Source organism: Paenibacillus sp. P5_B5, assembly GCF_056400365.1.
On sequence record NZ_JBFULK010000013.1, the window covers coordinates 57,672 to 115,342 of the forward strand.

58 protein-coding genes and 1 tRNA gene (2 of these 59 cut by a window edge) are annotated in these 57,671 nt (G+C 40.2%); 16 read left to right on the forward strand and 43 right to left on the reverse strand.

What is annotated here, in order from left to right:
• A protein-coding gene (locus tag AC1DOK_RS17035) for a M20 metallopeptidase family protein (protein ID WP_477555500.1) crosses the window boundary here: on the reverse strand, positions 1-462 show its 5' end (the start). It extends 720 nt beyond the left edge of the window; only the first 462 of its 1,182 coding nucleotides appear in the window; it begins with the start codon at positions 460-462; its stop codon lies beyond the left edge, outside the window.
• Positions 463-658: 196 nt separating this feature from the next.
• On the opposite strand from AC1DOK_RS17035, the gene AC1DOK_RS17040 reads away from it, so the two are divergent.
• Together AC1DOK_RS17040 and ftsW are read left to right on the forward strand one after the other, a co-directional pair.
• Positions 659-1,006, forward strand: coding sequence for a YugN family protein (locus tag AC1DOK_RS17040; protein WP_477555501.1), 348 nt, complete (start codon positions 659-661; stop codon positions 1,004-1,006).
• Positions 1,007-1,010: 4 nt separating this feature from the next.
• The gene (gene ftsW / locus AC1DOK_RS17045) at positions 1,011-2,162 is read left to right on the forward strand and encodes a putative lipid II flippase FtsW (protein WP_477555502.1); all 1,152 of its coding nucleotides are present in this window, start codon (positions 1,011-1,013) and stop codon (positions 2,160-2,162) included.
• A 59-nt stretch (positions 2,163-2,221) separates the two neighbouring features.
• Here ftsW and AC1DOK_RS17050 read toward each other — a convergent pair whose 3' ends face one another.
• The 5 genes from AC1DOK_RS17050 to AC1DOK_RS17070 form a co-directional block, all read right to left on the reverse strand.
• Positions 2,222-2,602 (reverse strand): Asp23/Gls24 family envelope stress response protein, encoded by a 381-nt coding sequence (locus AC1DOK_RS17050; RefSeq protein WP_477555503.1) that lies wholly within the window; start codon positions 2,600-2,602, stop codon positions 2,222-2,224.
• Between the two features lie 180 nt (positions 2,603-2,782).
• Positions 2,783-3,067 (reverse strand): Fpa/YlaN family protein, encoded by a 285-nt coding sequence (locus AC1DOK_RS17055; RefSeq protein ID WP_477555504.1) that lies wholly within the window; start codon positions 3,065-3,067, stop codon positions 2,783-2,785.
• 300 nt (positions 3,068-3,367) lie between these two features.
• Positions 3,368-3,616, reverse strand: a complete 249-nt coding sequence (locus AC1DOK_RS17060; RefSeq protein ID WP_477555505.1) for an HPr family phosphocarrier protein — start codon at positions 3,614-3,616, stop codon at positions 3,368-3,370.
• Between the two features lie 150 nt (positions 3,617-3,766).
• Positions 3,767-4,432 carry a TVP38/TMEM64 family protein gene (locus AC1DOK_RS17065; RefSeq protein WP_477555506.1) on the reverse strand — a complete coding sequence of 222 codons (666 nt, stop codon included), beginning with the start codon at positions 4,430-4,432 and terminating at the stop codon, positions 3,767-3,769.
• A gap of 48 nt (positions 4,433-4,480) precedes the next feature.
• On the reverse strand, positions 4,481-6,463 hold the full coding sequence (locus AC1DOK_RS17070) for a sensor domain-containing diguanylate cyclase (protein ID WP_477555507.1): 1,983 nt from the start codon (positions 6,461-6,463) through the stop codon (positions 4,481-4,483).
• 383 nt (positions 6,464-6,846) lie between these two features.
• Here AC1DOK_RS17070 and rpsD point away from each other — a divergent pair, with 383 nt between their 5' ends.
• Positions 6,847-7,446, forward strand: a complete 600-nt coding sequence (gene rpsD, locus AC1DOK_RS17075; protein WP_477555508.1) for a 30S ribosomal protein S4 — start codon at positions 6,847-6,849, stop codon at positions 7,444-7,446.
• Between the two features lie 189 nt (positions 7,447-7,635).
• Here the strand turns inward: rpsD and helD are convergent, their stop codons facing one another.
• Positions 7,636-10,011: an RNA polymerase recycling motor HelD gene (helD, locus tag AC1DOK_RS17080; RefSeq protein WP_477555509.1), complete on the reverse strand. Its 2,376-nt coding sequence runs from the start codon at positions 10,009-10,011 to the stop codon at positions 7,636-7,638.
• A 397-nt stretch (positions 10,012-10,408) separates the two neighbouring features.
• On the opposite strand from helD, the gene AC1DOK_RS17085 reads away from it, so the two are divergent.
• Entirely contained in the window at positions 10,409-13,531 is a 3,123-nt protein-coding gene (locus AC1DOK_RS17085; protein WP_477555510.1) for a transglycosylase domain-containing protein, read from the forward strand.
• A gap of 78 nt (positions 13,532-13,609) precedes the next feature.
• On the opposite strand, the gene acsA is transcribed toward AC1DOK_RS17085, so the two are convergent.
• On the reverse strand, positions 13,610-15,334 hold the full coding sequence (gene acsA, locus AC1DOK_RS17090) for an acetate--CoA ligase (protein WP_477555511.1): 1,725 nt from the start codon (positions 15,332-15,334) through the stop codon (positions 13,610-13,612).
• Between the two features lie 242 nt (positions 15,335-15,576).
• Here acsA and AC1DOK_RS17095 point away from each other — a divergent pair, with 242 nt between their 5' ends.
• A complete protein-coding gene (locus AC1DOK_RS17095) occupies positions 15,577-16,215 on the forward strand; it encodes a GNAT family N-acetyltransferase (protein ID WP_477555512.1) in 639 nt (212 codons plus the stop codon).
• A 19-nt stretch (positions 16,216-16,234) separates the two neighbouring features.
• On the forward strand, positions 16,235-17,422 hold the full coding sequence (locus AC1DOK_RS17100) for an acetoin utilization protein AcuC (RefSeq protein ID WP_477555513.1): 1,188 nt from the start codon (positions 16,235-16,237) through the stop codon (positions 17,420-17,422).
• Between the two features lie 96 nt (positions 17,423-17,518).
• On the opposite strand, the gene AC1DOK_RS17105 is transcribed toward AC1DOK_RS17100, so the two are convergent.
• The 22 genes from AC1DOK_RS17105 to AC1DOK_RS17210 all read right to left on the reverse strand — a co-directional run bounded on the left by AC1DOK_RS17105 (position 17,519) and on the right by AC1DOK_RS17210 (position 37,947).
• On the reverse strand, positions 17,519-17,809 hold the full coding sequence (locus AC1DOK_RS17105; RefSeq protein WP_477555514.1) for a hypothetical protein: 291 nt from the start codon (positions 17,807-17,809) through the stop codon (positions 17,519-17,521).
• Entirely contained in the window at positions 17,778-19,310 is a 1,533-nt protein-coding gene (locus tag AC1DOK_RS17110) for an ABC transporter transmembrane domain-containing protein (RefSeq protein WP_477555515.1), read from the reverse strand. Before AC1DOK_RS17110 ends, AC1DOK_RS17105 begins: the two co-directional genes overlap by 32 nt.
• Positions 19,307-21,070, reverse strand: coding sequence for an ABC transporter ATP-binding protein (locus tag AC1DOK_RS17115; RefSeq protein WP_477555516.1), 1,764 nt, complete (start codon positions 21,068-21,070; stop codon positions 19,307-19,309). The genes AC1DOK_RS17110 and AC1DOK_RS17115 overlap by 4 nt, the downstream gene beginning before the upstream one ends.
• An 80-nt stretch (positions 21,071-21,150) precedes the next feature.
• A complete protein-coding gene (locus AC1DOK_RS17120; protein ID WP_477555517.1) occupies positions 21,151-21,855 on the reverse strand; it encodes a 5'-methylthioadenosine/adenosylhomocysteine nucleosidase in 705 nt (234 codons plus the stop codon).
• Positions 21,856-21,917: 62 nt separating this feature from the next.
• A complete protein-coding gene (ccpA, locus tag AC1DOK_RS17125; protein WP_477555518.1) occupies positions 21,918-22,922 on the reverse strand; it encodes a catabolite control protein A in 1,005 nt (334 codons plus the stop codon).
• Between the two features lie 94 nt (positions 22,923-23,016).
• Positions 23,017-23,439: a hypothetical protein gene (locus tag AC1DOK_RS17130; RefSeq protein ID WP_477555519.1), complete on the reverse strand. Its 423-nt coding sequence runs from the start codon at positions 23,437-23,439 to the stop codon at positions 23,017-23,019.
• A 137-nt stretch (positions 23,440-23,576) separates the two neighbouring features.
• Entirely contained in the window at positions 23,577-25,307 is a 1,731-nt protein-coding gene (gene ptsP / locus AC1DOK_RS17135; protein WP_477555520.1) for a phosphoenolpyruvate--protein phosphotransferase, read from the reverse strand.
• The gene (locus AC1DOK_RS17140; RefSeq protein ID WP_477555521.1) at positions 25,307-27,193 is read right to left on the reverse strand and encodes a glucose PTS transporter subunit IIA; all 1,887 of its coding nucleotides are present in this window, start codon (positions 27,191-27,193) and stop codon (positions 25,307-25,309) included. The genes ptsP and AC1DOK_RS17140 overlap by 1 nt, the downstream gene beginning before the upstream one ends.
• A gap of 148 nt (positions 27,194-27,341) precedes the next feature.
• The gene (locus AC1DOK_RS17145; RefSeq protein WP_477555522.1) at positions 27,342-27,665 is read right to left on the reverse strand and encodes a spore coat protein; all 324 of its coding nucleotides are present in this window, start codon (positions 27,663-27,665) and stop codon (positions 27,342-27,344) included.
• A 22-nt stretch (positions 27,666-27,687) separates the two neighbouring features.
• Entirely contained in the window at positions 27,688-27,912 is a 225-nt protein-coding gene (locus AC1DOK_RS17150; RefSeq protein ID WP_477555523.1) for a hypothetical protein, read from the reverse strand.
• A 34-nt stretch (positions 27,913-27,946) separates the two neighbouring features.
• A complete protein-coding gene (locus AC1DOK_RS17155; protein WP_477555524.1) occupies positions 27,947-28,144 on the reverse strand; it encodes a hypothetical protein in 198 nt (65 codons plus the stop codon).
• A gap of 203 nt (positions 28,145-28,347) precedes the next feature.
• Complete coding sequence (locus AC1DOK_RS17160) at positions 28,348-28,773, reverse strand: CoA-binding protein (RefSeq protein ID WP_477555525.1); 426 nt, start codon at positions 28,771-28,773, stop codon at positions 28,348-28,350.
• 3 nt (positions 28,774-28,776) lie between these two features.
• Positions 28,777-29,601 carry a C39 family peptidase gene (locus tag AC1DOK_RS17165; RefSeq protein ID WP_477555526.1) on the reverse strand — a complete coding sequence of 275 codons (825 nt, stop codon included), beginning with the start codon at positions 29,599-29,601 and terminating at the stop codon, positions 28,777-28,779.
• Entirely contained in the window at positions 29,598-30,893 is a 1,296-nt protein-coding gene (aroA, locus tag AC1DOK_RS17170) for a 3-phosphoshikimate 1-carboxyvinyltransferase (protein WP_477555527.1), read from the reverse strand. Before aroA ends, AC1DOK_RS17165 begins: the two co-directional genes overlap by 4 nt.
• A 25-nt stretch (positions 30,894-30,918) precedes the next feature.
• The gene (gene crcB / locus AC1DOK_RS17175) at positions 30,919-31,284 is read right to left on the reverse strand and encodes a fluoride efflux transporter CrcB (RefSeq protein WP_477555528.1); all 366 of its coding nucleotides are present in this window, start codon (positions 31,282-31,284) and stop codon (positions 30,919-30,921) included.
• A complete protein-coding gene (gene crcB, locus AC1DOK_RS17180) occupies positions 31,277-31,669 on the reverse strand; it encodes a fluoride efflux transporter CrcB (protein ID WP_477555529.1) in 393 nt (130 codons plus the stop codon). The genes crcB (AC1DOK_RS17175) and crcB (AC1DOK_RS17180) overlap by 8 nt, the downstream gene beginning before the upstream one ends.
• 12 nt (positions 31,670-31,681) lie before the next feature.
• Positions 31,682-32,197, reverse strand: a complete 516-nt coding sequence (locus AC1DOK_RS17185; protein WP_477555530.1) for a shikimate kinase — start codon at positions 32,195-32,197, stop codon at positions 31,682-31,684.
• Between the two features lie 160 nt (positions 32,198-32,357).
• Positions 32,358-33,770, reverse strand: coding sequence for an NADP-dependent phosphogluconate dehydrogenase (gndA, locus tag AC1DOK_RS17190; RefSeq protein ID WP_477555531.1), 1,413 nt, complete (start codon positions 33,768-33,770; stop codon positions 32,358-32,360).
• Between the two features lie 103 nt (positions 33,771-33,873).
• The gene (locus AC1DOK_RS17195; protein WP_477555532.1) at positions 33,874-34,470 is read right to left on the reverse strand and encodes a hypothetical protein; all 597 of its coding nucleotides are present in this window, start codon (positions 34,468-34,470) and stop codon (positions 33,874-33,876) included.
• A 212-nt stretch (positions 34,471-34,682) separates the two neighbouring features.
• On the reverse strand, positions 34,683-35,825 hold the full coding sequence (locus AC1DOK_RS17200) for an ABC transporter permease (protein WP_477555533.1): 1,143 nt from the start codon (positions 35,823-35,825) through the stop codon (positions 34,683-34,685).
• Complete coding sequence (locus AC1DOK_RS17205) at positions 35,825-37,000, reverse strand: ABC transporter permease (RefSeq protein WP_477555534.1); 1,176 nt, start codon at positions 36,998-37,000, stop codon at positions 35,825-35,827. The genes AC1DOK_RS17200 and AC1DOK_RS17205 overlap by 1 nt, the downstream gene beginning before the upstream one ends.
• 11 nt (positions 37,001-37,011) lie before the next feature.
• Entirely contained in the window at positions 37,012-37,947 is a 936-nt protein-coding gene (locus tag AC1DOK_RS17210) for an ABC transporter ATP-binding protein (protein ID WP_477555535.1), read from the reverse strand.
• Positions 37,948-38,263: 316 nt separating this feature from the next.
• Here AC1DOK_RS17210 and AC1DOK_RS17215 point away from each other — a divergent pair, with 316 nt between their 5' ends.
• The 4 genes from AC1DOK_RS17215 to AC1DOK_RS17230 all read left to right on the forward strand — a co-directional run bounded on the left by AC1DOK_RS17215 (position 38,264) and on the right by AC1DOK_RS17230 (position 41,523).
• Positions 38,264-39,286, forward strand: a complete 1,023-nt coding sequence (locus AC1DOK_RS17215) for a sensor histidine kinase (RefSeq protein ID WP_477555536.1) — start codon at positions 38,264-38,266, stop codon at positions 39,284-39,286.
• A 3-nt stretch (positions 39,287-39,289) separates the two neighbouring features.
• Entirely contained in the window at positions 39,290-39,940 is a 651-nt protein-coding gene (locus AC1DOK_RS17220) for a response regulator transcription factor (protein ID WP_477555537.1), read from the forward strand.
• 30 nt (positions 39,941-39,970) lie between these two features.
• Positions 39,971-40,597, forward strand: a complete 627-nt coding sequence (locus AC1DOK_RS17225; RefSeq protein ID WP_477555538.1) for a YktB family protein — start codon at positions 39,971-39,973, stop codon at positions 40,595-40,597.
• 272 nt (positions 40,598-40,869) lie between these two features.
• Entirely contained in the window at positions 40,870-41,523 is a 654-nt protein-coding gene (locus AC1DOK_RS17230; RefSeq protein ID WP_477555539.1) for a hypothetical protein, read from the forward strand.
• 93 nt (positions 41,524-41,616) lie between these two features.
• On the opposite strand, the gene AC1DOK_RS17235 is transcribed toward AC1DOK_RS17230, so the two are convergent.
• Complete coding sequence (locus AC1DOK_RS17235) at positions 41,617-41,871, reverse strand: hypothetical protein (protein ID WP_477555540.1); 255 nt, start codon at positions 41,869-41,871, stop codon at positions 41,617-41,619.
• A gap of 236 nt (positions 41,872-42,107) precedes the next feature.
• Here AC1DOK_RS17235 and AC1DOK_RS17240 point away from each other — a divergent pair, with 236 nt between their 5' ends.
• From AC1DOK_RS17240 to AC1DOK_RS17250, 3 genes are all read left to right on the forward strand, one after another.
• Positions 42,108-42,836 carry an ABC transporter ATP-binding protein gene (locus AC1DOK_RS17240; protein WP_477555541.1) on the forward strand — a complete coding sequence of 243 codons (729 nt, stop codon included), beginning with the start codon at positions 42,108-42,110 and terminating at the stop codon, positions 42,834-42,836.
• A complete protein-coding gene (locus AC1DOK_RS17245) occupies positions 42,833-43,861 on the forward strand; it encodes an ABC transporter permease (protein WP_477555542.1) in 1,029 nt (342 codons plus the stop codon). Before AC1DOK_RS17240 ends, AC1DOK_RS17245 begins: the two co-directional genes overlap by 4 nt.
• A 73-nt stretch (positions 43,862-43,934) precedes the next feature.
• Positions 43,935-44,582, forward strand: coding sequence for a TetR/AcrR family transcriptional regulator (locus AC1DOK_RS17250; RefSeq protein WP_477555613.1), 648 nt, complete (start codon positions 43,935-43,937; stop codon positions 44,580-44,582).
• 71 nt (positions 44,583-44,653) lie between these two features.
• On the opposite strand, the gene AC1DOK_RS17255 is transcribed toward AC1DOK_RS17250, so the two are convergent.
• Positions 44,654-45,847 carry an MFS transporter gene (locus AC1DOK_RS17255; RefSeq protein ID WP_477555543.1) on the reverse strand — a complete coding sequence of 398 codons (1,194 nt, stop codon included), beginning with the start codon at positions 45,845-45,847 and terminating at the stop codon, positions 44,654-44,656.
• Between the two features lie 237 nt (positions 45,848-46,084).
• On the opposite strand from AC1DOK_RS17255, the gene AC1DOK_RS17260 reads away from it, so the two are divergent.
• A complete protein-coding gene (locus AC1DOK_RS17260; RefSeq protein ID WP_477555544.1) occupies positions 46,085-47,554 on the forward strand; it encodes an aminotransferase class I/II-fold pyridoxal phosphate-dependent enzyme in 1,470 nt (489 codons plus the stop codon).
• Positions 47,555-47,652: 98 nt separating this feature from the next.
• Positions 47,653-48,072, forward strand: coding sequence for a DUF1885 family protein (locus AC1DOK_RS17265; RefSeq protein ID WP_477555545.1), 420 nt, complete (start codon positions 47,653-47,655; stop codon positions 48,070-48,072).
• A gap of 63 nt (positions 48,073-48,135) precedes the next feature.
• On the opposite strand, the gene AC1DOK_RS17270 is transcribed toward AC1DOK_RS17265, so the two are convergent.
• The 4 genes from AC1DOK_RS17270 to AC1DOK_RS17285 form a co-directional block, all read right to left on the reverse strand.
• On the reverse strand, positions 48,136-48,447 hold the full coding sequence (locus AC1DOK_RS17270; protein ID WP_477555546.1) for a DUF1292 domain-containing protein: 312 nt from the start codon (positions 48,445-48,447) through the stop codon (positions 48,136-48,138).
• Between the two features lie 105 nt (positions 48,448-48,552).
• Entirely contained in the window at positions 48,553-49,194 is a 642-nt protein-coding gene (locus AC1DOK_RS17275; RefSeq protein WP_477555547.1) for a stalk domain-containing protein, read from the reverse strand.
• 110 nt (positions 49,195-49,304) lie between these two features.
• Positions 49,305-49,748, reverse strand: coding sequence for a GNAT family N-acetyltransferase (locus tag AC1DOK_RS17280; protein ID WP_477555548.1), 444 nt, complete (start codon positions 49,746-49,748; stop codon positions 49,305-49,307).
• Positions 49,749-49,920: 172 nt separating this feature from the next.
• Entirely contained in the window at positions 49,921-50,481 is a 561-nt protein-coding gene (locus AC1DOK_RS17285) for a superoxide dismutase family protein (RefSeq protein WP_477555549.1), read from the reverse strand.
• Positions 50,482-50,671: 190 nt separating this feature from the next.
• On the opposite strand from AC1DOK_RS17285, the gene AC1DOK_RS17290 reads away from it, so the two are divergent.
• Positions 50,672-50,743 (forward strand) — tRNA-Val (locus tag AC1DOK_RS17290).
• A gap of 209 nt (positions 50,744-50,952) precedes the next feature.
• Here AC1DOK_RS17290 and AC1DOK_RS17295 read toward each other — a convergent pair.
• From AC1DOK_RS17295 to AC1DOK_RS17325, 7 genes are all read right to left on the reverse strand, one after another.
• Complete coding sequence (locus tag AC1DOK_RS17295; protein ID WP_477555550.1) at positions 50,953-52,005, reverse strand: sugar ABC transporter substrate-binding protein; 1,053 nt, start codon at positions 52,003-52,005, stop codon at positions 50,953-50,955.
• A gap of 112 nt (positions 52,006-52,117) precedes the next feature.
• Positions 52,118-53,626, reverse strand: coding sequence for a sugar ABC transporter ATP-binding protein (locus AC1DOK_RS17300; RefSeq protein ID WP_477555551.1), 1,509 nt, complete (start codon positions 53,624-53,626; stop codon positions 52,118-52,120).
• An 11-nt stretch (positions 53,627-53,637) separates the two neighbouring features.
• Positions 53,638-54,648 carry an ABC transporter permease gene (locus AC1DOK_RS17305; protein WP_477555552.1) on the reverse strand — a complete coding sequence of 337 codons (1,011 nt, stop codon included), beginning with the start codon at positions 54,646-54,648 and terminating at the stop codon, positions 53,638-53,640.
• A 46-nt stretch (positions 54,649-54,694) separates the two neighbouring features.
• Positions 54,695-55,792, reverse strand: coding sequence for a mandelate racemase/muconate lactonizing enzyme family protein (locus AC1DOK_RS17310; protein ID WP_477555553.1), 1,098 nt, complete (start codon positions 55,790-55,792; stop codon positions 54,695-54,697).
• A gap of 29 nt (positions 55,793-55,821) precedes the next feature.
• The gene (locus tag AC1DOK_RS17315) at positions 55,822-56,583 is read right to left on the reverse strand and encodes an SDR family NAD(P)-dependent oxidoreductase (protein WP_477555554.1); all 762 of its coding nucleotides are present in this window, start codon (positions 56,581-56,583) and stop codon (positions 55,822-55,824) included.
• A gap of 147 nt (positions 56,584-56,730) precedes the next feature.
• Positions 56,731-57,432 (reverse strand): GntR family transcriptional regulator, encoded by a 702-nt coding sequence (locus AC1DOK_RS17320; RefSeq protein ID WP_477555555.1) that lies wholly within the window; start codon positions 57,430-57,432, stop codon positions 56,731-56,733.
• A 185-nt stretch (positions 57,433-57,617) separates the two neighbouring features.
• On the reverse strand, positions 57,618-57,671 hold the end of the coding sequence (locus tag AC1DOK_RS17325) for a hypothetical protein (RefSeq protein WP_477555556.1). 135 nt of this gene lie beyond the right edge of the window; 54 of the gene's 189 nt are visible here — the last part of the coding sequence; its start codon lies off the right edge, out of view; it ends in the stop codon at positions 57,618-57,620.

Sequence of the window (57,671 nt, forward strand, 5' to 3'; positions counted from 1 at the left end):
CCCGTCCGCGATCATGGATGCAGCTCCACCCGGGGATATCTCCTCCGCATGCTGGAATAACAGGACGAAGTCACCAGGTAATTGTTCCTTCTCATCAGCTAGCACTTTAGCAACTGCCAATAAAGTGGATGTATGTCCATCATGACCACATGCGTGCATCACACCTGGAACTTGGGATGCATAGTCGCAATCCTTCTGATCTTGAATTTCCAAAGCATCCATATCAGCTCTTAACGCTACAGTTACCCCCGTGCTTCTCCCACCATTTATCTTAGCAACAATCCCGCCACCTCCGACGTTTTCGCGCACTTCAAAACCCCATTCACGCAGTTTATTCGCAACGAACAAAGCCGTATTCTTCTCATGATACGATAACTCCGGATTCTGATGGAGATACCTGCGCCAGTCCACCATTTTCTCATACATATGATCCAAATCAGCATGCAGTGTATTTAATAACATATCGTTATTTCCCCCAATTACATCCATTTGTAAAAAAATTCTAAACACTTTTCCAATTCATTTTAACAAACAGCCTCAAATTTTCACTTAAAATACATCAAATGGACCAAATATTCATACCCATTTCACTTGCAGAACCTACAGAAACATACTATCATGATAGAATAATTCGAAAAATTAATGGAGGGGTACACAAGTGATAATCGAAGCGACAAGCCTTAAAGGGCTCAAAAGCGAGCTTGCCAACCTAGACGAAATCACGTCTGAGCTTGGATTCGTTCGTTGGCAATGGGAATACTACCGTGCAACATATGATCTAAAAATTGAGGATAAATCAACCAACTCTGAGTACTTTCTAAGAGTTAATACTCGTGTGGAATCTGGTAAACTAGAATCCCCTTACGCGGTCCTATACATAGAAGACACTTACATAGGCAAGGCATCGTTCCCGCATGGATTAGATTATAGCACACCAATTCCTGCCAATGTAATGAACATTGCAGATCAGAAGCTAGCTCAACTACAACAGATGTTATCCCAGTAAGCGGATGAGTTCCTCGAATTCCACGCGCAAAGGAACGCCAGATTTTTTGCTTCTATTTCTGACGTTTCTACTGGTTTGTTTTGGGCTTGTTATGATCTTCAGTGCCAGCTCCATGACAACTACATATACACAAGGGGACCCTTGGTACTTTACTCAAAAACAGATGGTCAGTGTCATTATTGGAATCGTTGGCATGATCATTTGCATGAATATCCCGCTTAACAAATTAAAATTAATCGTTCCACCCGTATTTGTGATCATTATCTTCATGCTCATTGCGGTACTATTGTTCGCAGAATCTGCTAACGGTGCTAGAAGCTGGTTTTACATTGGCAAATTTGGTATTCAACCAACCGAATTCGCAAAGGTAGGCATTATCCTATACCTGGCTTTACTAATTACGAATAAAGACGAGAAGTTTCGTACTTTTTCAAGAGGGCTAGCGCCTGCACTTGTTATTGTAGGGTTCGTAACGGGTCTTATCTATTTACAGAATGATCTAGGATCAGCTTTAATTCTACTCTTTTGTGCAGGTACTGTTATCTTCGCAGGCGGAGCCAAATTAAAACATCTGATCAGTGTAGTAGCAATACTCAGCTTTTTTGCTTTCTTGTTCATCACCTTTACCGTTGTAACGAATTCAGGACTTGAAGCTAATGAACGGGATCACAGAGCAAGTCGTATCATGGCCTTCCTTGAACCAGAGAAATACCAAGCACAAGAAAGCTATCAAGTGACGCAATCGTTATATGCCTTTGGTCACGGTGGATTCACTGGTACTGGTTATGGTCAAGGTGTTCAGAAACTACATTACTTACCTGAAGCGCATAATGATTTCATCTTCGCTACGATTGGTGAAGAGTTTGGATTTATAGGCTCCGTCATATTTCTCCTTACTTATTTGCTTTTCATCTTACGCGGGTTAATCTTATCCGTACGTTGTAAAGATAAGTTCGGTATGCTCTCCGGTATCGGTATCATGGGAATGATCGGTTTTCAGGCCCTAGTTAACTTAGGTGGAGTTACACAGAGTATTCCACTTACAGGAGTCACTCTCCCCCTGATCTCTTCAGGCGGATCCTCAATGATGGTCACTCTTGCAGCTATGGGAATAGTCCTCGGATTATCACGTAGCTACAATCAAATATCCAAATAAAAACCACAACGCCTAACGGCGTTGTGGTTTTTTGTGTTCATTATTGGATTATTCTTAAATTACTTAACACGTAATGTATCTTCAATTTCTTGTTCCTCAGTGAAAGATACACCTTCAACTTTAACGTTAACTTCAACGACTGTAAGTCCAGTCATATTCTCTAACGCTTCGCGAACATTCTGTTGTAACTCACGACATACTTCATGAACTTTAACACCAAATTGAACAATGACTCTGAGGTCTATCGCAGCTTCAACCTGACCGACCTCAACTGTAACACCCTTTTGAACGTTCTTACCAGTCAGACGCTTAGCCAGACCTTCCGAAATGCCTCCTGACATTGCTGTTATGCCTGGTGTTTCCATCGCAGCGAGCCCGGCGATCGTTGCCACTACATCATCTGATATACGAATAATTCCTGTTTGTTTGTCTTCAGACACTCGGATCACACTCCCTTGTACTAGACGTATATATATTGTACTGCCTACATTTTGTGAAAGCAAGTGTATGCGACCTCAAACAATTTGATGACAAAAAAATACTTACAGCGCTTTCAATGAAAGAAGGAGCTTTCATAAAAAAAACAACCCCTTCCGCAATCTAAGTGCGGCTTGGGGCTGCTATTTGTAATTTAAAGCTTCGTATAACATAGCAAGATTTCGCTCTAATCGACTAAGCAACTCTCTCCCTGTATTCTCCGATATTAATCCTGCTCTAATGGCAAAATCAATTTCTCGTGAGAATCCGTACATTTGAGTATCCAGCACTTCTTCGTACAACGGACATTGACGAGTCGTCAAATTCTCCATCTGCACTTCGATCAGCTTCTCTATTTTATTCGCATCCTCTTGAAGAAGAAGGAGCGCCTTCTGATTTAATTCAAGCAACATTTCTGATGAAGACATTTATTCTTCCCCCTTGTACCTATCATCCATACCTCTATAAGCATTATATTAGTCGAAACTGCGGGAATATACAAGTTTTCCATACCATCTATAAGAAACCTTTTCATTGTCTTTATTAGAAAAATGCATTTTTAAGTTCAAGCGTATGTAAACAGCATAATTGATACTCATAAGAAACGGTTTTATAAAGACGGATACGTTACATAAGTATATAAGAGTAAAGATACGTGTGAAATTTTATACTTTCTTATAAACTTAAAAAGGTATTCTCATCAGTCTGAGAATACCTTCCAATACCTGTTATTCTGAAACTATCTTGACATTCAAGTTGTGTTTAGCAAACACATCTAACATTGCTTGCTTAGCTTCAGCTTCATCTGGACCATGAACATGTAGATCGTAAGCATGTGCGTCAAGCAAGGTTGTAAATAGGCCTAGGATACTTTTCACGTCGATATACTTATTATCGTACTGAAGAACAATCGATGATCTGAACTGACCTGCAGTTTGAGAAATTTCTACAATTGCTGCGTTATTTGAGTTAGACATGGAGGTACCTCCTAAAATTATCTTAAAATTATTTCCTTACTTCATGATACCTTGTTCACAATGTTACATCAAGATAAAATTTCCTATTTACCTTAAATTATTATATACCCTCTTCATAATATGTTCTATGATCACATCTTTTAATATGGATCAGACAATATTATTTTCTTTTTTGGAAACCATTTTACCTTTAACAAAATTACCAATTAACATTAGAATGGCGAAAATCACAACCAGAAGCAACAATCTGGCTTTGTTTTCTTTAAAATAAATGACATCATGTGCAATTAATGACTCTAGTATGACAATGGGAATTTTGCCAATCCATGTTCCTGCCATGTAGGAGCGTATACTTATTTTACTTACCCCTGCACCTAAAGAAATTGCAGAAGATGGAATGATCGGAATTAACCTACCTAACAAAATGTAGAAAAATCCACGTTCACCTAATCTTTCGTTGAAAGCCCGAACCATAGGATATTTACTTATTTTTTTGTCTACCCATTCAAAGCCTAGTTTACGTGCTAGAAAAAAAACTGTAGTCGCTCCTAAACACGCCATCACGTAATTGATAGTAACGCCGAGTACCATCCCAAAAATAGCAACGTTCGCACCGGCTAATAAGACGAACGGTACGAACGGAAAAAACGTTTGTAAGTAGACGGATAAGATACCAAGTATCATCCCAAATATACCTAGTGAAACTAAATACACCGAAATCCGCGACAAATCTACATTATTCAACACGATCATGCCTACGGTGATTAGGACAATTACCGCTAGCGCAATCAGCCAATTTTTTGTTTTTTTAGTCAAAATCAGTAACTCCATTTCGCTCGCCGTTACTACCTGCTGACACCGACGTTAGTGTGAGGCAGAATCAACAATAATCTGATTCTTACCACTATTCTTGGCTATATATAGTGCCATGTCTGCTTTGTAAAACAAAGATTCCACGCTTATATTATTATCCTCCCAATTCCAATCTGATACCCCGCAGGATATAGTAACAAATGGATGGGTTTCTTTCATTACTTTCATACGAATCCGATCAGCAATTCGGAGTGATTGCTCTTTGTTGATTTGAGGGAAATAAACAGCGAGTTCCTCGCCTCCCCATCTCGCAGCAACATCGTGATCTCGAATCGAATTTTTGATAATTGCGGACACTTGAACTAATATTTGGTCCCCAACTTGATGCCCATATGTATCATTCACATTCTTAAAATTATCGATATCGATCAAGATAAAAGATCCACAAAAATCTTTTTTCTGCGATACATTAATCTGCTCGTCCAACACATGTCGAACATTCAGACCCGTTAAATTATCTGTGATCACCATCCGCTTCACCTCGGAATGCAAGGACGCATTCGTCATTGCCAGTCCAATATGACCGGAAAGCATTTGTAACAGCTTATAATTGTCGTAAGAAAAGAAATTAGGTTTTTGATGTACAACAAGAATTACACCCATTACTTCCTCCTTCACAATGATCGGAGAAGCAATCAAGGATCGTGATTTCGTCAGCTCCATCAGCTTAGATTTCACTTTGGGATTCACCCAATAATCCGAAATTATGACAGGCTCTTTGGTTGCGAACATCACACCCGAGAAGCCATTATTAACAGTGAAATTCTCTTGGAACATTTCAGGCAAGTTACTCGCTTGTACAGTTAACTGATCGCCTTCTTTGTCCTTTTGTAAGATGCAGAAGTATTCCGCTCCAAAGATCTCAACTAACTCAGATGATACAAAGCTAAAAATTTCATTTAGACTCAGACTCTGATTCAGTCTTTGGGTGATTTCATTTATTAATCTAAGCTCATTAATCAGCATATAAGATTGTTCATATAACTTAGCATTTTCTAATGATGCGCCGCCAAAATCAGCCAGCATAGAAATAAACTGTATATCACTATCTTCCAACACAGAATCTTCACATTCAAGATACAAAACGCCATATACACCCTGTTTACCAGAAAGCGGAACGGCTACATACATATCTGACTTGTTTGTTAAACTCCGTTGTATTACAATTTGTCCATCCATGAAAGCACGTGTACATGCACGATTATCCATCCCCTGAAAATCAAGAGGTTTGATTAGCTCATTCGTGCTTTGGTAATCTTGTGACAAGAAAACCTCCATTGTCACTTTTGGGAACACAGCTTTGATGTTATTAACCACTTCCATCAAAACAGAATCCGTATCAATTAGTGCATGAAGACGTTTAGCCGAAAGAATCAGCATTTCTTGTTTCTTAATTTCACGAGTATAAGCACTAGTAAGTTCTTCCTCTATTTTCAAAGTAGAATCACTTATCCATGCCATGCCAAACGTATATAAATATAATAAATAATCGATATTTTGTTTATTGAGTTCTGAGTCACCAACAAAACCTAGAACACCTAGACATTCGCCGTTACTTAGTATAACAGGAATCGCGGCGATCTTGTATGATAACTTTTTCTTCTGACTGTCGAGAATAATTTCACAACAAGCAGCAAATTGACTTCTAAAGCAATCATCTATTGGATTTACTCCAAACACATTACCCTGCCAACTTTGACCCAAACTAGGTACTAAGACATCATGACCTTCAGCAATGTAGCTGGCAACAACTTGTTTATCAAGATCTAATAGGACAATAGAACCATTAAATCTTACATGTGTCGGAGTTTGCACAGTCATCCACTTCTCTAAGGAAATCCGAAGCGTATCTTTGATTTGAGCTTCAGTTTCCCAAGCCGTTACAGACACAGTCAGCTTATATGGAGTTGTATTCTGCGGTTCTAGATTGGATCCCGAATCCTTCTTTTGCAGCAGCTCACGACATTGATTCATACCGAAACTCCTTTACAAACTCTTCTGATAACATTAGAATCATTATTTTATATCTTACTATTTATTTAGGAAATATGCACTATAAAAATATTTTTACATAATAGTTTGTTAATACTTATTATTCATTAAACTGTCAGAATCTAGTTAATGTACAAACTTGACAGATTGAAGTTTTTTTTATAGAATATGAAGTCGAGTACTAAACAAGTTTTCGGTGAAAAGCACCTGTGTCCACCCTCTCTAATTTTGTTGCTGACAAGACAGCGGCTGAAAGCTTGTCAGAGGCGTATTGCAATTACATCGCCGTAAACAAAATTAGCACAAGACACTTCGCCTCTATACAACCAAAACCATAATATAGGTGAAAAAGGAGATTACATTTCATGTCACGTTATACAGGTCCTAAATTTAAATTAAGCCGTCGTTTGGGTATTTCCCTAAGCGGTACTGGTAAAGAATTGAAGCGCGCTTTCCCTCCAGGTCAGCACGGTCCTAACCAACGCAGAAAAATGAGCGAATACGGAATTCAACTACAAGAGAAGCAAAAGCTTCGTCATATGTATGGCTTAAATGAAAAGCAATTTAAAAACCTTTACGTTAAAGCTTCCAAAATGCAAGGTGTTTCCGGTGAAAACTTCATGATTATGCTAGAAAGACGTCTAGACAACTTGGTTTATCGTCTTGGTCTATCCAACTCCCGTGCAGGCGCACGTCAACTCGTTTCCCACGGTCACGTGACTGTAAACGGCAAAAAAGTTGACATTGCATCCTACCTAGTATCAGTTGGTGATGTAGTCAGCCTTCGTGAAAGAAGTCGTGGTCTTTCAGTAGTTAAAGAAGCTATTGCTAACCGTAACTACTTGCCAGCTTATTTGGAAGCAAATGATGCTGCAGTAGAAGGTAAATTCGTTCGTCTTCCTGAGCGTTCAGAATTGCCACAAGAAATCAATGACAAGCTTATCATTGAGTGGTACTCACGTTAATCTCAAAGCTTATTTCGAATTATTACAAGCCCAAGTTGCATATGCAACTTGGGCTTGTTTTTGTTTAGTGATAGAATCAATTTCATAACTCATTGAAACCATTAAAAGGTATTATGAAATTGATTCGATATAGAATTTATAACTTTCAGATCATAAACGCTGAGTATCAACTTAAGAAACATTTCCGTCTTATAAGGACGACGAAGCCGTTTCTTCTTGTTCTAGCGTATAGGTATTCGGCTCTTGATCAGAGATAAATGGGCTCAGTTCACCAACTACATAGATGCGTAAGAGATGCATTGCCCTTGTACAAGCTGTATAGAATAGCTTACGCTCACTTTCACGGCCATATTGTTCCTTAGAACCGTTATAGATAATCACCGCATCAAACTCAACACCTTTAGCAAGATAGGAAGGAACAACGAGTACCCCTTTCTCAAAGGTTGGTGTAAACTTCGTTATGGATCTCACAGGTACTGTTTCATTTAATCTATCGTAGACTGCGGTACTTTCATTTGCAGTTTTGCAAATAATCGCGATCGACTCATAGCCCTCCGCCTGAAGCCTCGTCACGTCATCAACAATACCTTGAATTAACTCTTCAGTGTTCGATTTCATTCTAACTACCGGTATGTCACCACTTCGATTAAACGGAACTATATGTTCCCCGCCCGGTACCATCCCGCGTGTAAATTCAACAATTTCCCTAGTTGATCGGTAACTTTGCATCAACTGAATTAACTCCGTTTGGTCTGCCCCATAAAGCCCGATCAACGGTTCATAGGATTGCATCGCTGAGGAATGAACATAGATCGCTTGGTTCAAATCACCAAGTGCAGTCATTCGACTACGCGGGAACAAGCGTTTCAGAAATTCAAATTGGAATGGCGAGTAATCCTGCGCTTCATCCACAATAACATGACGGACAGAAGTATTAGTTTGAAAACCAAGTATTAGATCCTGCAGAAAAAGAAATGGTGTCGCATCTTCATAATCGAGTTCCTGTTGTTCTAACTTGCTAATTGTGTATTGGCAAATTTCATTCCAAGAAAATGGTAAGCTCTCATCTGCTGCAATACGAGAGTATAATAGGTTATTCTTAAACAACTGTCCATAAATGGACTTCAAATTTACAAAACTGAGCTGTTTGATCTCATTTCGAATTGGCTTAAGCCGTTCTTTTACGACAACACGTGCTAGCAGCACTCGCTCAGCCTCAAAGTCATCGAATGAAACACCTTTGCCATCCTGCAACTGACGAAGTCGCTTATAGGCTCTATGATAATCTTCAGGCTCAAGCAATTCGATCTCATCCTCTACCCATGTTGCATTAAGCTGTGTTTGTTCGAAAGCAGTTAATTCTTTCAACAGCCAATCTCGGAGCAGTACAATTCGATTCGTTATACGAATCGTTGGATCGAACTCGTAGAAACGATTAACCATACGTTTAGAGGATACAATATCGCGTCCCATGAATGAAATGGCGTTAAAAATCATTCCCTCTTGTTGAAGTTCAGTTTCATAATTAAGAATCGTCTGCATGAAAGCTAACGATGACTTGAATCGGATCCCATCAATTCTTGCTGCATATCCTGGTGTATCATCAGAGCCAAGTATATATTCAAGCTGATTAAAAGAATCTCCTAACTGAAATTCCTCACCCAGCCTTCGTTCCAAATAAGCCTGAAATGTCGTCTGCTGCATGCTCTCTTCGCCTAGCTCAGGAAGGACAGTTGAGACATAGCTATTGAACATTGGGTTTGGCGAGAATAGCACCATTTGATCGGATTTAAGCGTTTCTCTATTCTTATACAATAAATAAGCCACTCGCTGCAAAGCTGAAGAAGTTTTGCCACTCCCTGCAGCACCTTGTACGATCAGCATTCGACTTCGGTCATTTCGAATAATCCGATTCTGTTCCTTTTGGATTGTCGCCACAATACTTTTCATTTGTGCATCCGATGTACGGCTAAGCACCTGCTGAAGAAGCTCGTCGCCTATCGTCACACCCGTATCAAACAATAATTTGATTTCCTGATCGCGAATAACAAACTGACGCTTTAGCAGCATTTCACCTGTAATTTTACCATCAGGCGTTTCATACGCTGCATCGCCAGGAGAATAATCATAATAGAGACTAGATAATGGAGCTCTCCAATCGTAAATCAAGAACGTTTCATCCTGCTCATTCAGGAAAGACCCGATCCCAAGATAAACCGTTTCAATATTATTCGAGCCGGCTTCTTTAAAATCAATTCGGCCAAAATAAGGGGATTTCTCAAGCCGAGTTAGCTTCTTCAGCGTTGCAGCGGCATGGCGATAGCTACGCTCTCGCTCTGAGAGAACCTCTGACTGCTGCTTTAAACTAACATGCGTTTCGATAATATCATCAGCTGAGCTAAAATCGACGGTAACCTCTTCCCAGAAATGCTTGCGAAAATCAACTACATCCGTTTTGACAAACCCAAGCTTCTCGTTCAATTCCCCAATTTGCTCACTGATTTGCATTGTTACCTCATCTACACGCTGTTGTTCTTCAAGCCAATCACGATCTGTCTTACTCATTCAATCGCCCCCTTCAAAAAATAAACCCAAAAATTAACATCCTGCACACGCTTATTGACAACCTGATCTCAAGATGCTATAATTATGATAGGATAAAAATATCCGTTAACATAATTGACTTAATCATCAACTTTGATTATAACATCAATCTTGTGTGTATTCAATGCGTCTATTGACGTTTTTTTGCGTTATTAAGAATGTTGCCTTCCTAGGACGATGAAATTGAATTCCCTTGATTATATACATACAAACCCCTTAGCCAGATTATAAGCTAAGGGGTTTGTTGTTGTTATACCAGCTTCACATTCGCGAATTTACGTTTACCAACCTGCTGTCCCGTAATTCCCTTTTATGGTATAATTAGACCGGCTCGTTTAAGGAGGAATCATATAAACTTATGGGGAAACTGACCAATTTTACCAAAAAACCAGGCGTTCGCAAAACCGGGAAGTGGACATTGTTCACGATTAAATGGCTATTTATTACCGGATTGACAGCCTGCTTTTTTGGCGGCGCTCTAGCTTTCGGATATGTTAGTGCGCTTGTCAAGGATGATCCAGTTCGCACCAAACAAGATATGCAACATGAAATGCAGCAAAATGCGATCACTGGATTTGTTTATTTTAACAAAGACGATCAAATGATTGGCCAACTTCGCACAGAGGAAGACCGGCGGCTAGCTGAATTGAAAGAAATACCGCAGGTTGTACTCGATGCTGTATTATCCATCGAAGATAAAGACTTTTATGAACACTATGGTATCGATATTTCAGGGTTAGTTCGTGCTGTTAAGCAGAAAATACTGAATGAGCAAGTCCAAACTGGCGGCAGTACGATTACACAACAGCTTGCACGGATCGTATTCTTAACCTTGGATAAAGAAGCAGATCGTAAAGCCAAAGAAATCCTACTCTCTTTGCGGATGGAAAGAATGATGTCCAAGGATCAAATATTACTGGCATATTTAAATAAAATCCCATATGGTAACGGTTCGACTGGATACAATCTATATGGAATTAAAGCTGCCGCCAAAGGTATTTTTGATATCGAGGACTTATCCAAAATCAATATAGCCCAAGCAGCATATCTCGCCGGGCTACCGCAGCAACCTAGTAACTTCTCAGCGTTTGCTGGTGATGGCAAATTCAATTCAGAAGGCTTCAAATCCGCAGTCGAGCGTCAGAAGCTTGTGCTCAAGCGCATGTTACAAGAGAACAAAATTACAGAAGCAGAATATCAAACAGCACTTGCTTTTGATCTCTATGGTTCTTTAGCCAAACCAAGTAAGAAAGCCTATAATACATATCCATTCCTGATGATAGAAGCGGAAAAACAGGCAACCGACATTCTGACTAAAATGCAGTACCCTGATCTTGATCCTGAGAAGGATAAAGATAAATACAGCAAAGCATATGAGAAAATGCACCAACAGCTTCTACATGGTGGTTATCAAGTCTACACGACTATTGATAAAACGATCTATGACTCCATGCGCAGCATAGCTGAGAATAAGAAGAACTTCTCTCCTGAGGATAAAGTAAAGGGAATTGAACAAGTTGGAGCTATCATGCTCGACTCTAAAACTAGTGCTATTCTCGGTATGATCGAAGGACGAAGCTTTGGTGATGAACAGCTTAATCACGCAACTCAAGCTTATCGCCAACCAGGTTCTGTCATGAAACCTGTTGCAGCTTATATTCCAGCAATGGAACAAGGCTTAATTCAACCAGGCTCAATCATTGATGATATCCCTATGATTATGAAAGACGGCCAGAAGGGCTTTCATATTCCACAGAATCACGATAAGAAGTTTCACGGGTTAATTACAGCTCGTAAAGCCCTAGATCAATCTTATAATATTCCAGCACTTAAAATATTCAACGAGATGATTGGAATCGAGAATGCTTGGAATTTCGCAAGACAAATGGGTGTTACTTCTCTTGGTAAACAGGATCTTCAAGCCCAAACAGGTGTAATTGGTGGATTATCCAAGGGTGTTACAGTCAAGGAAATGACGAATGCATATGCAACGATGTCTAATCATGGCGATTACAACCCGGCCTATATGATTCGTTCCATCAAGGATTCTGAAGGTAAGTCAATCTATACACATAATCTCAAATCAACCAATGTGTTCTCAGAGCAAACAGCTTACCTTATAACCGATATGATGCGAACCGTCATTTCGCAAGGAACCGGTGGACATGTAAACAAGCAATTCAAATATAAAGATAAAATACCATTCGTAGGTAAAACTGGTTCAACGCAAGATGACTCTGATGCATGGTTTATGGGCTATTCGCCAGATATTACAGTTGGTGTGTGGATTGGGTTCGAGAAATCCATCAATACACTTAGCTCCAAGAATGGCGAAACTAAACATGCGATGGAGATTTGGTCTAAAGTTATGAATGAAGCGTATGAAAAGAAGCCAGAGCTTTTCCAAGCAAAGAGCTTCGTTAAACCAGATAACATTGTGTCAGCAACTGTTTCTTCTGTTTCCGGTAAGCTACCAAATAATTTAACGAAAGAAGCTAAGCTTCAAGTTACTGATATTTTCAATCGGAAGTACTTACCAACCGAAGAAGATAATATGATGACCAAAGCCAAAATTATCTCTTACAAGGGACTTAATTACATTGCTAATCCGTTGACACCTGATGAATTCATAACAGAAAAAGTTGTCATTCTACGTGAAAAACCGATCAACGAGATCATGAAGAAATTGGAAGAGATTCTGCCTAAACTACCTAGTAAAAGTCGGAGACCTCTTGAATCTTATAAGCCACTCGACTATGATTCTGCTGCACCACAAGAGCCAGATCCACGTGTAGATGATGGTAGTGCACCTAATCCACCTAGCTCAGTTCTAGTTACAACAACTGGTGAGAATGCTGTGATTACGTTCCAAGCAAGCTCATCGGAGGATGTTGTGGGCTATCGCATTTACCGATCCAAAAATATTGGAAATTATTACTTACTTAAAGGTCAGGTTGTACTTGCAGGTGCTGAAACAAAGATCACAAATCCAATCACACCTGGAAGCACATATACGTATTTCGTTACAGCGGTAGATGTTGCTGGTAAAGAATCTGGGCCAAGTAATGCCGTTAATACAGACGGTATGCACATTGATCCGGGATTACTGCCGAATCCATCCACTTTGCCAAATGAAGGTAGTGGTACTGATAATGGTGATAATCCTTCAGACACCGAGCAGCCCAAAGAAGATGGTCCCGTCTTCGAAGCACCTGCTTCACCAACGGGTATTAAGGTAGAACCGAATGGCGTTGCTCTTGTCTTCCACTGGAAACCAAATAATGCCAAAGACCAAGTACAACAATACAACCTTTACTTCAGTGAAACTGAAGATGGCGATTTTGAGAAGGTTGGAACGATTAAGGGCGCAAACTCTAAACAATATTTATATATTGGACTTACATTCTCTGGCTACTACAAGCTGACAGCTGAGAATGAAGCTGGTGAGTCTGCTCCTTCAGCAACAATTAATTTCAAATAATAACAAACAACCCCTTGCATTCCTAATTAAATGGAGTGCAAGGGGTTATTCTTATGTTAAAAAGTATAAGTTCGTATATTAGTCCTCAATCGTAGACAAATCACCTGTTGGAAGACCAAGCTCCCAAGCTTTAAGCACACGACGCATAATTTTACCTGAACGTGTTTTCGGTAATTTATCTTTGAACTCAATCTCACGTGGTGCAGCATGAGCTGACAAACCTTCTTTAACGAATTTTGCGATATCTGCTCTTAGCTCGTCTGAAGGTGTATAGCCATCACGTAAACCAATGAAAGCCTTGATGATCTCGCCACGAATTGGATCAGGCTTACCAATAACCCCCGCTTCTGCAACTGCAGGATGCTCAATAAGTTTACTTTCAACCTCAAATGGACCTACTCTCTCGCCTGCTGTATTAATAACATCATCAATACGACCTTGGAACCAGAAATAACCGTCCTCATCACAATAAGCTGAATCACCAGAGATGTACCACCCTGGAATGCGGAAATACTCATCAAACTTCGCTTGGTTATTCCATACTTTACGCATCATGGAAGGCCATGGTGTCTTAATTGCTAGATTACCCATTCGATATGGAGGAAGCACATTCCCATTATCATCAATAATCGCTGCATCAGTGCCAGGAATCGGACGGCCCATGGAGCCTGGCTTAATTGCCATCGCTGGATAGTTACAAATTAAATGACCACCAGTTTCCGTCATCCACCATGTATCATGAATGCGTTGACCATATACCTTAAGTCCCCAACGAACAACTTCAGGATTGAGCGGTTCACCAACACTTAGAATATGACGTAAGGATGATAAATCAAATTGCTGAACCATCTCATCGCCAGCACCCATTAACATGCGAAGTGCAGTTGGTGAGCTGTACCAAATCGTAATCTTATATTTTTGGATCGTGCCATACCAATCAGTTGGAGAGAATCGGCCTCCTCGAATCACATTCGTCGCACCGTTCAGCCATGGTGCGAATATACCATACGAGGTTCCAGTTACCCAGCCCGGATCAGCATTACACCAATATACATCATCTTCCTTAAGGTCAAGCACAGTCTTACCTGTATAGTAGTGCTGAATCATTGCATTATGAGCGTGGCAAATGCCCTTCGGCTTGCCTGTCGACCCAGAGGTATAATGAAGGATTAATCCGTCTTCACGGTCAACCCATTCAATTGCAAGTTCATCAGAAGCTTCTGCCATTTCCTTATAGTAATCGACAATCCCTTCGCCTGCCTCCACATCTTGACCCACAACAATGATATGCTTCAGATTCGGGAGTTCAGAGGCCGGGACACGTGATAGAAGCGCTGGAGTAGTAATGATTGCAACAGCTTCGGAATTCTGCAAACGATCACGAACGGCCATTTCCATAAATGCCTCGAACAATGGACCTACAATTGCACCAATTTTAATAGCTCCTAGAAATGAAAAATAAAGTTCAGGAGTCCGCGGCATGAAAATAAATACGCGATCACCTTTCACTATATCCAGCTTGCGAAGTACATTTCCGAACTTGTTCGAATTCAGCTTCATTTGCTCGAATGTATAGCTTTCATCTCTTTTATCGTCACTATAGTGCAGTGCGACTTTGTTAGCGCGCGAGGTTTCTGTATGTCGATCAATCGCTTCATACGCCATATTCACTTTGCCAGTTTCATTCCAAGTAAAATTCTTCTGAACTTCCTCCCAAGAGAAATTCTGTCTCTCTTCTTCATAATTTTTCATATTGGGATTTGTAGCCGTAGCCTCAATAATCTCTATACTCTGTTGCTCCATTCTCCGATTCCTCCTAACTATTGATAAAACGCTTACATAACGAGCTATCCTATAATGTCTCTTAAACAAAAAAATTAGGTTAATCCATTTTTAAAGCTTGTTCACAAAGTTGTCAGAAGATATTGAATTATAGCAAAATTATTATAGCATACCACCCTATTTTTGCCTATTCCAATTTCATTTCTAATTAATCTATGTTATAAGTAATTACAAAGAGTCTTCATAAAAAAGGAGTCTAAAAGATGGAGCACCGCAAAATATATCACTCCATAACGATGCAAGCAAGTGATAGAAATTCAGAGATTATCGTTGAGGGACCTGTCACTCCTGAACACCTGCAAACGCTTCAAATGCATGCCGATCTTGATTCATTCCGCAGGCCTAAAGACCAACTTGAGGCTTTAATTGAGATTGCAGCTCTTCCAGAGGGGCGTATTATTATATCGAGGTCCAGTAATACAATTGTTGGTTACGTCACCTTCCATTACCCTGACCCCATTGAACGCTGGTCGCAGGGCAATATGATAGACTTGATTGAGCTTGGTGCGATTGAGATGGCAGATGATTATCGAGGCCTAGGCCTAGGTAAGAAAATGATCCGTCTCGCATTTGAGGATGAGCAACTCGAGAACGTCATTACCTTTACAACGGAGTATTATTGGCACTGGGATCTTGAGAAAACAGGATTAAATGTATGGGACTATCGTAAAATGATGGAAAAACTAATGAAATGTGTAGATATGGAATGGTGCGCAACCGATGATCCCGAGATTTGCTCTCACCCAGCGAATTGTCTAATGGTTCGTATAGGTAAACGAGTACCCCTCTCCTCTGTGGAACAATTCGATCAAATCCGTTTTCAACGACGGTTTATGTATTAGGGTAAGGGGAGATGAGTTGATGAACAATAATAACAGTTCACCTGTTTTTATTTTTAATGAGCATGAAGCTCGTTATCGATTTTATGAAGAGCATCCCTTTAATCAGAAACGATTACTACTGACTGTCGAACTCCTTCGACAAATCGATGCACTTGACCCTGCTGCAATTGTAACACCTCGATTCGCAGAAGATAGTGAGCTCCATTTGGTTCATAGCAAGGATTATGTAGAAGCCGTTAAACAGCTAAGCATTCTTAATCCATCCGATCAATGGCAACGAAGAGCAGCACAATATGGACTTGATACAGAAGATACACCTTTCTTCGAAGGTATGCATCAAGCAGCTTCCATGATCGTAGGTGGATCGATACAGGCTGCCGAACTCGTCATGTCAGGTCAGCATCCACATGCTCTGCATCTTGGCGGAGGACTCCACCATGCTTTACATAATAAAGGTGCTGGTTTCTGCATCTATAACGATGCTTCCGCAACGATATCTTATATTAAGCAGAAGTATGGATGCAAAGTACTATACATTGATACAGATGTCCATCATGGAGATGGTGTTCAGTGGGAATTCTATACGGATTCAGACGTATGTACGCTTTCGATACATGAAACCGGTAAGTACTTGTTCCCTGGGACAGGCGGCGTTGGCGAACGCGGAACAGGTGATGCCTTTGGGAAATCAGTCAATATACCAATCGAACCCTATACAGAAGATGACTCTTGGATGGAATGCTTCGAGGATGCACTCGACACGGTTGTAAAGCAGTTCAGGCCAGATGTCATTGTATCCCAGCATGGCTGTGACGCGCACGCATTTGATCCGCTCGCCCATATTCATTGCTCTATGGACATCTATCGTCGTATGCCTCAGCTCATTCATCAGTACGCACATGATTATTGTGATGGCAAGTGGATTGCATTAGGTGGAGGCGGTTACGACATTTGGCGTGTCGTACCAAGAGCGTGGAGCTTACTGTGGTTAGAAATGACAGACCATACTCTCTCTTCACAGCTTACAATAAATCAAGAGCTTTCACTTCCCGATGCTTGGCTCACACAACACGCCAAGGACAGTATATGGCCGCTTCCAACTACATGGCTTGACCCTATTTACAAATGGGAGCCTATGCCACGAAGAACTATCATTACAAATAAGAATCGCGAAATAAAAGAATTAGCACTTATGTATTTAAAATAATGTAAATATTCGATCAATTATACAAATCGCCTGCTTAACCGAACTAACGGATAAGCAGGCGCTTATTTTCACTCTTTACTTTTCACTCTTTACTTTTCACTCTTTACTTTTCACTCTACAATTTCCCTCTACATCCCCGTCACCAGTCCACAAAAGCCGCATTTCTTCTGATGTATGGAGTAGATGTGTCAGTGTCCCTTCTGCTTCAACCTTACCATCCTTTAATACAATAATATGATCCGCATGTTTTAACGCAGCCTTGCGATGTGAGACGACCAAATATGTTGCCCTATTGTTAGCAAAGAGTCGATCCCAAAGTAGTTGCTCAGTAGCAACATCCAGTGCACTAGATAAATCATCGAACACGAGCAGTTCCGCATCTCTCACGAACATACGTGCAGCTGCTGCACGCTGTATTTGACCTCCAGACAGCTTGACCCCACGAGGTCCTATTTAGAGTATCCAGTCCATTCTCAAGCTCTAATACATCCCACTCCATCACAGCCATATGAATAGCAGTACTTAGCGTTTCAGGTTCATCTGGTAAGCCTAAAAGGATATTCTGCCTTAACGTTTCACTATAGAGCCTAGGTACCTGTGGTGTATAAGCACTCCTAGGTGAAATAAAGAATGATCCAGGATCTTCTACAACTTCACCATTCCAGCGAATATCCCCCTGTTCATGGGGTAATAAGCCGAGCAGAGTTCGAACTAGTGTAGTTTTACCAGAGCCAATCCTACCTGTTATGACCGTAAATGAATGACGTGGAATATGAAGATTTATGGACTCTACGCCTCTATTCGATCCAGGATAATGGTAGGTCAAAGAATTTACCTCTACGAGCTCAAGACGATCTTCTGCACGTTTGATCATTGGTTCAGGCTCGGGATGGGGAGTCCGTAAATACAGGGGATGCGATTCCACTAACTTATTAACCTTGGCCCCCTGTAGTAAATGCTCCAAACGAGTCTTCGATACACTAGTCTGCTTGTAGAAGGTTAGAAATTTGCCCAATCGTTGAATAAAGTCAGTGACCATCGTTAAGTAATACACGAAAATAGCAAAATCTCCAATAGAAAAGCTACCTGCCTGAATTTCCTTTGCAGCAAGCAGAAGAACTAAACCAATACCGATACTCGACATATTCGCAAAAATTGAATTTAATAGCTGAGTAAATAACTTATCTTTCAATACCGAAAAACGTCTGCGATCATTGAGTTGCTCAAATCGATGGATGACTCGTTTCTGCGCACTTGCAACCTGTATCGCTTGAACAGAACTGAACATTTCACTTATAGCTTCTGTTACTCCAGCAGTGGACGCTCTACTTGCAGCACGATATTTATGCAATAATGCGGTCGACATCTGAGCAATAGTAATGATAACCACCAAAGGTAGGAATACCCATAGTGTAAGCTCCGCGTTAATATTCAGTAGAATAATAAAGGCTCCAACGGAGAAGAACAGGATGCCAATCACATCTGCTATCCAACTAGCAGTTTCCTCAATTTGCCCTACATCATCCCGAAATTGGCTTATGGCCTCACCAGGAGAGCAAGGAATAGCTCTTGCACCGGGTTGTTTCAACACATGCTGCAGCAAATTTCTGCGAACTAAACCACCAATACGAAACCTAAAATTGAAATCTGTCAAAAAACCCATGTAGATCGCAATCACTCTCGCAATAGCAGCCGCAAGCATGAAAATGATCAAGGTCCAGACACTAAACGAATATTGTGAAGTTCCCGCTAGTGTGTCAAAAAATTGTTTAGTAACGAGTCCAGGCAGAATTGGAATTGAATAAATAGTAACCCATGTCACAATATTCAATAAAAACAGCACAGGTCGATAAAACACTAGCTTACGCATGAATGTCCACGTGCTCATACCGGGATCTCCTCCATTCCGACAGCTAAGAGCTGAGAAAATCTAGAGCTAGCATCCGAGATAAGACTTAATCGCTTACCCTGCTCAACAATTTGTCCGTGCTCAAGAATTAGAATATGATCGACGCGTTCAATTGTGGCCAGACGATGAGCAATAATGATCGAAGTACGTCCTTCTAGTAGTTTACTAATGGCTCTCTCGATCTTCTGCTCAGTCGCTAGATCAAGCCTAGATGAAGCCTCATCAAGAATAATAACACCCGGATTAGCTAAAAACACACGACCAAACGCTAATAGCTGAGCCTCACCTGCTGATAATCCACCGCCTTGACTCTCAAGCATTGTATCTAGCCCTAAGGATTGATCACTGAGCCAATCACCTAATTCTAGCTCTTCCAGAATCGTAATAATCTGTTCATCTGAGATGGCATCATCATAGAAGGTTAGATTATCGCGAATGGTTCCTCTGAACAATTCAATCTGCTGGGAGACGAATCCGACCCGTTTGCGTAAATCATGTACTTGCCAATCTCTTAGATCGGTCTGATCTAGATATATCCCTCCTGAACGCGGATCGTAGAATCTGAGCAGCATTCTAGAGATGGTTGTTTTGCCACTACCAGTTCGTCCAAGAATACCTAATGATTGACATTCCTTCAGTTCAAAATGAATATCACGAAGCGTCGTAAGAGCGTCTTCATAGCCGAAGTACACATGATCAAATCGAACAGATAAAGCCCCTTCCTTCACATTATATTCATTGTGAATAGCTCCATCTTGAATCAGTGATTCAATACCAAGTAGTTCTTTCACACGACTAATGCTTGCATCTGCTCGCTGCAAATCTTGCATCTGCATCCGAATATTCTCAATTGGACCTGCAAGAAGCTCTGTATAATAAATAATCATAAAAACTGTTCCGATCGTAATACTTCCTTGATCCCACAAAATACTACTTAGTGCAAAAGAGAGTCCCATACCTATTGCGAACACAAATATCGATGTTGCCCATATCGAAGCAGCTCCTAGCATGGCGCGCTTTTGAACAGGCAACCAACGCTTTAGAATCCCCAGAAAACGATTCATCACATAACTACTAGCTCCACTAGCACGTGTATCCTCTGTTCCTTCAAGATGTTCGCCAATAAACCCATAAAACTCACCACTTATTTCCCTTACTTTACCCCAGTAAGGCACCGAGAACTTGCGTACATATTGAATGGACCAGATAGCGAACACTACGAATACCAACATAGCTAAGCCAACCTGCCAACCCTCAATAAAGAACATAACTAAAATACCAGTTACCAGTAACAAATTGGTCATCAGTGTCACAACAAAGTTCGAGAAGAAATTAGCTAGCGCATTAATATCACCATCCACACGCTCAATAAGCGTGCCAGATGAGTAAGAACGATGAAATGTCATATCAAGGTTTAAGCAATGAGCCGCTACCTTACTTCTTAACTGATTTGTTGCGATCCAGCCTACATTCTCACTTATGTACGTAGCAATAATCATAATGACTTGATGGAGTATGGAGACCCCGATAAACAGAATCGCTGCATACCATAGCTTGGATAAATCAGACTGCGTGCTAGATGTATCAATAAAATAACGAATAATTTGGGGATTGATTAATTGTGCGCTAATCGAAAAAAGAAGTAAGAATAAGAGTAAACTAATCTTTTTCCACTGAGGACGTAGATAACTGTGTAGTAATTCGATGTATTGCCCCAGAGGAATTCGAAACTTTGACATATTCCGTGCCCCTTATATCAGAACAAAGCAAAGATACCTTTAACAGGTGTCTTTGCTTAGATGACTGACTACATAAATTTCTAGTTAATTGCTTGCACCATATCTTCTACGATCGAGTAAGAATTCTGTGAAGCTAGCTTAGTAAATTCAGTAAAGTTTACTTCTGCAGAACCATCTGCTTTGTCTGACATCGATCTAATCACAACGTAAGGGATATTATGCATCGCACATACCTGTGCAACCGCTGAGCCCTCCATCTCCACACAGGCACCTTCAAACTCACGCTGTAGCATGCTAACAACTTCAGGGTTAGCGACGAACTGATCGCCTGATAGAACGCGTCCTAATACTGCTCGTCCAGGAAACAGCTTATCACACGAAGCTTTGGCCAGATTAACAAGCTTTGCATCAGCAACGAATACAGAATCCTCTTGATATGGAATAATACCACGTTTGAACCCAAGTGCAGTTACATCCATATCATGCTGTAAGCACTCAGTAGAAACAACTAGATCACCAATTTCAAGTGACGGATCTAACGCACCAGCTACTCCAGTAAATATAATAGCATCTACATGAAATGACTCAATTAATTGCTGTGTACATACAGCAGCATTAACCTTACCAACACCAGTCATGCATACAACAACTTGCTTATTGTAAAACTGACCTTCACGGTATAGAATACCCGCTTTCTTTGTTTCAGTCACGTTCTCCATGCGGCTAAGCAGCATTTCAACTTCTTCCTTCATTGCACCAATTAAAGCTAGTTTATTCACTTTCACTTACGGCTTCCTCCTTTAATGTAGAACAAAACAGCTCAATATTCTTCAAATAAAAAAGTGGCTCAAACTTGAGCCACCGAATTACGTTTAATCACTTCATGTGGTAGTAAGATTTGTGTGTGTTCTATCTGTTCTTTATTCATCAGCTTTGTAAGTAGCCGCATCGAAACTGCTCCGATATCATACATTGGCTGTGCAACCGTGGTCAGCTGTGGCCGAACCATCGATGCCATTCGAATGTTATCAATCGATATGACAGACACATCTTCAGGTACACGCAGTCCATGATCTTGAATCATATGAATAGCGCCAATCGCCATCTCGTCGGTTGCAGCAAAAATAGCTGTTGGGCGTTCCGGTAATGTTAGAAAATATTTGGTTGCTTCCATACCAGATTCATAATGATAGTTACCTACACGTATATAATCCTCTGGTAAACTTAATCCTGCTTCTTCAAGTGCTTCCTTGCATCCTTGATAACGTGCATATCCAGTAGCAGGATCTTGAAGTGTAACAGAAATCATAGCTACTTTCTTATGCCCTTGATCAATTATCAGCTTAACAGCATCATGTGCAGCTTGTTTGTGATCAATCGTTACCGATGGAATAACTTTATCTTCATCTGTTGTCCCGCAAAGAACAACAGGTACGGAAGATGTGCGGAATGCTTCAAGATGCTCGTTTGTTATGACTCCACCCATAAACAATAAACCATCTACCTGTTTTTCTAGTAGTGTATTAATAACGCGAATTTCTTTATCCTTCTTCTTGTCAGCATTACTTAGAATGATATTGTAATGGTACATATTCGCGATATCTTCTATTCCACGTGCTACTTCAGCAACGATTGAATCAGAAATATCAGGAATGACAACACCTACAGTTGTCGTTTTCTTAGATGCTAGACCTCTCGCGACAGCGTTAGGACGGTATCCTAAACGTTCAATCGCTTCAAATACTTTCTTGCGGGTTTGTGGCTTTACATTGGGATTATTATTAACAACCCTTGAAACGGTTGCCATTGATACACCAGCTTCTCGTGCTACATCATAGATCGTTACGGTCACGGCACATTCTCTCCATTATTCATAATATGTGTATTCGTTTCCAGTTCAGTACGTTTCATTTATGATACGATAAAAGTAAACTTTTCGCAATTAACTAAGAAACTGTAGCATCAGTTTGAGATTTTAATGTGTTTAATTGGAGCAATCGTTTATAAATATCTTCTGTCCATTCGATGTCTTGTAAAGACTTGGCCAATATAAATGTATCAAGTAATTCATTAATTCGCTCTTCAATTAATTGTTGAACCGTACAATTATGGTATTCCTTAGCTAGGATTTGAACATAAAAAAATGAGATCTCCGACAATTCATGATACTTAATAGATACCTCATCCTGATGATCTTCATATTTCTCAATTAACTGCTTCAAATCAAGCTTAACTTCAGATAGTATTTCATTAATACCACAATGATTGCAAGCATAAATAGGTACACTCTCAATGGTAATTAATTCATGATAAATAATGGTGCTAAGCTGAACCACAACAGTGTTACCGCAGCTACATAACTTTTCCATTGTTAGCAATCACCTCTAATCTCAATAAGAACCAGGTTCAACGTCCTTTTTGAAAAGTGCATCCCTATTTAATTTCGACTTTAATTTGCATTCTCCTGCCAAGTAATCACTTAATTGACAAAAAGAAACTGTCGGCATTATACCGACAGTCGATCTTTCTTATTTTCGTGCAGCAGCTTCCTAATCTCTTCGCTTGTCGTGCACTTAAGAACGCGGGATAGTAACTCTTTGCATTCATCTGTATCACTTGTAAGTATTTGCTGTTTAACACTTAGGATGGACTGTACGGATACACTAAGCTCTCTAATACCTAATCCGAGCCAGATTGGAAGTGCATTGATATCACCTGCTAACTCCCCACATACCGCAACAGGAATACCTGCGTCTCGTGCAGAATCGACAATGTACTTTAATAAGCGAATGACTGCAGGATGATAAGGCTCATACAAGTGTGCAACCTTCTCATTCATACGATCGACTGCTAATACATATTGAACAAGATCGTTCGTCCCGATTGAGAAAAAGCTTACCTCTTTAGCTAACAAATCGGCAATTAATGCCGCGGAAGGAACCTCGATCATGATGCCAACTTCTATATCTTCGTTAAAGCTTACACCTGCTGCTAATAGTTCAGCCTTGGCTTGTGCGAGCAATTCATTCGCTTGCCTTAACTCCTGTAAGGAAGAGATCATTGGATACATCAGCTTTACGTTGCCATGTGCTCCTGCACGCAAGATTGCTCGTAGCTGTGTCTTGAACAAATCCTTCATATCAAGCGAAATACGAATGGCACGATAACCTAGGGAAGGATTCTCCTCCTCGTCAAGCTGATAGTAATCTAATTGCTTGTCACCACCAATATCCAGCGTGCGAATCACAAGGGGGTGAGACCCTAGCCGCTCGGCTGCTTGCTTATACACGAGGAACTGTTCTTCTTCACTTGGCAATGTATTCCTATCCATAAATAGCACTTCTGTGCGAAATAAACCAACTCCAGCGGCGCCATATTTCATTGCGTCACTTGTCTCTGCTACGGTATTCATATTCGCTTCTAGCTTGATCTCTTGTCCATCCTTCGTAACAGATGGAAGATGCGTTAAGCTCTGAAGATGCTCACGAATTTGCATTAAATCTTTCTTACGCTGCTGATATTTAGCAATTGTCTCAGTATCTGGATTCACGTAGACGCTACCTTCATTACCATCAATAATAAGAAAATCTCCTGTGTGAATCGGTCGAATCAGCTTTCCTTCTAAGCCCAGCACGTAAGGAATCGATAGTGCCCTTGACATAATAGATGTATGTGAATTCATCCCACCCAGCATGGTGACAATACCAAGCACTTGTGAAGGGTCAAGCCTGCCCATTTGAGAAGGAGTTAATTCTTTGGTCACGAGTATATGAAGCTCATCCGTTAGTGGCTCTACGGGCTCTACATCACCAAGTAAATGCTTGAGTAATCGATTACCAACATCTTTAATATCAATTGCTCGTTCCTTCATGTAATCATCATCTATTAAATCAAACATTTCAACAAACTTATCGATGACTTCCTTCACCGCAACTTCAGCTGCCTTGTACTGTCTTTGTATAACAGCTTCTACCTCACTCATGAATACTGGATCTTCAAGGATGGCAAGGTGAGCATCAAAAATATGCGATGATTCCTTACCCACTACATCGATGATATCTTTCTTGATATCCTCTAGCTCATCCTTAGAAGAACGAATACCATTATAAAGCCGCTCAAATTCCTTGGCTAAATCTGTAACATTGATCATTTCCTCCGGAAAATCCCATTCCCATGTTGGTATGACGAATGCCTTACCCATGGCAATGCCTGATGAGGCTCCTATCCCTTTAATCATCAGTTGTTCCCCCTGATTTCTTCTCTATTTTTCAGCACTACAGACATGACCGATTTCTGTCCCTTTTTAACAGTCTTGTAAGGTGCAAAGCTCCAAGATTTAACAATTTTTGAATTCGTGATAACCATCGGTGTTGCAAGTGATGTGCAATGCTTCTTAATTTGATCCAATTGGAATTTAATGAGCAATTGACCTGTTGTAACTACATCTCCTGCTTGCACCTGAGCGTCAAACCAATCCCCAGGTAAATCTGACGTGTTAATTCCAATATGTAAAAGAACCTCAACCCCTTCTTTCGTCTCTATACCTAAAGCATGATGCGTAGGATAGACATGAATAATGGTCCCATCAACAGGTGATAGAAGCTCTCCACGATCAGGAATGAACGCTACCCCTCCTCCAACCATTTTACCCGCAAAGATACGATCTGGAACGTCCGAAAGTGGTATCATCTTACCTTGCACAGGTGATTGGAATGTAACAAGCAGCATTTCTTTACGCATCACCTTGGTAATCTCTTCTCGAATCAGTTCAGAATAAGTACCAAATACAACTTGTACGTTACCTCCACCAAGCCGAATAACGCCAACTGCACCAAGATTGCGCAGCGCACTCGTATCCATTAGCTTAACATTATTAAGTGTTAATCTTAAGCGAGTTATACAGGCATCAATTTTGGATATATTCTCTTTACCACCTAGAGCTTGCACAACAAGCGGAGCTCTTGATGGTATATCATCAGCCCAATCCTCTAAATGTGACCCTTCCTCACGTCCAGGAGTAGGAATACGGAATTTCCGAATCGCCCAGCGAAACATGAGATAGTATACAGCACCATACAGGAGACCGATTGGCAATAAGAGGAGTGCATTTTTGGATAAATGAAAGTTAAGCAAATAATCTATGGCACCCGCGGAATAGGAATACCCATGATGAATATCAAGTGCAGTTGCAATCCACATCGACAAGCCCGATAATATCGCATGAAGAAAGAACAAATACGGTGCAACAAACAAAAAAGCGAACTCAATCGGTTCGGTTACACCCGTTAAGAAGGAAGCAAGTGCAGCGGTTAAGAATGTTGCTCTGATTTTCCCTTTAAGGTCCTCACGTGACTCTCTAATAATCGCAAAGGCAATCGCAGGTAAAGCAAACAACATAATGGGATACAATCCTGCCATGTACATCCCTGCTGTCGGATCACCTTCAAAGAAGCGTGTTAAATCTCCTTGGACGATTAAGCCATTCGAATTCTCATAAGATCCAACCTGAAACATAAACACATTATTCAAAATATGATGAAGGCCTGTAGGAACTAACAACCGAGACATAACACCATATAAGAATGCACCAAATCCGCCCAAATCAAGCATCGCCTGTCCGATATGCAATAACCACGCTAGAACAGGTCGCCCGATCCATATCGTCAGATAGGAGAAAGCGATTGAGGCTATTCCAGTAAAGATCGGAACGATTCTAGGGCCACCAAAAAATTGAATATACTCTGGGAATTTGATCGATTTAAAACGATTATGAATGATAGCAGTAATAACACCCATCAAAATACCACCAACTACACCAAGCTGAAATTCAGGACCAAGTACGCTCTGAGTAAGTTCGATGTAAAGATAATATCCGAGGAGTGCAGACATTCCTGCAATTGCAGCAGCCTCTGTCAGACCTAAAGCAACACCAACAGCAAATAAATAAGGTAAGTATGTAAAAATAGTTTGCCCAGCCAATGTGAGAACATCACCAAATGAATCAGCATGGATCACTTCCCATGGCCATGTCCCTAGAAAAAGAAGAACAGCCGCTAGCGGTAATGCAATCGTGGGCAACATTAATGATCGGCCTAGCTGTTGCAGAAATCCTATCCAATTCACTACGACTATAACCCCCTCTCTACACCAAATGGTAATCCCTCATGCTAGGTTTGTCAAAGTAAACTATTAGAATTAATTTCATATTTAATCCGCCTAAACAGCAAAAGTCCTGATTCATAAGAATCAAGACTTCCTACTCAGCTTCTATTTAATTTGGAAACTGCGTCTTGTAGCCACTAAACTGTTGATGTGCTTGCTGTATCTCAGTTTGCTCAGCTGCTTTCATTTTGTACCAGCCTTTTTGGAACATCAGATCAAATAACGCAGATTGCGATTTATGCACATCGATCAAGATATCCTGAATCGCTTGATGAAGTCTAGGCATTTGCATTTCACTTAGGCCAGTGTTATAACCGTCGGTTAAGTACTTTTCGTAAGCGAGAATATCATTAATTAAATCGCGATCATTAATCTCAGGACCTTTAACCTGAGGTAACTGACCTGTTTGAGGCATAGCAATTTCTGTCGGCATCCCGGTACCTCCTCATCATTCATTATTGTAAGAAAGATAGAATTGTTTGATACTGCTGCTGGTGTTTGTGTCCTGTTGCCCTTATAAGATCTGCAATTTGTACATCCTGACAGCGATTTGCTGCATCATTGCATTTTTTGATTGCGAGTAATTCCCAGGACAAATAATCTTTCACATAGGTTAATTCTTTGCCCGTCAACTGATTCCGATTAGATGTTGTTGATGTATTAGCTTGATTACCACTCATTTAGAAGATTTCACTCCTTCACCTTGGATTCCAACTAAAAGGAATATTGATTTGATTGATCTTGCCCTGCTCTAAATTCATCACTGGCTTCTTCCATCAAACTATGATCATTGGGCAAAATTAATCCTGTCGCTACAGCTGACATTGACGAGCCGAGAACAGATGTTATTGGCAAGAAATCAGCAGCTAGATTAGGAGCAGTATTCTTCTCTAAGTCCTCGTATGTCGCCATTCGTATCATGATCCTCCTTGTGAATTATTGTTTATAGTCTCTGTAGTCTGAGCCAAAAATATGTACAAGAAGACTTAATCAATCTATATCATGTCGAAATGAATCTCCTTCACTATTTAAACATGGATAAAAAAACAAAATGGTGGTACAAGAATAAGCTTCCTGCACCACCTCTTTAATGTTATACGCATTATTAATGCTTCTTATTTGCCTCTCAGCTGTAGCACCGCATCTTCTACTTTAATACAGCGATCCATAATCACCGTTAGACCCGCTTCTGAGGCGATTCTGGCTGCTTCTTCATTTACGATACCAAGCTGAAGCCAGAATACTTTGGCATTAATCTTAACTGCTTGCTCTGCAAATGGGACAACTTCCTCAGCACGGCGGAATACATTCACAATATCAACTTGTTCTGGAATATCTAATAAGGACTTATAGCATACTTCACCGAGAATTTCTGTTTTACCAGGATTCACAGGAATGATACGATATCCACGGGCTTGCATGGCTTTGGCAACCATATGAGAAGTTCGATCTGGATTATCGGACAAGCCAACAACTGCAATATTACCCGCAGATGCAAGAATTTCCTTAATTTGTTCTCGTGGTGGATTTTCAAAACTCATTCTTTATCCCTCCTTATTATAGGACAACCCTTGCTTACCTAATGCAACCCATGTTGCGATAAATTCATTCTTCTTCAATTGTCTAGCTTCTTGACCAGTCGCTGGATCATTAACATATACATATTCTTCATCATAGCCAACTAGTAGCACCGCATGTTCCTTAAATGTTGTCTTCACTTGACCGAGTGGAGAGTCCCATACTACCCATTTCTGTGGCACTTTAAAATCGATCGTCGTCCAGACAAGCACAGGAATCCCTTTGGCGAGCTGTTCTTCGTATTTATCAAACGATTGGCGTGTTAGGTCAATCGCTGATGGAATGTAGCTTTTAAGCAAGGGGAACAATCCTTCATGAAAAATCGCGAATCCTTTGGCACGCGGAGTCGCATCACCAACATACCCCGCATTCGGATTTCCCCAATATTTAATATTCCCATTATTATCCCACTGAATCGGTGTTGGATCTTTAGGCATTTCTTCATAAAGTTCTAGTTTTGTTTTGGTGAATCCCGCATGCCCTAGCATCATAGCGAGTGACGTTATTTCACATCCTGCAGGCAACTCTGGATGTTGATGTATAGCTGGTGCCTTCAATAGAACTGAAAGGGGCTTCTCTACCGGTGCTGGAGTTACTGTTGGAACTGGCTTTGGCGCCACTGTCTGAGCTGACTCGGAAGCTATTTGACTAGGATTAAAAGATACGGCATGTCCCCAAGTTTCCTTTATTTTACCAAATAATAAATAGGCAAGGACCGTGCTAGTTACCACCAAAGAAATAATAAGTATGAAAGCAAAGCTCACCTTCAAACCCTTCCACAAAACCGTCATTCTTCAATCAGCTCGATCTGCGCACCTAAAGCCTTTAAATGATCAAAATACCCAGGATACGATTTAGCTACATGATGGGCATCATGTATCGTTAATCCTTGAGCACTTCGTAATCCAACAACGGTTAGTGCCATAATTACACGGTGATCATAATGAGCATTAATTTCCACTCCACCCTCTACACCTTCAGGACGTCCGTGTACAATAATTTCACTTTGACGTTCTTCTACTCTTGCACCTGCTTTGCGTAACTCGTTGAGATAATCTGTAATCCGGTCACATTCCTTGTAACGCAAATTCTCAACATTATAGAATCTAGATGTACCTTCAGCAAATACAGCAGCTGCAACCATAGCTAGTACTGCATCGGTGAAGTCATCTCCATCAAATTCGCCTGCAATCATCGGCTTACCACCACGCACATGAACTACGCTGTCTTGGTGTGTTAAATCAACACCCATTGCGCGAAGTACATCGACACATGCCCGTTCACCTTGCTTGGATTTCTCGAACAAACGTAATACTTTTACATCAGAATCAACTACTGCAGCCGCAGCTAATATTGCTGCTGACCCCGGATAATCACCCTGAACAACATAGTCTCTAGGCTGATATTGCTGTCTACCCGGAATACGGTAATGCATTAAGTCGTCAGATGCATGAATAACAATACCCGCTTCTTCAAGTACTTCTAGCGTCTGTCCAATGACGACCTTGGATTTAAGATCATCCAGCACCTGAATTTCAGTATCTTCTTGTAATAGTGGAGTCAGAAATAATAAAGAACTTAAGAATTGCGATGATACATGACCTGATACTGTCAGAAGTCCACCTCGAGGCTGTCCACCGCGAATCGTAATAGGTAATCTACCATTCTGATGTTCTACAGAAACACCCATCTGTTCTAACGTATTAATCAAATCCTGATGCGGACGTTTACCAAGTGAATCCGGATATGTATTAACAAAGGTTACTTCTGGTAGAAGAGATGCAGTACCCATTAGAAAGCGTAATACTGCTCCAGCATTACCTACATTCAGTTCCTTAATAGCCTTCGGATGACTTCCGAAGCCACGAATGGTCATCTTCTCTTCATCCTCTTGAAGCTCAGCCCCAAGATCAATCAGACAACGTCTCATCGCATCGCTATCCTCACTGTGTGCTGGATAATGAATTGTGCTTATCCCATCTGCAAGCGCACTTACAAGCAAATAGCGTGTCGTGTAATTCTTGGATGAAAGTGCATTAATTTCCCCTTGTAAATGTTGAGTCTTCGTAACAATCGCTTTCATATATTAATTCTCTCCTCGTTGTATATTAACGAACGACTATATATCCGATAAATGCGAACATAATGCCAAGTATGTAAGTTAATGCGTAATACACAATTAAGTAGTTCCATTTACCCTTATGTAACAGTTTAAATCCTTCTATTGTAAAAGTAGAGAATGTTGTAAAAGCACCTAAGAAACCAGTTCCTATAAGGAGTTTCATAGAACTTGAACAATCACTCCCGATCAATAATCCAAGGGCAAATGAGCCAGCAAGGTTTACTGTCAGTGTACCATATGGCAGAGCACTTGGAAATGATTTGCTGATTGTTGTCGAAATAATATAACGAGCAATCGCTCCAAGAAATCCACCTAAACATACTAGTAATACAGAATACAGAACATTAGCCATGAGATGCTTCACCTCTTCGTTTACCAAGCATAGCAAGCTCATAACCTAGCCAAGCAAACATCATCCCACCTAACAGACTAGCAAGCACATAAGTAAAAGCCATTATAACCTTATCTGCTTCAAGCAGCAGTATGGTTTCCACGCTAAATGTTGAGAATGTTGTAAATGCTCCAATAAATCCTGTCGTAATCATTAGCTTCACTTGTGTTGATAAGCGTTTCATTGCAGCAAAGGTGAAATAACTAAGTAATAAACAACCGATCAGGTTACACAGAAGCGTCCCCCAAGGAAATACAGTATCATTCGAAGAAAGCAAGTCCGATATTAACATTCTACTTAACGCGCCTAATGATCCTGCGATCCCAATATAGAGATAAGAGACCATTGTCAATTCTCCTTATTCAATCAGCTTCATAATCTGTGCAGCAATTTCTTCAGAACTACACTGTTCGGTATCTATGATAAGTGGTGCAAAATCATACACACCTCGCCGCTGCTCCATCATCGTATGTACACGTTCTGCTAGATCTCCTTGTAGCAGTGGTCGATCTGGATTGCCTTGCACTCTTTCTATAATAGCTTCTGCTGAAGCAACTAAAGCTATGACTAATCCATTCTGAAGCATATGTTCACGATTACGTTCAAGCAATACTGCGCCACCGCCCATGGATACCACTTGCTTGCTGTCATTCATCACCTGCTCAATAACTTCACTTTCCACTTTGCGAAAATAGGCCTCACCATGTTCACGGAAAATTTCGGGTATCGACTGCTGCTCTCTGCTTTCAATCTGAGCATCTGTATCCATAAACGACCACGATAAAGACCTCGCTAGCTTCTTACCAACTGTTGACTTACCTGTTCCCATGAAACCAACCAGCACGATATTGCGAATACTTTCCTTGCTGTACATGAATTCTACCTCACTTTATGTCAAAACTTCCCCATATAATAACACAGGAAACCTGTCGATGATACGGTATAAAAGTAATAAAAAGTGGCAGAGAAGCACCCAATTTTACTGGATACTTCTCTGCCACACTTTTAGACCACTTTATTTCTTTATCTATAAATTAATTATCTAACCAGTTATAGTGGAATACGCCTTCTTTGTCTACACGTTTAAACGTGTGAGCGCCAAAGTAGTCACGCTGAGCTTGCAACAGATTCGCTGGTAAACGTTCTGTACGATATGAATCATAGTATGCAAGTGCAGATGCGAACGCAGGAACAGGAATACCGCGTGTAACAGCCGTAGCAACAACTTCTCTCCAAGCGCCCTGATAATTTTCAACAATACCTTGGAAATAAGAATCAAGCAGCAAGTTTTTAAGATCAGCATCACGATCGTATGCTTCTTTAATATTTTGCAGGAACTGTGCTCTAATAATACAACCACCACGGAAAATCATAGCAATTGCGCCATAGTTCAGGTTCCAATTGTACTCTTCAGAAGCTGCTCTCATTTGAGCGAAGCCTTGTGCATAAGAGCAAATCTTGCTCGCATATAATGCCTTACGAACGGCTTCAATGAACGCCGCACGGTCGCCTTGATAGTTGCCAACAACAGGACCGCGTAGTGTCTTAGAAGCAGCTACACGCTCGTCCTTCATTGCGGAAATAAAACGAGAGAACACGGATTCCGTAATAATGGAAAGAGGAACACCAAGATCAAGTGCGCTTTGGCTTGTCCACTTGCCAGTACCCTTCTGCCCTGCGGAATCAAGAATAACGTCAACCATAGGTTTGCCTGTTTCCGGATCATATTTAGTGAAGATATCTCTTGTAATTTCGATGAGATAGGAGTCAAGCTCGCCAGAATTCCATTCAGTGAAGATCTCATGTAATTCTTCAGCACTTACCCCAAGCACATCTTTCAGTAACTGGTAAGCTTCACAAATAAGCTGCATATCGCCATACTCGATACCGTTATGCACCATTTTAACATAATGTCCCGCTCCATCTGGTCCAATATATGTACAACAAGCATCGTCGCCTACTTTTGCAGAAATCGCTGTAAGAATTGGCTCAACTAGCTCGTAAGCATCCTTCTGACCACCTGGCATGATCGCAGGTCCTTTAAGAGCACCTTCTTCTCCACCAGAAACACCAGTTCCAATAAAGCGGAAGCCCTTCTCCTGCAAATCTTTGTTACGACGAACAGTATCAGGGAAATATGCATTACCACCATCGATTAGAATGTCCCCTTGGTCTAGCAATGGAACAAGCTGCTCAATAACTGCATCTGTTGGTTTGCCCGCTTGTACCATAATTAAAATTTTACGAGGAGTTTCTAGTGATGCTACGAATTCCTCCATTGTAAATGTACCAACTAATTGTTTGCCTTCCGCTTCCGCTAACAACTCTTTCGTCTTTTCAGGCGAACGATTGTAGACAGATACGGTAAAACCTCTACTTTCAATGTTAAGTGCTAAGTTTTTGCCCATTACAGCTAAACCAATAACACCAATTTGTTGTTTTGACATAAGATTCTGCACCCTACCTTCCTAAGCTGTACCTCTATTTATATCTTCTTACAAATGATAAGCTTTTGCGCAAACAAATGTCAATTTCAAAACAAATAATTTATCACATTTCGAGTAAAAGCATCTCTTGTCTTAATAGAGACAGCCTCTTTTTACTTGCCGCTATGGATTTCTGATCGCTCGATTGAATTGCATCACTGAGTGTAGCAAGCTCATAATCAAGTTCAAGCCTAAGCACCGGAATTCGTTCATCAATTCTTGTCGAGCGAAATGCGCTAACCATCTCATCAATTGAAATAGGCGATTCCTTTTGAAATAATATACGATGCTCAAATCCGGTAATTTCAACCATTCGAATTGTTTCACCAAACATAATATTCTCAATTAAGATTTGCCTGTCACGGAATCTTTTGACAATGGCATGGCCCCGTGTATCACAAATCATTTTCTCCATAATATCCATTAGCTTCTCATCTTTAAACGAATAATTCCCAACGATTTTATAGCGTTGACCGATTCGTTCAAATTTAAGCTTAACAAGTTTGCGTCCAATACGGATTGAAATGATAAATTGTCCATCCATCTCACTCCAATACAAAGAATAGCCTTCCCGAATTAAAGATTTGATAAAATTCCGAATGTGAGGACGTTCAAAACGAATTTCCAAGTTACAATACTCAACTTCATTATTCTTACTCATCACAATCCCCCATTTCACTACCTCTGATTAGACAACTTATCCGATTAAGATATCTTATTAAGAATCATATGTATTCGTAACTTGGTCTTTGACATTTAATTGAAATAAAGTGTGAGTTTTAAATTTTTTTGGATGCAAAAAAGCCGTTCTAATGAAGAAAATACATTCTCCAAAAGAACAGCTAGTGATATACCTATACAATTGTATTTATATTACATAGCCTCGCGTTTAGTCGGTTTAAGTAAAGCTGAGCCAATACCTAGCAGGATAATCGCGAACAAGCCAAGTACGCCTATATGGAGCCCAACCTGTGTAATATCAGCTCCGGAAGCTAACTTCTCCATCGCATCAAGCGCCCATTTTTGTGGAATGAAGTTAGAGATCTGCTGCATGTAGGTTTCCATCACCGATACGGGCCAGTAACATCCTCCAAGCATACAAGTCGGAAAAATGATCACTCCCATGAGCATAGAAAGTTGTCTTTGACTCTGAACAATCGATCCAATTGCTGTGCCGATTCCAATTGCGACAAACAGGAACATTTCTGTTATAGCTAGATGTGACCAGAAGGATATTTTCATTTCCAGTCCCATTAAATAATGAATCAGTACTAAGATTAACGTTACTTGAATCGTACCGATCGCTAAACTGCCGATGAAATTCCCTAATGCGATTTCGTGTGCCCGTATTGGCGCAGTATACATGCGTGACATTGTGTACTGATGTCGATCCTCAAGGATCAATGACACAGTAGATGATACCGTTAGAAGCATGAACATGATAAGCAAGCCCATTGCAACACGAAATGAAGGAGATATATACCATTCGTGGTCGGTTACAGTAGCTGATACATGCTGTTTCTGTTGTAAGAGTAGGATCTCATGAACAGCATCTTTCAACGCTTGATCCTGAAGTCCTGCACTCTTCGTTGTGAGCACTGCCGTCTGTATATCTTGCAGAAGTTTATTCAAGGCTAGATTCAGTGAAACGGATGCCTCTGATACTTTTAATTCTAGCCATTCAACAGACTCTATGTTACCGCTAAGAATTCCTTCACTAAAATGACTTGGCAAAATGAATCCAGCACTTGCTTGTAACTTTATGATGTTCTCATTTAGTTCAGCTCGAGATACAACTTCTTTGAGTGTATATTTACTACCAAGATCTTGCAGCACATAATCACTAAGTTCACCTTGATCCTGATTTAGATAAGTAATGGTGGACTGATCAGGGATATTCAGCTGTGCCATAATGAAAGCTACGATAACGGCTGGAAGAAGTAATGTGATAACTAGATTCTTCTTACTTCCAATGAACCGTTTAATGAAATTACCCGCAATAATAAAGCTATTCATTATGAGACCACCTTTCTATAGGCAACAACCGAGATGAACATGAGCCCTGCACCTATCAAACCGAGAACAGTAACCTGCTGCATAATAATTCCTGCATCACTATTTAGCATAATCCGCAGCATACCCTGCATCCCCCAATACGATATGGTGAACTGACTCACTGATTCGAGGCCACCAATGGGAGCAAATCCACCACTAAGCGCTGTCATGACGATAACAATAATCTGGAAGGTCGAATGCACTGTTTTGGTCGTCTTAGCTTTGAGCAAGATAACCATACCAAGCCCCATTGCTGAAAGAATAATGAGAAAACAAGTTAACGCGAGTATTCCCCACATATCGCCCCACTCAACACCATAGAACAGATTCGTTATACTAATGATGATGATTGCCTGCATAAAAGCGATTATTGAATTTCCTAAGATTTTGCCGAACACGACGGTTCCTGAACGAATAGGTAAAGACTGCAAGCGTTGCAACGTATAATTCTCCCTCTCTACCATGATAGAGACAGCAGCATCTCTACCTGTGTAAAGCAAGAACATAATTAAGATCGATACCGAATAGTACTGAAAAGCTGAATACAGATTATCTCCATCTTGACTAAGCTTTCCTGTGATAAGTAACGGCGCCTCTATACTCTGCGTATTCACAGAAACCTCTGTAGCAGCTACAGCAACCTGCTGTGTACCAAGGGTCTTAGCAACCGATTGAGATAAATTGACCTGATCAAGGAAAGATTGAAATAATGTTTTGGCGATTGTATTCTGGCTATAATCATTGCCCATAATAAATTCCCATTGACCTGTATTCCCTAATAACACACCTTCACTAAATCCGCTAGGAATGACAACCCCAAATTGGATTAGACCATTACGAATATCTTGTTCCAATTGTTCACGTGAATCTACGGTTTGCAGTTCGACGAGTTTATTCACTTCAGGCTCTTGGATAAAATCATCTAAGCGACTGCTTAATTGCCCTCGATCATTGTCTTGTAGGCCAACCTTAACTTTATCAAGCGGTCTTGCTTTTGTTTCAAAGTTGCCTAAACCAGATAGTGAGGAGCCTAATATAAAAATCAATACAAGTGGCATCGCGAAGGTCGCCATTAAAGAAGGTATTGATTTGAACTGTCGTTTGATTTCGGTAAATGCAATAAGCAATAAGTTCATCGACTTTTCTCCTAATCTCTCAAATTACGTCCTGTTAACGTTAAGAATAGAAATTCTAAATCAGGCTCAACCCGGGTCAAAGAATGAATAGCCACATGATTCTTCGATAAAATAAACAAAATATCTTGCAAATCAACCCCTCCTTTATGGAGATAAATTTCAATCGTTGATTCACTCGTTGTGACTTGCTTAATAGGTGCATATTGCTTAAGCTCTTGCACGGCTCCACTCTTCTCACCAGATACTTGAAGGACTAGCTTCTCCTCTTGCGAGAGTTGATTACGAAGCTCTTCATGCGTACCGCAAGCAATTAATCTCCCCTGATCCATAATGCCCACGCGTGAGCAGATGGCTGAAATCTCTTCCATATAATGACTTGTATAAATGATTGTTGAGCCTAAGCGATTAAGCTCTTTTACCGAATCAAGGATGTGATTACGCGACTGGGGATCAATGCCAACCGTTGGTTCATCCATGATGATTAGCTTAGGTTGATGTGTAATTGCACAGGCAATATTCAGACGTCTCTTCATGCCGCCAGAGAAAGACTTCGGCTGATCCTTGGCCTTATCCGCTAATCCAACAAATTCCAAGGATGACTCTACCCGATTTTGCAATTCTTTTCCGCGAAGACCATACAATCTTGCAAAAAACGCTACATTTTCTTTTGCACTTAAATTCTCGTAAATGGCTAAATCTTGGGGAACAAGACCGATTTGCCTCTTAACTTCAAGCGTCTTATGTTGAACCGATAAGGCATTCACACTCATCTCACCATGATCAGGAGCAAGTAAACCAGTTAGCATCTTGATTGTCGTACTTTTACCCGCTCCATTCGGACCGAGTAATCCAAAAATTTCTCCTCTTTCGACCGACAAATTCAAATGGTCAACAGTAACCTTATCGTTATATTTCTTCACAACATCTTTAATTTGTATGAAGCTCATCATTTCAGCCTTCTTCCTTTTCTAATTACTCTGATAATTATATTGTAAATCTAGTAGGTTGAATTAACAGGTGGATTAGGTCATAAACTTCATATGACTTTAGTCACCTGTTGTAGTTAACAATGTGCGAAGAGTTTACAAATCTATGTTATAATTTGGTTGTTTATAAATACCTAGGGGGCGCATTTGTCTGAATAGCGTGTTCTTCAATATCCGTTATGCTTTAATTATAATTCCTGCAATTGCCTCTATGTATCTTGAAAATTTTCAACCTATTGGATGGTATATTTTTCACATTCTACTCTTGCTTTGCCTTTTGGAATTGCGAAGAAATATCAGCTTCTTAAATACTTCTATTCTAGTGATCGGCATTGAAATTGGTTATCTAACATGGATCGCTATCACTTATGAGGGCTTTCTTTATTGTGCATTTTATTCGATTCTATTTGCCAATTATAACCTTCGTCCCCTCGTGCATCGTATCAGTTCCTATATACTAGGTTTAGTAGGTTTAAATGTTGTGATGCTAGAGAGTTCGCATTCTATCACCTTACTCCTAATGGGAGCTAATCTAGCCTATATAATCATTTGCATCCTACTCTATTACATCCAATCTTTGATTAGTGCCAAACTTAATACAGAGCATCTGAACGATCAATTAAGACGGAAGCACTATGAGCTCGATGAGACCCAAAAGCAGTTAGTTGACTTTGCCAAGAAAGTAGAAAATGCAGCACAGCTTGAGGAACGCAATCGAATTTCACGAGAAATTCATGATGAACTAGGCCATAAACTGATAAGATTAAAACTAATGATGGATGCAGCAGTTCGAATTCTGCCTATTCAACCAGAGAAAGGGATGGAAATGATCGAAAGTGTTCGAGCGCAGCTGTCAGACAGTATGGAAATGCTTCGAGCTACTGTTAGAAAATTAAATCCAGGTGTCCAGATACTCCGCTCCTATTCGTTGGAGAAGCTTGTTGATGATGTTCGTAACGACGGACGTTTAACGATCGAATATCAAGTTGAAGGATTGCCATATGCCCCATATCCAAGCATTGAAATCATCTTATTCCGGAATGCTCAGGAAGCGATCACCAATGCAGTTCGTCATGGAGAAGCCAAGGAGATCACGGTTCGCGTGATCTATCAAGCAGATGAAATTATTATGCATATTTCAAATGATGGACTACTACCAGCTCATATAAACAATAAAGGACTCGGAGTAAGCGGTATGGAGGAACGAGTGCAACTTGTCGGGGGTAAACTTCACATTAACCCAGAATTCCCCTTTACCGTAACTACCACCTTGCCATCTGGGCAACAGAGGGGATATTAAGCAATGATACACATACTAATTGTGGATGACGATCCTTACATTCGGGAAAGTCTTAAGCTAATTATCGGGTTAGACCCAGACATAACCGTTGTTGGAACATGTATGAATGGTAATGAAGCGACTGCATTCATTCAGCAACATCCAGTTGAGATCGTATTAATGGATATTCGGATGCCAGAATGTGATGGTGTTGAGGGTACGAGGCTGATTAAGACCATTAATCCGCTCATCAAGGTACTTATTCTGACTACGTTTGATGATGACGAATATATTATCGATGCACTTAGATATGGTGCTAGTGGTTATTTGCTCAAGAATATCCCACCTGATCAAATTATTGATGGTATTAAAACCGTGCATAATGGATCTTTGCTGATACACCCCGATATCGCTAAGAAATTAACTTCATTTATTCAACCGATGGAAGTTCAAGTACCTAAACAAGAATCACTTGAAACCTACGGTTTATCCAAGACAGAGCAAACTATTGTGGTAGAAATTTCCGATGGTTTGTCCAATAAAGAAATAGCTGTTAAATTATATTTAAGTGAAGGTACGATCAAAAACTATATAACTGAGATTTTATCCAAGTTAAATTTACGTGATCGTACACAAATCGCCATTTTTTACTTAAAACATTGCAATATCAAATAATCGTGATTTCATCTCAAAGGACGTGCTCATATGAGTTTTACAGGTTTTACACAATCCGATTTTGATACCTTCTCAATCGATGGTCTTGAACCACGAATGGAAGCTATACGTTCAAGAATTCAGCCCAAATTTCAAGCACTTGGAGAAGAGCTATGTGATGATGTAGCAATGCTTGCTGGGGAAGAAATGTTCGTTCATATTGCCAAGCATGCTCGTCGTAAAACGAATGCTCCCAAAGATACATGGATGGCCATTTGTCATAACAAACGAGGTTATAAGCAGCATCCCCATTTTCAGGTAGGTCTGTTTGATGACCATCTTTTCATCTGGTTCGCTTTGATCTATGAAGCACCCAATAAGCAGGTAATCGCAAGTACAATGCTTAATAATCTCGATGAAGTGATAGAAACTATACCTGCAAACTATGTCATTTCTACTGACCATATGCAGAAACAAGCTACAGCTATTGCTAACTTAGATGAACAAGGATGGCATAATATAATGGTAAGATTCCGTGATGTTAAGAAGGCGGAGCTGCTTGTTGGTCGCCACTTTGCTCCTAATGATCCCTTGTTAGCTGACGGGGAGAAATTCGTACAAATGGTTAAAGAAACCTTCACCACTCTTATGCCATTATATAAACTTGCAAATATGTAATTTACTTGCATCATTTTACTCACAACATAATAGCAATACACTCAACTAGCGATAATTAGTCGCTAGTTTTTTAGTGATACAGAATTTATAACTTTCAGATCACAAATTCTAAGTATCACCTTAAGAAACGCATCCGTCTTTTAAAGACGGTGAAACCGTTGCTTCTTGTCGAAATTTATATCAAATTAATGTGAAATTTAAGTAAAATTAAGCTATTTTGTCAAGACTAGGAAAGGTAAAAAACAATTTTGTTTAAGGAAAGGATTTAAACCATGCCAAATAAAGCTAAAAGGATTGTCTCAACAATCACACTTTCGTTCGTACTAAGTTCTGGCATCATGTACGCAACGCAACCAACAGTGTATGCGATGGACGACAATTCTTACGTGTTATCTAATGAGGCAACAAATCCACATGCCATGAGAGAACACAGAACAAATTCGATTTATGATGAGGCGGCTAGCGTACTCAACATGGATAAGCAGACACTACAGAAGGAGTTGCAATCAGGTAAAAGCCTTGTCGATGTTGCCAAGAGTAAGAATGTGAGTGAGCAGAAGCTCAAAACTGCACTTCTCTCCAAGCAAAGTGCCAGAATTGATCAAGCTGTCAAATCAGGCAAGTTAAGCTCTGATAAAGCTGATATGATGAAGAAACATATGAATTCCTTCATCGATAATATGATGAATAAGAAGGGAATCATGCAACATGATCATCAAAGAATGCTAAATCCTTCTGAAGACAAGCTTGCTAAACAGCTTGGCCTTACCGTTGATGAGTTCCGCAGTAAACTGAAGAGTGGTAAATCCATTAGCGAACTCGCGGCTGAGAAAGGAATTTCCAAAGACCAATTAATTCGGTCCATTAAAGAAGACCTAACTCCGATGATCGAACGAATGATTGACCATAAATATAAGGCTAACTAGTAACTCGTAATTGCCGCATTATTAGATGGATGAAGTAACAAGGGGCTAACCCAAAAGTCATGAATGACTAATGGGATAGCCCCTTGTCTAGTTCTACAATAAAACAATCGTAAGCAATAAGAATAAAGATAAGGTAAGAATAACATCCTGATTGCTATGAGGATTCCCATAAAAAGATCGATTATCCCCACTTTCATCCAAATAAGGTTCCCCGTAGCTATTCACATAGACATCACCATAAACTGCTCTGCTCGGCACTCTAATGTAGACGTTAGCATTATCAACATTCACGATGACGCCATCAATTTCATGACCATAGACTGTTCCAACACGAACGTTATGATCCATACATTGTCTACATAAAGCATATGCCTCTGACATGTGCATATTTGCATCACTCCTGTATAGGTGTTTGTTCGTGATACTATATGTTAATTAGGCATAAACTGCATGGGTGAGTGTCCATTTGATCCTAATGAAATTAATAATTTACTTAAATGAGTGAGTACTCACTATTATTTCATCAACATATCATTTATAGTAAAAGGAAGCATTATTCAATCCTTACGAAGGAAGGGAACTGCATGACGACAAGTGATCGTATCCAACTGCAAGGTGTTAATCGCATTTTTAAAAAAAACCAAGTATTGTACGATATCTCCTTTACCGTTCCAAAAGCTCAAATATTTGGTCTTCTAGGTCCTTCAGGCTCAGGTAAGACAACAATAGTCAAGCTGATCGCTGGAATTGATCAAGCCAGTTCTGGAAACGTATACGTACAAGGCATACGGATGCCTAAGCTCTCCGTCTTATCAGACATTGGCTATATGGCACAGTCGGATGCACTCTACAATGAACTAACAGCAGAAGAAAATCTTGTGTTCTTCGCTTCTTTATTCGGACTTAAAGGAGCTAGAAGAAAGCAACGAATTCTAGAGGTCATGGAGCTAGTCGATCTTACACCCCATTTGCGCAAGCAAGTAAATCAGTATTCTGGAGGCATGAAGCGGCGTCTATCACTTGCCATTGCACTGCTTCATGAACCAAGTGTACTCATTCTAGATGAACCGACCGTTGGTATTGACCCTCTTCTACGACAATCCATATGGAACAAGCTTGAAGAGTTATGTAAACAAGGTACAACAATCCTGATCACCACCCATGTCATGGATGAAGCTGAGAAATGTCATCGACTCGGCATGATTAGAAACGGTCATCTTATAGCTACAGGAACACCTGAAATGCTGAAGGAGCAGGCGAATACAGAATCGCTTGAAGGAGTATTCATTCATTATGGAGGTGCTGAAGGATGAGAATTAAAGCAATCATCGTAAGAATTGCCCAGCAATTCTGGCATGATAAACGAACTCTTGCCTTAATGTTGCTAGCGCCTATTCTAATCTTATGGCTCTTGTCGCTTGTATTCAACGGAGACACGTATGAGCCAAGAATCGCAGTAATTAATGCCCCTGACTCCTTTGTTCAAGCACTTGAAACGAAAGGCGCTAAAGTAAGCCATCTTAGTGAAACAGAGGCTGCGCTTAAACTGAATGATTATGAAATTGATGCAATTGTTAATTTAAATGCTGAATCTGCTGTTGTTCAACTAGAAGGCAGTGACCCGGCTGTAAGTCAATCGGTATTATTATTACTTAGGCAAGTCTTTGATCAGAATCGTCCCAATACGGCTCAAGCTTTACAAGTAACTACCTTATACTTACACGGTTCCGCTGACATGGCATCATTTGATAATTTTGGACCCGTATTAATCGGCTTCTTCATATTTTTCTTTGTTTTTATCATTGCTGGTATATCCTTCTTGAGGGAAAGAAGTGGCGGCACTTTAGAGCGTCTAATGGCTTCCCCACTTAAGCATTACGAAATTGTTTTAGGCTATATATGTGGATTTGGCATATTTACAGTCCTGCAATCTGTCCTAGTTACATGGTTCGCGACTCAAATATTAGATATTCAAATGGTCGGCTCCTTCTGGTACTTGTTGCTCATCACAACATTATTAGCTATGACAGCGCTAACGCTTGGCACACTCATTTCAACATTTGCCAGCAATGAGTTTCAAATGATTCAATTCATTCCAATTGTTGTCGTACCTCAAATCTTCTTCTCAGGCTTATTTAACTTAGAAACAATGTCAAGCTTCCTACGCTCGATCGGAATGATTACACCTCTTAGGTATGGTGCTGATGCACTGCGTGATATTATGATCCGTGGCAAAGGCTGGGGGGATATCTGGCTTGATGCTCTTATTCTTGCAGGCTTCTCTATCTTATTCATGTTGTTAAACCTATTAGCTTTACGCAAACATCGCAAAATATAATTACCATTTAATTAATATTAGAGCTTTAAGGGGTTGTGTATAAGTGGTCGATAATAAATCTGAATTACAATGGATGGATGAACTCAAGAACCTTGGTGACAGTGATCAGAAAATGACGGATAAGCAAATTAAAATACTTGAAGCAGCTGTTGAAATTTTTTCTACCAAAGGCTATTCAGCCTCATCTACAAGTGAAATTGCTCAGAAAGCCGGTGTTGCAGAAGGCACTATTTTTCGCCATTACAAAACAAAGAAGGACTTATTACTATCGATTGTCGGTCCCATCATGACCAAAATGGTTGCACCTCTATTCATGCGAGACTTCGTGAAGCAGGTAATCCATACGAATTACGAGAATTTCGAGGATTTTCTTCGGTCAATTATCCTCAATCGGATGGAATTTGTTCGAAAGAACTTACCCATTATTAAAATCATGCTTCATGAGATTCCATTTCATGATGAATTAAAAACACAAATCATAGATGATGTTGCTTCCAAAATTGGAGAACAATTTTCAACGATCATCAAGCATTATCAGCAAAAAGGCCAGATTATTGAACTGCCATCAATGTCTGTAATCCGGCTATGTGTCACCACAATCATTGGTTTTCTCCTCTCACGATATCTGCTCTTACCTGATAAGGACTGGGATGATGAACAGGAGATTAGGATCACAATCGACTTTATTATGCATGGACTCTCGACTACCTCTAGAAAATAAAGAAACACCCTTCTCCATGCACTCACATTGGATAAGGGTGTTTTCAGGTTTTTTTGTAGAAACTATCTACTTTAATCAGATCTTGTAATAATGTTCGTTTTGCGATCTTCAATAACAAACCTTGCTACAAGGAATATAGCTCCTAAACATAGAATCGAGCCAGCAATGTAAGGAAGTGAAATATTTAATGCATATAGTGCACCACCGAGGAGTGGACCTAGAATTCTTCCAAGTGAATCCATCGAGGAATTCAGACCTGTCGTCACACCTTGATCCACAGTTGTTTTCTGTGTTAATAAGGATGTCACACAAGGTCTAATTAACGCATTCCCTGCACCGAACACAGCGAGGAACACTGCTGCTGTCCATACGCTTGAAGAGAATAGGATTAAGATAAAGCCTAGCGCTGATAGCAGCAGACCAATTACGATTACGCGTTGCTCCGTCCCTGGCTTCACATACTTACGAATGACCCCACCTTGAATTAATGCACCAACAATCCCGCTGACTAAAAACATCTTACCAATATCCCCTGGTGTCGCACCAATTCTTTCCATTTGAAAATACTGCAATGTACCTTCTAGTCCCGCGAGCGTAAACGTCACGAAGAAAGACAGTACATAGAGATATTTAAGTGAGCCTTTAAATGGAGCCCAGCGTGAAGGCTTCTTATCTGTAGCGGATCTAGCACTTCGGCGTTTCTCAACTGGAAGAGATTCCTTGAGAACAGTAAAAGCAAATATGAAGGTTACAACTGCTAGAATTGACGAAGCAAAGAAAGGAAGCTGTAGGTTGACTTCGCCTAGAATCCCGCCAATCGCCGGTCCAAAAATAAACCCAAGACCGATTGACATTCCTACAATACCCATACCTTTGGTACGATTCTCAGCTGATGTAATATCTGCCACGTAAGCAACTGCACAGGCAGTAGCCGCTCCAGAGAACAATCCGCCTAATATCCTTGAAACATACATCATCCATAAATGTTCAAATCCAATACCAAACAAGAAGAAAGAAGCTGCATAACCTAGCAACCCGATCAAAATCAGCGGTCTACGTCCGATTCGATCAGATAATGAACCCCAGATAGGAGACATTAGGAACGATGAAAGTGAATAAACCGACAATAACATAAAATTGTGATACTGATTACTTGTACCTGTGCCTGTACCCAAAACTGCAAGTGGCATAACTGGAATAATAATTCCAAAGCCAATAAATATAGTCATGAGCAACAATGCAATGACTCCTAGTTGCTTATTCATTTGAGTGGCCTCCTACAATGCTATAATTTGTCTTTTTTCATGTTAACATAGGACGTTTAATAAATGAAATGTGATCTAAGTCATAAATCGTACAATTTTATTAAGAAAAGAGGTTAAAATATTATTGATTTTAGTGTTTCTCAAAAAAACAACTTGAAAGATGTCTCTATAATGCTATACTCAATGTGTTTGTTTTTTTCATTATGAGTATATGCTTTGCGAAAGGAAGTTGAGATGATGGACCACAACCGTACTCCGCTATTTACTGCACTACAACAACACGCCGCGAACAATCCGGTGCAATTCCATATTCCAGGCCACAAAAAAGGGGTCGGAATGGATCCGGAATTTAAGGCATTCATTGGGGATAACGCTTTATCAATCGATCTAATTAATATTGCACCGCTAGATGACTTACATCAGCCAACAGGAGTAATTGAAGAAGCGCAGAAGCTTGCTGCAGATGCATTTGGGGCAGATCATACCTTCTTCTCTGTGCAAGGGACAAGTGGTGCGATTATAACCATGATTATGTCTGTCTGTTCAGAAGGCGATAAAATTATTGTACCTCGTAATGTCCATAAGTCGATTATGGCTGCGATTATTTTTGCAGGAGCGAAGCCTGTATTCATCTCACCTGTTCGAGACCGTAACTTAGGAATCGATCATGGGATTACCAAGAGCTCGGTTCGCAAAGCATTGAATAGACACCCAGACGCCAAAGCAGTACTTGTCATCAATCCAACGTATTATGGCATATGTGCGAATCTCAAGGAAATCGTTGAGCTTGTTCACTCGTATGATATCCCAGTGCTTGTAGACGAGGCACATGGTGTACTCATTCATTTTCATGAGCGATTACCAATGTCTGCTATGCAAGCGGGTGCAGATATGGCAGCTACGAGTGTACACAAGCTTGGTGGCTCACTGACACAAAGCTCAGTACTTAATGTACAAGGTAACCGTATAAATACTAAACGAATACAGACAATTATGAGCATGCTGACTACTACATCTACCTCTTATATATTACTAGCTTCACTTGATACATCACGCAGGCAGCTCGCTACTCGTGGCATTCAAATGGCTGATCATGCACTTGAGCTTGCTGAATATGCACGTACTGAAATTAATCGTATCTCTGGTCTTTATTGTTTTGGAGAAGAAATTCTTGGCGAAGAAGCGACATATGCTTATGATCCATCCAAAATAACAATCCATGTGCGACACCTTGGATTAACGGGATATGACGTCGAGAACTGGCTTCGTGATCACTATAATATTGAAGTTGAACTCAGCGATATGTATAACATTCTATGCCTCATTACATCAGGGGATACACTTGAGAATATCGAGACATTACTTAAAGCAATGAAAGAACTAGCGGAAGCCTACTATCAGGTTAATAATCCCAACGAACTGGTCATCGAGATCCCTGACATCCCGCAGCTGTCCTTAACACCTCGTGATGCCTTCTACGGGGAGACAGAAGTAATTCCGTTCAAGCAATCTGCAGGTCGCATCATTGCCGAATTTATATATGTTTACCCACCGGGAATTCCAATTCTATTGCCTGGAGAAGTTATCACACAATCGAACATCAATTATATTGTGGACCATGTCGAAGTCGGGCTGCCTGTCAAAGGTCCAGAGGATCGTTCCTGTGAACTCGTTAAAGTTATTGTTGAAACACAGGCGATTGACTAGTAAAAAGGAAGATTGTCAAATATGTACAAACAATGCTATCATGAAAATATGATTATTGGAAACATATTCTAAATTGAATCACAGGCAGGTGTGCTTTTATGGGTCAAAGCGCCTATATCCGGTTTGTTCAAGGATCCACAGTTCCATCATTAACGTTAGATGAATTAAAGGAACAACTGATATATTATCGTGATCAGTTAGCCCTTACTGGTCAGCAGCTAGGCTGGAAATATGATGACGTTAGCTTCCCCTATACGATTGAAACAAAGCCTGAGGGTGAAGGCAAGTGGTTCTATCTGAAAGGGAAGTACCGCCACTATGACTCCATTGTGTTCGGCGTAGCTAAGGAGCAAGTAGGCGAAGAAGAGAAGCATTTCGTACAAGTCGTACTTCCTGATGGGCACACGCACGGGGATAAGAACAAAAGTAATGAATTATGTAAATACCTTGCTAAACATCTTAAAGCGGAATTGCAATTATTTAATGGTCGTATCATGTACTTCAATCCACGTAAATAAAGGTATCCAAAAAACCCCTGTCCTTCCTTAATGGAAGGTACAGGGGTTTAATTTACGAGAAGATTAGTTATCGTTGTCTGCACTGTCTGCAACAGCTTGCTCATATAGAGCAACAACACGATTCCACTCTTCTTCATCTTCGATATTCACTAGGAAAGCATCGTCGCCTTCTTCCTCAATTCGGAAGATAACACCATCAGCTTCTGGATCATTACGATCAAGAAGAACTGCATAAGTCTTCTCTAGACTCTCCAGTGTATAGACCATGACCATTTCATGCTCTTTACCCTCTTCATCCGTTACAATAAAAATATCATCCTCATGCTCATGGTCGCAGTCAGGACCATGTACGTGATCGTGGTTATGATCGCTCATGTTAGTACCTCTTTTCGTAATGTATAGTTATTTAGCAGTATCGTATCATTTTAGCATGAACAGGTCAAACCACAATTCAGTGACAATGCATGCGAGATTGTTCATTTAATTAGATAAGATCTGCTTTTCAGCTACTACTGTATACTTATCTATATTAGGTGTTTTGAATGATACTTTTACTTTATAAGAGCCTTTTTCTTTAAAGGCAATATTCTCCATATTAACAGGAAGCTGCCAGAATGAATCATCCATACCCTTCTTCTTCTCAGTTTCAAAAGAGACAACTTTATCTCCGCTTGGTGAATATAGAGCAACCTCTACACGGGACCAATTCGCTTTTAAGTTCTCTACCTGTACTAAAACCCCAAAATCATTGACATCCCCTTTATTGACCTTACCAAAAGGGTATTTTAATGAAGTAATTTCTTCACCATTCTTCGAAAAAACAAGCTCTTTGGCAACTGTTATACTTACATTAGGCTTATTCAGCTCTAAAGTCTGATTAGCTTGATCCCAACTCATTAATGCACCAAAAGAATCGATGACTAGTTTGGCTGGCAGCATTGTTGAGCCATCCATCGATATAGCTGGAACATCCGAACTTTGAGAAGCTTTTTCATCACCATTAATAATAACTTTAACTTTCGCATAATCACCGTACGTACCCCAAAGCGTACCTGCCGCAGCACTGGTCGCTCCAACAACGAAAATGACTAGCGCTAGGGCTATTATCCTTCGAGCCTTCATGCGCAATTCCCTCCGCTCAATCACATAGTTTGTATTCGCATATTTATACTCTCCGTACAGCAAAGAGTTGCGCACGAACTATGTTTTCTCATAAAAAATATGTATTCATACTATTGAGATAGTTTCTTCTTCATTCTAACGTGTAAAATACCAGCATCATAGAATGGTTCTGCTGAGATAACCTTATACCCAAGCTTGCGATAGAATTCCTCTGCTTGACATTGTCCATCTAGCATAGAATGCGTGAATCCTAATTGTAAAGCGTCCTCTTCCATTCCAAGGATGAGTTTTTTTCCTGCGCCAATCCCGCGATATTCTTTCAATACAGCTACACGCTGCAGCTTAGCAGTGTCCTGATCATAACCATACCAACGAGCAGTCCCGATTGCTAGATCATCCTTCATTAATATCATATGTCGACAGGAATCTTGATTCTTATCCTTATCGTCCCACTCTAGCTCCTCCGAAACACCTTGCTCATGAACGAATACTTCTTTGCGAATCTGAAAACATTTCTGTAAATCCTCCGCTCTCATCACATGTATCAATTTCATATGTTCTGTCCCTCCTAGATTTCAAGCCTATTATGAAATACAATCTAATCTAATCTAATAGTCCATTTTAGCTTATAACGTTAAATAAAGTCTAGACTTCTTCTATATAAAAAACATCCATAGTGCTCATGGGAGCAAAATGGATGTTTTATGATTGTTACCAAATAAAGACCTATTTAATCACACCACAAGCTATGCGAGCACCTGAATTTCCAGATGGATCTGTTTTCTCATCATCAGCTTGCTCATGTATGATTAACGAGGTCCCGCCAGGTTTCACAAGCGAGTTGGAAGCACCAGGTTTTAGTGTAACAAGTTTAGTAAACACTCTCATTTGAGCATAACCCTTTGAATCCACAACTAAATTAGGCAAATCACCATCATGCGGTCCTTCTGGGTTCATCAGACCGTGATGCTTATGAGTCGGATTGAAGTGTTCCCCTGCTGTCTTAAAATCAGGAGGGTCGCATTTGCCATTCTCATGAAAATGAATACCATGTAATCCCGGTGTTAACCCCTTAACTTCAACCTGTAGCTTTACACCATAATCCAGCTGGTATAGAATCGCTTCGCCAATTTTTTTACCCTTAGCATTCATAATCGGCAATTTAATTTCCTTCTGCCATTCAGAATTTACGTGACCACTTACATCTGCTTGCTCAAATCCACTTAAAGCACAAATCAACATCAACATTACACTTAACTTACTAACAACTAGCCACTTATGACGCATCTTAAACCTCCGTAATCATGGTCAAATCATATGTAGTTTGACCACAGATACGTAAAATAATCCATTTTTATGACATTGACAAAGAGCTTGATCCTTGCAGCCATAAATTCGTCAATCGATTGTTGCTAGAGTTTATGCAAAAAAGATTATTGCAATACTTTGTAGGTATATGATATATTAATTAGACTGAAGGACGATAACTCAGCGGGAGAGTGTTACCTTGACAGGGTAGAAGCCGTGGGTTCGATCCCCACTCGTCCTATATATTTCAAAATTAAGAGTCCCCCTGTTATTAACTTGCAGGTGGATTTTTTTGTTATTTTGATATAATTGGCGAAACAATAACAGAGTCATATATAACAAAGGTATCTCGTATTTGAAAGGTTAACCTCAAAAAGCACGTGCGGATTGTGTGAGTCCGCACGCGCTGGATGCATATCTTACTTCATCTATACTGTGGGTCAATTACTCTTACTTTTTCTCCAAGTAATCTTTTTCTAACTTAGTTTTAAGTTCATTTGTTACTTTCATGATATCATCCTGGAATGTATCGACATTGTCTTTTGTAACAGTAACAATACCACCGTCAACTGCATATGCATCTTGTTTGGGAACCCATCCATCTGCCATCTGTTTTAACAATAGCATGGACAAGTATCCTGCACCGTATGAGTTCTGTGCAATGGTGGCATCTATCACGCCCTCTTTAATCGCTTTAACAACTATCGGATCGGTGTCGATTCCAATTGTATGTATCGCCCGGTTACCGCCTTTACTTTTGTAATCGCTCATAACCTGAGCAATGGCTACAGTAGGGGTAAATCCTGTAGCAATAATCCCGTCTACTTTATCGATATTTGCAGCAATTGCACTGTCGATTTTCTGCACAGCTTCTTCTGTGCTTTTCATTCCAGAAATTTCCTGAATAATCTTTACATCTGGATATTTCTTCACAACATCTTCTACACCTTGCTTACGCAAAATCGTATTGGAATCTTCCAACACTTCAAGTACATTAATGATATTTCCTTTTCCACCCATTAAGCTTATCAGCTTTTCTGTCGCAACCATTGCTGCTGCTTTTGCGTCAGTACCAACGAAAAACGAAGCCTTCGTAGGTTGAACAGTAGATGCGCCGAAGTTAACAAACTTCACTCCACGCTGGGTCAGTTCATCATATAATCCGTTTGCTCCGCTTCCATCTGACGGATAAATCGAAAAGTAATTAATTCCTTTTGCTGTTAGAGCTTGCACATTGTCTGATTCACTCGGTTGGGTCCAATCCGGCCCGATTTTTTTCTCTACTGTAATACCATAATCTTTCTCAAATGCTTCAACACCTTTTTTCACTTCTTCAAAATAAGGATGTGGTGCGGGTGCATACCAAGCTAGTTTATAAGTTTCCTTATCTTTCGCATCTGTCGTATTATTTGCTTCCTTCGTCGTACCGCATCCAGCTAACAATGATCCCATAAGTACGATTGCCATAAGTGAACCTAAACTTTTTTTGCTTTTTGTCTTCATTTTTCATCCTCCTTTTATCTATGAAACCCCTTACATTTATATCTAAACTAGAAGGAATTAATCCTTCCATTTAAACATCAGATCCAGATGATTGGAGCGACCGCCAGTTACTTCAAGCTAAATATTGACCAATTCTGCCACTTAACTCTTCATATGTATAGGGTCTATCATTAATATCATCTAGCTCACCAGCAATTTGAAACTCTCTAAAAACTAATATTCTTCTAGCTAATGTGCACAACTCGGGTAAATCAGAAGAAATCACGATAATTGACTTCTTGTGAACCTTTGCTAAATCCCAAATTAACTGATGAATATATTCCTTTGCTCCAACATCCACTCCAACCGAAGGTTCATCGATAATTAAGATATCGCAACCAGCTGCAAGCCATTTCGCAATACTAACCTTCTGCTGATTACCCCCACTGAGTTTACCCACGATATCGTCAGAACTGGTAACCTTAATATTGAGAGCTTTAATCATTTGCTGTGCTTCGGATTCTTCTGACTTTAAACGTATTTTCTTGGAAATAGGATGCACAATCTTATTCCAGATCGTAATTCCGATATTCGTCCTTACAGTCTCCTCCAGAATTAGACCTTCTTCTTTGCGATTCTCTGATACATATCCCATACGGTATTTGTATAAACTGTCAGCCATATTTCGTATGGTCGCCTCTTTGCCGTTTATGAATACTTCACCTGAGTCCTTCGTATCTTCACCAATCAATATCTTAGCTAGCTCCGTCCTTCCAGATCCTACAAGCCCATAAAAACCTAAAATTTCTCCTTCATGCAAGTTGAAGTTAATATTTCTAAATCTACCTATTTGCGATAAATCCCTAACCTCTAGAACCTTATTAGCGTGATTAATGTCCAATTTTCCCAAGTAATTATCTTTAGTCTCTCGGCCAATCATCAGTTTCACAATATCTTGTTTAGTCAAGTTCCCACAATCATGGGTACCAATATACTTGCCATCACGCAGAACGGATACTTTATCACAAAGTTCTAAAACTTCTTCAATTTTATGGGATACAAAAATAAGTGTAACCCCTTGCTCCTTCAGTTTAGCTACAAGTTGAAACAGTTTTAGAGCTTCATGTTTGGTTAATGAGGATGTAGGCTCATCTAGCAGTAGTACCTTCGCATCTAATGAGATTGCCTTGGCGATCTGAATAAGTTGTTTCTGCGCAGCACTCAGACCAGCGATGATTGTTGTTGGTTCTATGTCGAGACCGACCATATTTAAATATTTACTTGCCATCGTATTAATTTGTTTCCAGTTCACAATGCCCGCTTTTGCATATTTACTAATTTTATCTATGAATATATTTTCTGCGATACTATATTGAGGAATGACTTGTATTTCTTGGTTAACGATACTTATTTCACTTTCCATTGCATCTCGTAGGCTATCGAATTTCACTCTTTTACCGTTCAATAATATCTCACCCTCATCAGGCTGATACACGCCGCAGATCAATTTAATCAAAGTGCTTTTCCCTGCTCCATTTTCCCCTAGCAGTGCGTGTACTTCACCTGGTTTGAATGTGATGGATACATTGTCGAGTGCTTTAACACCTGGAAACCCCTTACTAACACCTCGTAATTCCAGCATGATATCACTCCTCAGCTATGTCTCAGCGAACTATACTTTATTCGTAAACTCTCTGCTATGACGGCAAGCATGATAATAGCACCAAGGAAAGACTGCTCGAAGTAAACATTTGCTCCAAGCATAATGAGTCCATTATTAATCAATGCAATCATTAATGAACTTGCGAATAGTCCTATTGCACTTATAGCTCCCCCATTAAGGGCAGTTCCCCCAATGACTGCAACAGCAAAGGAAATAATCATCCAATCGCTCCCTGTTGCTGGTGTAGCAGAACCCATTCGCGATATCCAGAGCAGACCAGCAATAGCAGCAAAAATGCCCGATAAGACATTGGCTAACATAACGATCTTATCTGTCTTTATTCCCGAATATCGAGCAGCTACCATATTACCTCCTGTTGCAAGAATCTGCCTTCCAATAACTGAATATTTAAATATAAACCATAGCAAGACTAACGTTATGATCATAAGCCAGAATAAGTAGGATAATCCAAGAAAGGCTTCCCTTCCTAGAAAAGTAAATCCTTTTGGAATATTCGTATAGGGATACCCCTTTGAAATTCCGAAAACTAAACCTGTGAATATAAATGAAGTGGCAAGCGTTACAACAAAAGAGTTTAATTTTAAGCGAATAATAACAATCCCATTAATGAATCCGGCTAATGCACCGACGATTAATGCTAAGATGATTGCTGCCCATCCGGGTAATCCCATCGTATGCATGGCATAACCAGCGGTAACGACAGAGAGACCTCCAATCGCACCCAGAGAAAGATTCATACCACCAACAACAAGAACAATGGCTTGACCAAGAGCTACAAACAAATATAAAGAAGTAGTTCTAGAAATATTAAAAAGGTTATAGGAAGATAAAAAACTCGAAGATCCTACTGCAAATACGAGAAACAATATTAAAGATGCTAGAACTACACTCGTATCACTTCGTTTAAGGAGAGTTAATATAACTCCTTTTATTTGATTTCTATTTTTGGATTCCAAGACCGTGTCTGAATTATTCTCCATAATTTCCCCTCCGGTTAATTACTTCATTTATAAAGTGAGATGTAACTCATTTCACCCTATATTGTTCGAAATAATGCGGTATGATTTCCGTAGAAGCTCCAGGCAACTGCGGTAATTGATAGAAACCGTTCGTAACAGTGGCCGGCTCGACAAAAATGTGACGAATCCAAGGAATATACTCCAGCATGATCGCTCCAGGCGTTGCCGCAACTAAATGCTGATGAATCTGACCCATATCACCGACATGCGGACAAATCGGCACATCATAAGAAGCAGCCAGACCCGCAACCTGCATCCACTCGGTTATGCCTCCAACTCTCGTAACATCAACTTGACAGTACTCTAAGGCACCTTGATGAATATAATCGCGGAACGCATATTTCGTATAAACGTGCTCTCCTAGTGCAATTGGGACGTTTAATTCATCCGCCAGCTTCTTGTGCCCCATTATATCGTCCGGATTAAGAGGCTCTTCTAACCAGAACAAATCGAATTCCTCTAACTTCTTCCCCCATGTCATAGCGGTATTAATATTCCATTGCTGGTTGACGTCAATCATGAAGATAACATCGTCTCCAATCGCTTTGCGAACCAGTTTGCAGCGCTCGTAATCCTCGCGTGGATCCGGTTTTCCAACCTTGATCTTGACACCTTTGAACCCAGACTCAACAATCTCGGTCACGTCCGTCAGAAGACGTTCCATACTCCAGTTAAGCCAGCCACCATTCGTATTGTAGGCTTTAATTTCCTTGGATTTGTGACCTCCGAGATATTGCCACAATGGCATATTCACCGCCTTGGACATGATATCCCATAACGCGATATCCACCGCTGCGAGTGCCATATGAGTGACACCAGCACGGCCTATCCAGTGCATCTTACCGTAACGCAGCTCATCCCAGATTTGCTTCACCATATACGGATCTTTGCCGATTAACAGCGGAGCATAATAATGATCGATTGTGTCTACAATCATTTGGTCACCATGAGCGGTTGTACCGGTATACCCATATCCGACATGTCCTTCATCCGTGTAAATTCGAACTCCAGCAAGTCCCCAATGCGTAGCCACATTAATCGCGTCTGTGATCGGGGGAGTAATCGGTACATGTAAAATGAAAGTTTCTACTTTGGTTATCTTCATCTTTAACTCTCCTTTTATAATAATTCTGATTAATAACCTAACGACGCGCCTCCATCAACAGGAAGGGCAACACCGGTAATAAATGAGGAATCTTCGCTAACTAAGAATAAAGCAGCCTTGGCAATTTCTTCGACTTCAGCCGGACGGCCGAGTGCATGCATATCGTTGAGAACCTGTATCATATTAGCAGGATCGTCCTGCTGTTCAATCCACTTATCAAGTAACGGCGTCTTAACTCCAGCAGGGCATATACAATTGACTCGCACTCCGTCTATTGCATAATCAAGAGCCAAAGATTTAGTTAAAGCAACAATTCCACCTTTGGTTGCCGCATAGATAGGATTCTGCTTTTGCCCGACTAACCCGTTTAAGGAAGCCATATTTACAATCGAACCTCTTACTTTTTGCAAATAAGGAATTGCATGCTTGATTAGGAATAGAACACCTTTTAAGTTAATATCGATCAATCGGTTGATCTCATCCTCAGCGAATTGCTCCAGCAATTTCGGATTAATCGTCGCTGCATTGTTAAATAGAATGTCAATCTTCCCAAATTGCTGAATGACCTCCACGACCAAAGCCTGTACGTCCGCTTCCTTAGAAACATCTGTTTTGATTACGATAGCGCTTCCAATTCCAGCCGCGATGTTACCTGCAACCCTTCTTGCTTCCGCCTCGTTAACATCCACGATCACAACTTTCGCGCCTTCCTTCGCAAATAACATGGCCGCAGCTTCACCGATTCCGGATGCCCCACCAGTAATGATGGCAACTTTGTCATTTAACCGCATGTTTTCACCTTCTAATTCGATATAATGGATGTTTGGATTAGCTCTTTCTCTTCTAAAACCAAGGTCATCAAAACTTATTTTAAATTCTAATAATTCAGTTAATTAAACTGATGGAGTTCGCTCGAAGGAAGCAAACTCTCATACAGCTTATACTTTCGTCTCAAAGTCTCCTTCGGACACCAGATCAATTAATGCAGCATGTGTCCGTGCTCGCGAAGCTTCTAGATGGGCTTTCATCGTCGAAACTGACCGTTCTGCGTCACGCGCCACCAATCCGCTAATGATAGCCATATGTTCTTGCCATTCCAGTTGAACAAACTCAGATTCGATATCATAGTGCACGTAACTTAAGTATCGTTGAATCCGCTCAATATAAGTATGTATAAGCATCGATAGCATTTCATTGCCGCAATGTTTCAAGATCATTCCATGAAGCCCATCGTTCAACAATGATACGAGCTCCAGCTTTTCTTCCATACCTAGATTATCGGATACCGCCCATAGCTTCATTTGTCTTACTAAACTATCGAGTTCCTCTTCGGGAATAACCTGTACCGACTTTCTCACAGCAGTACTTTCAAGTGCGATACGTAGCTCATAAATCTCATCTAATTCCTTAATAGACATGTTCATAACAAACATTCCTTTAAAGGGCACCGTCTGTACAAGCCCTTCAGCCGACAGCCTGGTCAATGCTTCACGAATAGGGATGTTACTTACTTCAAGGTCTCTTGCCAGTTGATCGATGTTGATCTTGCTGCCTGCGGTAAGTTCGTGAGTGTTAATCTGTCTTTTCAATATTGAATAAATTTCATCCGCCAGAACAAAGCGACTTAATCCCTTTTTCAAATTCCTCCACTCCTAAATAATAAATCGTGTATGATTACATGATACATTTTATTAGAATCAAAAGCAACTAATATTCATTCTTACTTTCCGCACGAAAATATTAGGAATTTAAAAGAAGTAACATCAGAAATACATCAAAAACAAAAAAATCCCTACCGACCAATGAAGGTTAGTAGGGATTGACTTTATTTAAGCTTAAACACTTGGTCTATCTGACTAACTGCGATATAAGTAAAACC

Excerpts from the sequence above, each read along its gene's own strand:
- AC1DOK_RS17265 (WP_477555545.1), top strand. The coding sequence starts at position 47,653 with ATGGGTCAAAGCGCCTATATCCGGTTTGTTCAAGGATCCACAGTTCCA.
- AC1DOK_RS17070 (WP_477555507.1), bottom strand. The coding sequence starts at position 6,463 with ATGAATCAATGTCGTGAGCTGCTGCAAAAGAAGGATTCGGGATCCAAT.
- AC1DOK_RS17110 (WP_477555515.1), bottom strand. The coding sequence starts at position 19,310 with ATGAGCACGTGGACATTCATGCGTAAGCTAGTGTTTTATCGACCTGTG.
- AC1DOK_RS17160 (WP_477555525.1), bottom strand. The coding sequence starts at position 28,773 with ATGAGTTTTGAAAATCCACCACGAGAACAAATTAAGGAAATTCTTGCA.
- AC1DOK_RS17285 (WP_477555549.1), bottom strand. The coding sequence starts at position 50,481 with ATGCGTCATAAGTGGCTAGTTGTTAGTAAGTTAAGTGTAATGTTGATG.
- AC1DOK_RS17220 (WP_477555537.1), top strand. The coding sequence starts at position 39,290 with ATGATACACATACTAATTGTGGATGACGATCCTTACATTCGGGAAAGT.
- AC1DOK_RS17300 (WP_477555551.1), bottom strand. The coding sequence starts at position 53,626 with ATGCTGGAATTACGAGGTGTTAGTAAGGGGTTTCCAGGTGTTAAAGCA.
- helD (WP_477555509.1), bottom strand. The coding sequence starts at position 10,011 with ATGAGTAAGACAGATCGTGATTGGCTTGAAGAACAACAGCGTGTAGAT.
- AC1DOK_RS17200 (WP_477555533.1), bottom strand. The coding sequence starts at position 35,825 with ATGAATAGCTTTATTATTGCGGGTAATTTCATTAAACGGTTCATTGGA.
- AC1DOK_RS17130 (WP_477555519.1), bottom strand. The coding sequence starts at position 23,439 with ATGGAAAAGTTATGTAGCTGCGGTAACACTGTTGTGGTTCAGCTTAGC.
- gndA (WP_477555531.1), bottom strand. The coding sequence starts at position 33,770 with ATGTCAAAACAACAAATTGGTGTTATTGGTTTAGCTGTAATGGGCAAA.
- AC1DOK_RS17095 (WP_477555512.1), top strand. The coding sequence starts at position 15,577 with ATGGAGCACCGCAAAATATATCACTCCATAACGATGCAAGCAAGTGAT.
- AC1DOK_RS17280 (WP_477555548.1), bottom strand. The coding sequence starts at position 49,748 with ATGAAATTGATACATGTGATGAGAGCGGAGGATTTACAGAAATGTTTT.
- AC1DOK_RS17235 (WP_477555540.1), bottom strand. The coding sequence starts at position 41,871 with ATGGATCATAACGTTCGTGTTGGAACAGTCTATGGTCATGAAATTGAT.
- AC1DOK_RS17205 (WP_477555534.1), bottom strand. The coding sequence starts at position 37,000 with ATGAACTTATTGCTTATTGCATTTACCGAAATCAAACGACAGTTCAAA.
- acsA (WP_477555511.1), bottom strand. The coding sequence starts at position 15,334 with ATGGAGCAACAGAGTATAGAGATTATTGAGGCTACGGCTACAAATCCC.
- crcB (WP_477555529.1), bottom strand. The coding sequence starts at position 31,669 with ATGGTCTCTTATCTCTATATTGGGATCGCAGGATCATTAGGCGCGTTA.
- AC1DOK_RS17060 (WP_477555505.1), bottom strand. The coding sequence starts at position 3,616 with ATGTCTAACTCAAATAACGCAGCAATTGTAGAAATTTCTCAAACTGCA.
- AC1DOK_RS17305 (WP_477555552.1), bottom strand. The coding sequence starts at position 54,648 with ATGGAGAATAATTCAGACACGGTCTTGGAATCCAAAAATAGAAATCAA.
- AC1DOK_RS17055 (WP_477555504.1), bottom strand. The coding sequence starts at position 3,067 with ATGTCTTCATCAGAAATGTTGCTTGAATTAAATCAGAAGGCGCTCCTT.
- AC1DOK_RS17295 (WP_477555550.1), bottom strand. The coding sequence starts at position 52,005 with ATGAAGACAAAAAGCAAAAAAAGTTTAGGTTCACTTATGGCAATCGTA.
- AC1DOK_RS17225 (WP_477555538.1), top strand. The coding sequence starts at position 39,971 with ATGAGTTTTACAGGTTTTACACAATCCGATTTTGATACCTTCTCAATC.
- AC1DOK_RS17275 (WP_477555547.1), bottom strand. The coding sequence starts at position 49,194 with ATGAAGGCTCGAAGGATAATAGCCCTAGCGCTAGTCATTTTCGTTGTT.
- AC1DOK_RS17240 (WP_477555541.1), top strand. The coding sequence starts at position 42,108 with ATGACGACAAGTGATCGTATCCAACTGCAAGGTGTTAATCGCATTTTT.
- AC1DOK_RS17250 (WP_477555613.1), top strand. The coding sequence starts at position 43,935 with ATGGATGAACTCAAGAACCTTGGTGACAGTGATCAGAAAATGACGGAT.
- AC1DOK_RS17165 (WP_477555526.1), bottom strand. The coding sequence starts at position 29,601 with ATGACGGTTTTGTGGAAGGGTTTGAAGGTGAGCTTTGCTTTCATACTT.
- AC1DOK_RS17185 (WP_477555530.1), bottom strand. The coding sequence starts at position 32,197 with ATGTACAGCAAGGAAAGTATTCGCAATATCGTGCTGGTTGGTTTCATG.
- aroA (WP_477555527.1), bottom strand. The coding sequence starts at position 30,893 with ATGAAAGCGATTGTTACGAAGACTCAACATTTACAAGGGGAAATTAAT.
- crcB (WP_477555528.1), bottom strand. The coding sequence starts at position 31,284 with ATGGCTAATGTTCTGTATTCTGTATTACTAGTATGTTTAGGTGGATTT.
- AC1DOK_RS17195 (WP_477555532.1), bottom strand. The coding sequence starts at position 34,470 with ATGAGTAAGAATAATGAAGTTGAGTATTGTAACTTGGAAATTCGTTTT.
- AC1DOK_RS17085 (WP_477555510.1), top strand. The coding sequence starts at position 10,409 with ATGGGGAAACTGACCAATTTTACCAAAAAACCAGGCGTTCGCAAAACC.
- ptsP (WP_477555520.1), bottom strand. The coding sequence starts at position 25,307 with ATGATTAAAGGGATAGGAGCCTCATCAGGCATTGCCATGGGTAAGGCA.
- AC1DOK_RS17260 (WP_477555544.1), top strand. The coding sequence starts at position 46,085 with ATGGACCACAACCGTACTCCGCTATTTACTGCACTACAACAACACGCC.
- AC1DOK_RS17315 (WP_477555554.1), bottom strand. The coding sequence starts at position 56,583 with ATGCGGTTAAATGACAAAGTTGCCATCATTACTGGTGGGGCATCCGGA.
- AC1DOK_RS17270 (WP_477555546.1), bottom strand. The coding sequence starts at position 48,447 with ATGAGCGATCATAACCACGATCACGTACATGGTCCTGACTGCGACCAT.
- AC1DOK_RS17230 (WP_477555539.1), top strand. The coding sequence starts at position 40,870 with ATGCCAAATAAAGCTAAAAGGATTGTCTCAACAATCACACTTTCGTTC.
- AC1DOK_RS17145 (WP_477555522.1), bottom strand. The coding sequence starts at position 27,665 with ATGCCGACAGAAATTGCTATGCCTCAAACAGGTCAGTTACCTCAGGTT.
- AC1DOK_RS17310 (WP_477555553.1), bottom strand. The coding sequence starts at position 55,792 with ATGAAGATAACCAAAGTAGAAACTTTCATTTTACATGTACCGATTACT.
- AC1DOK_RS17100 (WP_477555513.1), top strand. The coding sequence starts at position 16,235 with ATGAACAATAATAACAGTTCACCTGTTTTTATTTTTAATGAGCATGAA.
- rpsD (WP_477555508.1), top strand. The coding sequence starts at position 6,847 with ATGTCACGTTATACAGGTCCTAAATTTAAATTAAGCCGTCGTTTGGGT.
- AC1DOK_RS17210 (WP_477555535.1), bottom strand. The coding sequence starts at position 37,947 with ATGAGCTTCATACAAATTAAAGATGTTGTGAAGAAATATAACGATAAG.
- AC1DOK_RS17115 (WP_477555516.1), bottom strand. The coding sequence starts at position 21,070 with ATGTCAAAGTTTCGAATTCCTCTGGGGCAATACATCGAATTACTACAC.
- AC1DOK_RS17255 (WP_477555543.1), bottom strand. The coding sequence starts at position 45,847 with ATGAATAAGCAACTAGGAGTCATTGCATTGTTGCTCATGACTATATTT.
- AC1DOK_RS17155 (WP_477555524.1), bottom strand. The coding sequence starts at position 28,144 with ATGGCGACATACGAGGACTTAGAGAAGAATACTGCTCCTAATCTAGCT.
- AC1DOK_RS17245 (WP_477555542.1), top strand. The coding sequence starts at position 42,833 with ATGAGAATTAAAGCAATCATCGTAAGAATTGCCCAGCAATTCTGGCAT.
- AC1DOK_RS17150 (WP_477555523.1), bottom strand. The coding sequence starts at position 27,912 with ATGAGTGGTAATCAAGCTAATACATCAACAACATCTAATCGGAATCAG.
- ftsW (WP_477555502.1), top strand. The coding sequence starts at position 1,011 with ATGAGTTCCTCGAATTCCACGCGCAAAGGAACGCCAGATTTTTTGCTT.